Raw genomic sequence first — 57,671 nt, forward strand, 5'->3', positions numbered from 1 at the left:
AGCGCTGTGATGGTTGCGGCGTCCTTCAGAACCACCGTGTTGCGGACCTCCTCGGCAGCATGCCTTGCGATGCTGACGGCAGATGACTTGATATCCGAAGGCGCGATGCCGGTCAGACGGCTCATTTCACCAACGTGTGGTGTGAAAACGGAGGGAAAGCGGATTTCCCGAAGGAGGTCGCTGTGCGCCGCGATGAGATTCAGCGCGTCAGCGTCAAAAACTGCAGGTATTTTTCTTTCCTGATTCAGACGAAGGAATTCCCGCATAAGAGAAAGCGCCGTATCGCCGGTTCCAAGTCCGGGACCGATCAGTACAGTATCCGCCCATTTCATATCCGCTGCAAGCTGTGGAAAGTCTTTTGCACCATCCCGGTATGTGGAAATGAGAGCTTCCGGGAACATTGCGCAGATCGGAGTGCGGTTATTTTCTTCTGTAAAGATTTTCACCATTCCGACACCGGTCAGAAGTGCGGCCTTTGCGGAAAGATATGCCGCCCCGCAGATATTCCGTGATCCGGCGATGACGAGGATCTTCCGGAAGGTTCCCTTGTTGCCGGATTCATCACGCTTCGGGAGATAATCAAGATCACTGTGTTCGATGGTATACAGCTGGCAGGCTTTTGTGATCTTTCTGGAAAGCGGAATACCGATTTGCTTTACCTTGACCTTTCCGGCACAGGCTGCTCCGGGATAGATGTAGAGCCCGGCCTTTCCGGTTGTGAAGGTGACGGTGAGATCCGCCCGGACAGCCGTCCCCATGATCATGCCGGAGTCGGTGTTGACACCGGACGGCATATCGACAGCGGCGACAGGAAGCTCGGAATGATTGATCCGGTCAATGAGTTCGGCATAGATTCCGGTGATGTCACGCTTGAGCCCGATTCCGAAGAGAGCGTCTATGATAAGAGAATAATCCTCCGGATGGAAATCCGCCAGCTCCTCGCCAGGCATCCTGCGTGCGCGGATGACCGGAATCGGAAAACCCTCGATGATATGAAGCTGCTGTTTCAGCTGTTCGCTGAATTTTTCCTCCGGTCCGGCAAGAAAAACCGTGCAGCTGTATCCCTCCTCGCAGAGAATGCGGGCAACGGCGACTCCGTCTCCGCCGTTGTTTCCCGTTCCGCAGACGACGAGGACCCGATCCATATCATACTGCCGTTTTTCAATTTCTGATGCACAGGCAAGTGCCGCCCGCTCCATGAGGACCATGGAAGGCATCCCCGCCGCGACAGCGCTTCGGTCTGCGTCCTGATGCTGCCTTGCACTCAAGATCAGTTTCATTCTGTATCCTCCCTTTCTGCTGAAGGACAGCGCAATTCATGAGATCCAATAACCGTTCTCTTCTCTGCCCCAATTTATGTGATCCGATAATGTTTCTCTTTTCTGTTCCAAAAAGAGCCCCCATCTACGCGAGGGGCTCTTGTATCGTCTTGTATCGGCAGGTGTCTACTTCTCTTCGAGTGTCTTGAGGTTGTAGGACAGCCGCATCAGACTTTCGGACAGATGAACATTCTGAACAGCCACATTCTTCGGCACCACAAGGTTCAGATCGGTGTGCGCAAAATTCCAGATGGCGTGAATGCCGTTTTCGATCAACATCTTGCTCACCTCAATGGCATACTCCTTCGGAAGTGTCAGCGTCGCGATTTCGACATCATTCTCCCGGAGAAAGGCCGGAATCTCGTCCGTCATACGGATTGGAACACCCCGGATGACCTTGCCCTTCAATTCGGGATTATTGTCGAAGAGCCCGATGATACGGAAACTGTTCTTCTCAAAGTTCGTGTAATTCGCGAGAGCCTGTCCCAGATGCCCGACACCGATAATAATAATATTGTGTATGCGGTCCAGTCCGAGAATTTTGGCAATCTCCTCCCGAAGATACTGCACATTATAACCGTAGCCCTGCTGCCCGAAACCGCCGAAATTATTCAGATCCTGCCGGATCTGAGAGGCGGTCACCTTCATCTGCTGACTGAGTTCACCGGAAGAAATCCGCTCAACGCCGGCCTCCTGCAGTTCACCGAGATACCGGTAATAACGGGGCAGCCTCTTGATAACGGCTTTCGAAATCTCTTTCTGACTCATATAAGAAAACCTCCTTGAAGCTACTACCATTATATGTAATTGTCTAATTTTTGTCAAAGTATTTCTCTTTTTCCTGCCGCCCTTGCTTTGTCGTTTTTTTTCGGTATAATTGGAAGGTAAATGCTCCGCCAGAGAGGCGGCGGGACGCAAACAGGAAAAGCAACGAATGTGTGAGGTGGACAGATATGATTCTCTCCTGTCAGAATATCAGCAAGACATTTGGATCAGAGGAAATCCTAAAGGATATTTCCTTTCATATTGAAGAAAGGGACAAGGCCGCTCTGATCGGTGTGAACGGAGCGGGCAAATCGACGCTGCTCCGGATCATTACCGGGGCTCTCAGCCCGGACACCGGAGAAGTCACCGTCACGCACGGCAAGACCATGGGATATCTGACGCAGTATCAGGACATGGAATCAGACGAGACGATCTATCAGGAGGTCCGGAAGGCAAAGCAGGACATCCTTGATATGGAGCAGCGCCTGCGGGAGATGGAGCGCCGGATGGACACAGTCACCGGCGAAGAGGCCGTTTCGCTGATGAATCGCTATACAGAGCTGATGCATGAGTTTGAGCTCCAGAACGGATATGCGGCGGAGAGCGAGATCACAGGCGTCCTGAAGGGACTCGGATTTGAGGAAAAAGATTTTGACCGCCGTCTGGGCTCCCTCTCCGGAGGTCAGAAGACACGGGTCGTTCTGGGAAAGCTCCTGCTGACAAAGCCGGATATCCTGCTTCTCGATGAGCCGACCAACCACCTGGATCTCTCCTCCATCGAGTGGCTGGAGAATTTTCTCATCAATTATCCGGGAACCGTGCTCATCGTCTCTCATGACCGGTATTTCCTGAACCGCATCGTCACGCGGGTTATCGAGATCGAAAACGGCAGATCGATGAGCTTCGAGGGAAATTATAACGAATACAGCCGGAAGAAATCGATCGTGCGCAAGGCGCAGTACAACGCGTGGGCGAAGCAGCAGGCTGAAATCCGTCATCAGGAAGCGGTCATCACGAAGCTGAAGCAGTTTAACCGGGAGAAGTCCATCAAGCGCGCGGAATCCAGAGAAAAAATGCTCGATAAAATGGAGGTACTGGAAAAACCGCAGGAAGTCAGCGCGGATATGCGCATTGAGCTGAAGCCGAGGACGGAAAGCGGCAAGGATGTGCTCACTGTGACCGGTCTGTCCAAGTCTTTTCCGGGACTCCTTCTCTTCCGGAATCAGTCCTTTGAGATCAAGCGTGGAGAACGGGTCGCAATCATCGGTGACAACGGAACCGGAAAGTCCACGATTCTGAAGATGATCAACGGCCTTCTGACACCGGATGAGGGAAAAATCGCACTCGGTTCCAAGGTCCATATCGGGTATTACGATCAGGAGCAGCAGCTGCTTGACCCGGAGAAGACGATCTTTCAGCAGATCGCAGACGACTACCCCTCTCTGACCGAAACAGAGATCCGCAATGTCCTCGCTGCCTTCCTGTTTACCGGCGATGATGTGTACAAAAAGATCTCTTCGATCAGTGGCGGCGAGCGCGGGCGTGTGTCCCTGGCCAGACTGATGCTCTCGGAGGCAAATTTTCTGATTCTGGACGAGCCGACGAACCACCTGGACATCATCTCCAAGGAGATACTGGAAGATGCCCTGAATGAGTATACCGGAACGGTGCTCTATGTGAGCCACGACCGTTATTTCATCAATCAGACGGCGACCCGCATTCTGGAGCTGACCAATCATACTCTGGTCAACTATATCGGCAACTACGATTATTACATGGAGAAAAAAGAAGAGCTGACGCGTGCCTATGCCTCCTCTCCCGCGTCTGACGGCGCGGGCGGAAAGAATTCCGGCGCGGCAGGGACAGCGTCTCTCTCCTCTTCCGGCTCCGAATCAGGAGTCTGCGGATCAGCGCCAGCCGGACAGACCGCCGCAGATGGAAATCCTGCGGCAGCCACGGATTCCTCCGGCTCCGGAAAACTGGACTGGAAAGCACAGAAGGAAGAACAGGCGAGACTTCGAAAAAAGGAAAACCGGATCCGTAAAATTGAAGAGGAAATCGAGAAACTGGAGGCGAGGAACAAGGAAATCGACGAAGAATTTCTGAAACCGGAGACCGGAACGGACCTGCAGAAATGCCAGGAACTCGCGAAGGAACAGAACGCGAACAACGACAGGCTTCAGGAACTCTATGAAGACTGGGAGACAGCTTCCGACGAAGAATGACCGGAACGAATTAATTCTATAATGGCCGGAATGAAAATATGATTGCAAAATACAGGAACAGCCGCTGTGCAGAGCTATGCACAGCGGCTGTTCCTGTATTTTCCGTGTAAGTATTTACAGCATGGAGTCCAGTGTGTCGCGGATGGCGAGGATGAAATCCTCAGAATTCAGCGTCTTCACATTCGGAAGTGTTGTGATTCTCGCGAGATCTCCGGTCATTTTTCCGGACTCAATGGTGGTGATGGTTGCCTTCTCAAGCTTATCCGCAAAATCAACAAGCTCCGGGAGCTTGTCCAGCTCTCCCCGTTTGCGAAGAGCGCCGCTCCATGCGAAGATAGTGGCTACGGAGTTCGTCGAAGTCTCCTCGCCGCGCAGATGCTTGTAATAATGTCTCTGAACGGTTCCGTGAGCAGCCTCGTACTCAAAATATCCGTGCGGGGATACCAGAACAGAGGTCATCATCGCGAGGGAACCGAAGGCGGAGGACAGCATATCACTCATGACATCTCCGTCGTAGTTTTTGCAGGCCCAGATGAATCCGCCCTCCGATTTCATGATTCGGGCAACCGCGTCATCGATCAGTGTATAGAAGTAGGTGATGCCGCAGGCCTCGAATTTTTCCTTGTAGTCGTTGTCATAGATCTCCTGGAAGATATCCTTGAAGCGGTGATCATAGGTCTTGGAAATCGTGTCCTTTGTGGCAAACCAGAGATCTTCCTTTCTGGAGAGGGCATAATCAAAGCAGCTTCTGGCAAAGCTTGTGATGGAATCATCCAGGTTATGTGTGCCCTGTACGACACCCGGTCCGTCAAATTTGTGAACCAGCTCTGTCTTCGTGATTTCTCCGTCGTCGGAGGTATACACCAGTTCAACCTTACCTGCCTTCGGAACACGAATCTCTACGTTGCGGTAGACATCTCCGTAAGCGTGACGGGCGATGGTGATCGGCTTTTTCCAGCAGCGGACTACCGGTTCAATTCCCTTTACGATAATCGGTGTGCGGAACACGGTGCCGTCCAGCATAGCACGGATGGTTCCGTTCGGGCTCTTCCACATCTCCTTGAGATTGTATTCCTTCACGCGCGCGGCATTTGGCGTGATGGTCGCGCATTTTACGGCAACGCCGTATTTTTTTGTCGCCTCGGCGGAATCTCTGGTGACCTGGTCGTTCGTCTCATCGCGGTGCTTCAGCCCGAGGTCATAGTACTCGGTCTTGAGATCGATATACGGAGTGAGCAGATCATCTTTGATCATCTGCCACAGGATCCGGGTCATCTCATCTCCGTTCATTTCAACGAGAGGCGTCTTCATCTGAATTTTTCCCATTATTCTGTACCTGCCTTCTATTTCGGATTCTTTCGCGATATTCTGCGGTCTGTCCCGGAATCATTGTCCGTGAAGATTCCTGACGGATCCTTCGTTATTACATGGACTTGATACGATCAATCGCCTCCACGGTCTTCTCATAGGTACCGAATGCCGTCAGGCGGAAGAAGTGTTCGCCGCTCGGGCCGAATCCGGAACCGGGTGTTCCGACGACATGAACATCTTCGAGAAGATGATCGAAGAAATCCCAGGAGGTCATGTGATCCGGGGTCTTGAGCCAGATGTACGGAGCGTTCACTCCGCCGTATACGGTGTATCCGGCATCCTTCAGTCCGTCATAGATGACACGGGCGTTCTTCTGATAGTAGCTCACCTGCGCGCGGATTTCCTTCTGCCCTTCCGGTGTGAAGACGACTGCGCCGGCCTTCTGAATGATGTAGGGAGCGCCGTTGTACTTGGTGCCGTGGCGTCTTGCCCAGAGATCGTGGAGAGAAACGCCGTCCGCGTCACGGAGATCCTTCGGAACAACGGTGAAGCCGAGACGTACGCCGGTGAAACCGGCATTTTTGGAAAAGCTGCGGATTTCGATGGCACAGGTCCTTGCTCCCTCACACTCATAGATCGAATGGGGAACATCCTTCTCTGTAATGTATGCCTCATAGGCGGCGTCGTAGAGGATGACGGCTCCGATCCGATTCGCGTAATCCACCCACTCCTGAAGCTGAGCCTTGCTGATGGTCATTCCGGTGGGATTGTTCGGATAGCAGAGGTAGATGATATCCGGATTTTCCTTCGGAAATTCCGGTGTGAAATTGTTGGCTTCGGTACAGGGCATATAGATGAAATTGGAGTATCTCTGCTCGGAAGGAATCCATTCGCCGGAGCGGCCTGCCATGACGTTTGAATCCACGTATACCGGGTATACCGGGTCGCAGACGGCAACCTTCGCGTCCTCACTGAAAATCTCCTGAATATTGCCGGAATCGCTCTTGGCTCCGTCCGACACAAAGATTTCATCCGCGCTGATCTCGCATCCTCTTCCCTTGTACTCATCAGCAATCGCGTCCCGGAGGAAAGCATATCCGAGATCCGGAGCGTAACCGTGGAAGGTCTCCTTTTTGCCCATTTCATCTACAGCCTTGTGAAGTTCGTCGATAATGACCGGAGCAAGCGGTTGTGTGACATCGCCGATCCCGAGACGGATAATATTCGCATCCGGGTTGGCCTCGGTATAAGCTGCGACCTTCTTCGCGATGGTGGAAAAAAGATAGCTTCCCTGAAGTCGGAGGTAATTCTGATTTGCTTTAAACATCGGTTATTTCTCCTCTCTGTATTTTAATGCGGCTGCTACAAATCCGCGGAACAGCGGATGCGGGCGGTTTGGACGGCTCTTGAACTCAGGATGTGCCTGGGTTCCGATATAGAACGGATGATCCTCTTTCTTAAGCTCGATCATTTCCACAATGTGGCCGTCCGGCGAAATACCGGAGAGCACCATGCCGGCGTCCGTGAGCGGCTTGCGGTAGTCGTTATTGACCTCATATCTGTGTCTGTGACGCTCGTGAATCAGGCTGGATCCATACAGCTCTCTCGCAATGGTGCCTTCCTTCAGCTCACAGGGGTAGGAACCGAGTCTTAAGGTGCCGCCAAGATCTGTGACATCATTCTGGTCGGGCATCAGGGCAATCACCGGATGCATGGTGTCGGGATCAAGCTCAATGCTGTGGGCGTCGTGATATCCGCACATATTCCTTGCGTATTCGATAATCGCAACCTGCATTCCGAGACAGAGACCGAGGTATGGAATCTTGTGTGTCCGTGCATACTCTGCGGCAGCAATCATTCCGTCAACGCCTCTGCCGCCGAAACCGCCGGGAACAATGACGCCGTCTACATCGCCAAGAACCTCAGCCACATTGTCCCGGTTCAGTTTCTCGGAGTCGACCCAGGTCAGATCTACCTCCGCGCTGTTCTTGATTCCGCCGTGCTTTAATGCCTCGACAACGCTCAGATAAGCGTCATGAAGGGCAATGTACTTCCCGACGAGAGCGATGGTGACGTGGTGCTTCAGATTCCGGAGGGACTCTACCATATCGGTCCAGTCGGAGAGATCCGGCTCCGGGTCTGAGAGATGCAGACATTCAAGTACAACGTCGGCCAGATTTTCCTTCTCCATGGCAAGCGGTGCCTCATAGAGATATTCCACATCCAGATTCTGAAGAACATGGCTGCTCGGAACGTTACAGAACAGGGCAATCTTGTCCTTGAGACTCTGACTGAGCGGGTACTCGGAACGGCATACCAGAATATCCGGCATGATTCCGATGCTCTGCAGAGCCTTTACAGAAGTCTGCGTCGGCTTGGTCTTCAGCTCTCCGGAAGCCTTCAGATAAGGAATCAGGGTGACATGGATCATGATGGCGTTTTCATGGCCGATATCATGCTGGAACTGACGGATCGCTTCAAGGAAAGGCTGGCTCTCGATATCGCCGACCGTGCCGCCGACCTCGATGATGGCGATCTTCTCTTCATCCTCTGTCTTCGCGCGGTAGAACCGGCTTTTGATCTCATTGGTGATATGGGGAATAACCTGAACCGTACCGCCGCCGTAATCGCCGTGGCGTTCCTTCTGCAGAACGGTGGAATATACCTTACCGGTGGTCACGTTGGAATTGTGATCAAGGTTCTCGTCGATAAAGCGCTCATAATGCCCCAGATCAAGATCGGTTTCCGTTCCGTCGTCGGTGACGAAAACCTCACCGTGCTGGATCGGGTTCATGGTTCCCGGATCCACATTGATGTAGGGATCAAACTTCTGCATGGTGACACTGTAGCCTCTGGCCTTCAGAAGCCTTCCCAGTGAAGCAGCCGTAATTCCCTTTCCAAGGCCGGATACAACGCCGCCGGTTACAAAAACATATTTAACAGACATTCACTCCTCCTCCTGCCGGGCATGCGTGCCGCAGCGTATATATGGTTGCGCCCCTTTCCGCGAAGCCAGAACTATTTATGGCGCCGCCTGCAGCAGGGCTGTTTATTGATCGATTGGACGGTATCAGGCGGCTCGCCGATGCTCAGATGCCTTCAAAGGCATCGCGGATCTCATGGTCCGGAACCTCCATGGGATAGTTGCTGTCAAAACATGCCTTACAGATCGGAAGGTCGCCAACCATGTCCTGAAGCTCGCCGATCTGCATATACCCCAGCGAATCCGCGCCGATGCGCTGGCGGATTTCCTCTGTGGAATTCTGCGAAGCAATCAGCTGCTTGTTGGACGGCACGTCAACACCGAAATAGCAGGGATGAAGAAATGGCGGTGAACTGATCCGCACATGAACCTCCGTCGCTCCGCATTTCTTCATGGTGTGAATCAGATTGGTGATCGTGGTGCCGCGGACAATCGAGTCATCTACGAGCACGACTCTTTTCCCCTTGACAACGGACTTTATGACGCTCAGCTTGATCTTAACGCTGGATTCACGCTCATCCTGACTTGGCTTGATAAACGTCCGGCCGACATAGCTGTTCTTGTGAAAAGCGATGCCGAACGGTATGCCGGACTCCATCGCGTAGCCCTGCGCGGCTGCCAGTCCGGAATCGGGTACGCCGACAACGATATCTGCCTCTACGGGGTAGGTCTTTGCGAGAGATGCGCCCCCGCGGATTCTCGCGTCATAGACGGCGATGCCGTCGATCTTTGAATCGAGACGGGCAAAATAGATATACTCGAAGATACAGCGCGCCTGCTTCTCTCTCGGAATGACACAATCCATGAATTCTGAATGAATCTCTCCGTTCTTATCGATGGTGACGATCTCACCCGGCTTCACGTCGCGGATGAATTCCGCGTCGATGGAATGAAGAGCGCAGCTCTCGGACGCGAGAATGTATGCCCTGTCTCTCTTTCCGATGCACAGCGGACGCAGGCCCCACGGGTCCCGGACACCGATCAGCTTGCGCGGACTCATCATGACGAGCGCGTAAGCTCCTCTGAGCTGTGTCACCGCTTTTTTGACCGCGATTTCAATGCTCGGCGTTTTGACGCGTTCCCTGGCGATGCAGTAGGCAATGACCTCGGAATCAATGGTTGTGTGAAAAATCGCTCCGGTGTTCTCCATTTTTTCCCGAAGCTCATAGGCATTTACAAGGTTTCCGTTGTGCGCCAGAGCGAGAGAACCCTTGATGTAATTCAGGACAAGCGGCTGTGCGTTGTTCACGTTGAGCGCGCCGGAAGTGGAATAACGGACATGGCCGACACCGATGTTGCCCTTCAGATTCTGAAGCTCATCTCCCTTAAATACCTCGTTCAGAAGCCCCAGTCCGCGGTAGGAATTCACGCGTCCTTTCGGCCCGTTGGTATTGGACACCGCAATGCCGCAGGATTCCTGTCCGCGGTGCTGCAGAGCTTCCAGACCAAAATAGATGGTCCTGCTGACATCTCCGCCGTCCGGATCATAGATTCCGAACACACCGCACTCCTCTTTTAAGCCGGATTCATAATTTGTCATCAGCTTCCTCCAGTTTCTGCTGTGTGAAAAATGAATAGCAAAAATAAAACCACTCTATTATACTACATATTCTCTGCGGAGTAATCGCACAAGTTCGCTAAAATGCAAAAATGGATCAACCGAAAGAAAAGCATATTTTACAAACGAAAAACTCACCCTCCGCCGGGAAAGGAAAGATCCCCCGCAGACAGTGAGTCAGAACTTATGGAGCGACTCCCAGACAGGAAAGCGCGAGATTCAAGGATTCTCTCACCGCCTGTCTGCGTACCTCGTTTCTGGATCCTGTGAAATTGTATTTTCTGACCTCGCATCTGCCGTCAAAACAGCAGCCGAGATAGACAAGACCTGCCGGAAATTCCTCTGTTCCACCCGGACCGGCGACACCGGTGGCGGAAAGGCAGAGATCCGCTTTGGCCGTTCTGGCACCGCCCTTTGCCATCTGGCGGCACACCTGCGGGGAAACCGCCGTGTATTTGCGCAGGGTCTTTTTCTTCACACCTACAAGCCGGTGCTTTGCCTCGTCGCAGTACGTGATAAAAGCCTCCTTCAGTACATCCGATGCGCCGGGCACATCGATGATTCCGGAAGCAATGCCTCCTCCGGTACAGGATTCCACCGTTGTGATCAGAAGCCTGCGCTCCCGGAGAACTGCCACCAGTCTCTCCGCAGCGGAAGAATATCCGGTATCATCCGTATTATCCGCGGAAATATTATCTGTATTATCCGTCGAAATATTATCCATACCCTTAGAGAAAGAATTTTCCGTAACCGTATCAGCAAGATGATTCATATTAGAATTTCTCAGGCCTCCTCTGCAGTCCGATCTTATATCATAGAGAAAGAATAACCTCTCCTAACTGACTGAATGAAATGATGAGTGACACGGAATGATCTCTGATCAATGACACAGAATTATTTCTGATTGCCGAGTACCGCCTTGTTCTTGATCAGATAATCCAGAAGCGAAATCACAGTGAGAACAGTCGCGATGACAATCAATACGATCTCAAACGGTCTCCAGGAAGGAACATTCAGCAGAAGCACGATAATCATAACCATCTGTGAGATTGTCTTCGCCTTGCCCCAGTAGCTGGCGGCTATGACAATGCCGTTGTCCGCGGCAATCAGACGGAAACCGCTGATGATAAACTCCCTTGCGATAATGATGACCACGACAAATGCAGGAATCTCACCGGATCCGGCAAACAGAATAAGAGCCGTGCAGACCAGAAGCTTATCCGCCAGAGGATCCATGAACTTTCCAAAATCCGTGATCAGGTTATATTTTCTGGCAATGTAGCCGTCGGCAGTATCTGTCAGACTGGCCGCGATGAAGATAATCAAAGCGATATATCTGGCCCAGTTCTGAGGAAGATACATAAAGATCACGAAGAAAGGAATCATGACCATTCGAAGACAGGTCAGCTTGTTGGGTAAATTCATATCGTTTTCCTCCCTCATCCCTCTGATTTGCTCAGAAGATCCATGGTATCCTCGTCGATCAGTTCACCAATCAGATCATATTCGAGAGCGCCGGTCACGGTCGCCTTCACAAAATCCCCGGTATTCAGCGTTTCCGGAGTCTGAATGAAGATCAATCCGTCAATGTTCGGCGTATCCGCGTAGGTGCGGCCGACATAGGCGTTTTCATCGCTCATGTAGCCCTCGATGAAGACATCCAGCGTGCGGCCGATCAGATTCTCGTTCCGCTGCTTTGATACTTCCTGCTGCAGAGTAAGAAGACGGTCCTGTCTGTCTTTCCGGATTTCTTCGTCGATCTGACCGTCAAAAGATGCGGCAGGCGTTCCCTCTTCCTGAGAATACGTGAAAACACCGAGACGGTCAAATTTCATTTCACGGATAAAATCACAGACCTCTTCATGCTGCTCCTCGGTCTCTCCCGGGAAACCAGTGATCAGAGTGGTTCTGAGCGCAATGTCCGGAATCTCGAGGCGGAGATTTTCAATGATCCGCACCAGATCATCATGGCTGGTTCTGCGCCCCATCCGCTTCAGAATCTCGTCATTGGAATGCTGAATCGGAAGATCAAGATAATGACAGACCTTAGGAAGCGTCTTCATCGCCTGTATCATCTCCGGGTAGATCTCTTCCGGATAGCAGTACAGAATCCGGATCCAGCGGATTCCGTCAATTTCAGAAAGCTTCTCAAGCAGGATATGAAGAGACTTCTTTCCATACAGATCGATTCCGTACCGGGTCGTCTCCTGCGCCACGAGAATCAGTTCCCTCACTCCGTCCTCCGCGAACTGACGCGCCTCCCGGATCAGATCATCCATGGGAACACTCCGGTAGGGGCCCCGCATTCCCGGGATCGCGCAGTAGGTGCAGTGCTTGTCACAGCCCTCGGCGATTTTCAGGTATTCATAGAAGCCTCCGGTTGTCATGATCCGTTTATCCGCGTCTTCCGGAATTCCGTTCAGGGGCTCCAGAATCGACGGCCGTATCCCGTTTCCGACCTGAAGAATCGCATCCTCGATCTTGTTGTAGCTGTTCGTTCCGATGATCGCGTCAACCTCGGGGATCTCCTCCAGAACCTCCTGACGGTAGCGCTCCGCCATGCATCCGGTGACAATCAGCGCGGTGCAGCGACCCTCGGTCTTATACCGGGCCATATCCAGGATCGTCTGAATGCTCTCTTCCTTTGCGGAATCGATAAAGCAGCAGGTATTGATAATAATAATATCCGCCTCGGTCTCGTCGTCCGTCATCTCGTAGCCATGACCGGCAAGCTTGCCGAGCATGCGCTCGGAATCCACAAGATTCTTGTCGCAGCCAAGAGAGATAAATAAAATCTTCATTGAATTATTCGGCTGCGTCATCATCTTCCTCTTCATGCGGGAGAATATTGACCTTTCCCTCATAGAGCTCATCCACGGCGATGGAGAGCGGCTTTCTCTCTTTTCCGTTCCGGTCAACAGCCGCAACCTTCGGCTCTGCACCGTCAATCAGCTGACGCGCGCGCTTGGAGGTCGCAAGGACGATGGAATAACGGCTTGTGACAAGCGGCGCTTCCTCCTGATCCTGACCCTTGTTAATCTTCTCAATCATTTCCACATAGGAAGGATGTATCATTTTCTGTGCTCCTCTCTCTCTCTCAGCTCTCCGCGGATCTCGCGGATAAAATCTCTCTGATGACTGGTCTGCAGATGCTGCGACTGAATCAGCAGATGCAGCTGATCGACACATTCCTCAACGGTATCATTCACCAGAATATAATCATAATGTTCCATGCTCTCAGCTTCCTCGACCGCCCGGGCCATCCGCTGCTGAATTACTTCCTGCGTTTCCGTCCCTCTGCCGGTGAGCCGCCTCTCCAGCTCTTCGGCGCTCGGAGGCGTTACGAAAATCAGCACGGTATCAGGCCGTTTTTTCTTAACCTTCAGAGCACCCTGAATCTCGATCTCCAGGATGACATCCTTTCCAAGGTTCAGCTGCTCATCCACATATGCCGCCGGTGTCCCATAGGAATGGTTTACATAGCATGCATACTCCAGAAATTCATCATTTCTGATCATCCGGGAAAATTCTTCCTCGGTCTTATAGAAGTAGTCTACGCCGTCCCTCTCGCCCGGTCTCGGGCTTCTGGTTGTCGCCGACACAGAAAGCGCGTAATTATCATATTTCTCCAGGAGCCTCTTCATCAGAGTTCCCTTCCCGGATCCGGAAAAACCGGAAAGAATCACCAGTATTCCCTTGCTCATGACAGATCATCGGTCCTTTCATCAGATATATCATTGGAAAAATCACTGCCGGCGTTGAAACGGCGCGTTATCGTTTCGGGCTGCAGAGCGGACAGAAGAATCCTGCCGTCCTCCAGAACCAGAACCGCCTTGGTTTTGCGTCCCTGACTCGCGTCAATCAGAAGCCCGTTATCCCGGGCGTGTGACACCATGCGCTTGATCGGCGCTGCCACCGGACTCGCGACGGCAAGAACCTTGTCAGTATTCACCGCGTTTCCAAAGCCGATATTGATCAAACGTGCCATTAAACACCTCCGTGCCCTGCACTTTCAGGCTTCTTGCATTATATCCTTGCAGTACAAAAAAAACAACAGAAAGATATAAGCATCCGCGCCATGTTCCGGGAGATCACTCCACGTTCTGCACCTGTTCGCGGATCTTTTCAATACCGGTCTTCAGATCCACACCAGTATTCGAGGTTTCCAGATCGTTTGCCTTCGATAGGATGGTATTCGCCTCCCGGTTCATCTCCTGTGCCAGAAAATCGAGCTTTCTCCCGATTCCGGTTCCGAGGATAAGCGTGTCCCGCATATTCTGGATGTGACTCTTCAAACGGACCGTCTCCTCATCGGTGCAGATCTTATCCGCAAACAGAACCACTTCTGCCGCGATGCGGCTTTCATCGATCTGGGAATCCTCAAGCAGATCTTTGGTTTTCTCTTCCAGACGATTGCGGTATTCCGCGATAATCATGGGCTCCCGTTCAATGACCTTGTCCACATCCGCTTCCAGCTCATCGAGCTTGGACAGAAGATCTCTGCGGAGATTCTCACCCTCCAGATTGCGGGAATGCCGGAAGTTCTCAGCTGCCTCCCGGATGACGTTCTCCAGATCCTTCCAGAGTTCATCCTCGTCCATCTCCTGCTCTTCCATTGTCAGAACATCAGGAAGATTCATCATCTTTGAGACCGTGAGATCATTTGGAATCGAGAAGTCTCTCTCGATCTCCTCCGCAAAGCTCATATACTGCTTTGCAAGCTCCGGGTGGTACTTCAGAGTTGCGTTGCCCTCTGTGAAATCCTCATAGGTGATAAAAATATCGATCTTGCCCCTCTGCGCGTATTCCTTGATCAGTGTGCGGATCTTCGATTCAAATGCGCTGAACTTTTTCGGGGCTTTGACATTCAGTTCGAGAAAGCGATGATTGACCGATTTCAGCTCGACGCTGATTTTCCATCGGTCATTCTGGGCTTCCGCCCGGCCAAAGCCGGTCATGCTGTAAATCTTTTCGGACATATTCTCTTTACCTTTCGGGTAATCTTCCTTGCACATACAAAAAACGGATGCGGCGTTCCGGCTGCTGTCGCATATATCTGTCCGTGCGGCTGCGTCCGTATCTGAACACACAAATACATGTTAAGTATAAGTCAATTCCCGCTGTTGTGTCAAATTGTATTCGGATTCCCCGCTCGCCGCACATGAATACTTCGCATTCGGCTGCGGCTCACTGTTCGCGTAAATAAGACAGGCGTATTTCAGATACCCTGTATTCCTGGCAAGACAGAGGTATTGTCAGGCCTCTTCAATGAGACGGTTCATCATATTCAGAACCCGCTTTTTGTCGGCGCTCCACAGTGGAGCCAGAAGCAGCTTTTTCGGTCCGTCTCCGGTTAACCGGTGGATGACAATCTCCGGCGGAAGGATCTTCAGACATTTTACGACAAGCCTGCAGTACTCCTCCATATCCGGGAGCGGAAAAGGATGGATCCGATATTCCTCCGCCAGACGGGTGCCCTTCAGAATATGAAGAAGCTGCAGCTTCACTCCGTCCGGAAGCGGACAGAGAGATGCAAGATACCGGACGGTCTGCAGCATCATCTCCTCCGTCTCTCCGGGAAGCCCCAGTATGACATGAACGATTACGGTAAGTCCCGCATCCTTCAGGCGGCGGTAGGCATCCTCGAACACCGGGAGACTGTACCCACGGTGAATACGTTTCGCGGTTTCTTCATGTATGGTCTGAAGACCGAGCTCAACCCAGACCGGTTTCCGTTCGTTGAGTCTCTTCAGCATGGATATTTTGTCGTCCCCGAGGCAGTCCGGTCTTGTGCCGATTGACAGACCTGCAATTTCCGGCTGCTCCTCCGCCTCGGAAAAGATACGTTCAAGTCTTCGGGTATCTCCGTACGTATTGGTAAAGGACTGGAAGTAGGCGATAAACCTGCGGTCTTCCATTGCCAGAGTCTTCGGGAGCTTCGGATCAATTCTCTTCCTGGCCGCCGCAATCTGCTCTCTCACTGGAGCGGGATCCGCGGCAAAATCGCCGGAACCGCCTTCCGAACAGAACGTACAGCCTCCGAATCCGAGAGTTCCGTCCCTGTTCGGACAGGTGCATCCCGCCGAAAGGGACAGTTTGTAGATTTTCTGACCATAGGTCTTCTTTAATTCTTCAGAAATTCTTCGTATTTTCATCTTTTCATCACACCCCAGCGATATTCTTTGCATATGCGTGCGAGCCGATAAGCACCAGCGGCAGCACTACAATCCACAATCAACTGCGATACTCTTTGCGTATGCGTGCGAGCCGATAAGAAGGGCTGTCTGCGTGGATCCAGCATCACCTGAAGATATTCTTTGTGAATGTGCAAATTCTGACACATTATCCCTTGCGAGGCAGTTGGATTTCTTTCGTTTGTTGTGTATAATATCCTGTAAATGCTTACGCTCCACAAGCAAGCCGCGGCAAACGGAATAAGCTGCGGATTGCTTCATACCTTGCAAGCGTGGCGCGGCAAATTGTATAAGCTGCGGATTGCTTCATGCTTCGCAAGCGGGAACGCGGCAATATCTGAGTAATTTTAGTACCCTGCGGTGCCATCAGGGGTAAAGCCAGCGCATCGCGGACAGGAATTTGAGGAATTTATATGGCTTTAGACGGTATCACAATATCAAATATCCGCTCCGAGCTGGAGCATACGCTTGCGGGAGGACATATATCGAAAATCATCCAGCCCGAGCCGGATGAACTGATCTTCACGATAAAAAATAACGCGAAGACTTACCGGCTTCTTCTGTCGGCAAGTGCTTCTCTTCCGCTGGTCTATATCACGTCTTCCGGGAAGCAGGCGCCGATGAACGCGCCGAATTACTGCATGCTGCTGCGGAAGCATCTGGCCGGCGGACTTCTCGAATCGGTCACCCAGCCCGGACTGGAGCGTGTGCTTTCCCTGAATGTCCGGCACAGAGATGAGCTCGGGGATCTCCGGAGCTGGCGCCTGGTCATCGAGCTCATGGGAAAGCACAGCAACATCATCCTGATCAGCGATCAGAACAAGATTGTGGATTCCATCAAACGGGTATCCTTCAATGTCAGTTCCGTCCGCGAGGTTCTGCCCGGAAGGGATTACTTCATTCCGGAGACACAGAACAAAAAGGATCCGCTCGACATCAGCGAAGAGGATTTCAGCAGAGTCGTTTTTTCAAAGGATGCGCCTGTCATGAAGGCGGTCTACGGCGGTCTGCGCGGCATCTCCCCCGTCATGGCTGAGGAAATCTGTTACCGGGCCGGCATTGACAGCGACGCTTCCGCCTCGGAACTTCAGGATGCGGAACGGGTACATCTGTATCATACCTTCTCACGAATGATGGACGATGTAAAGAACGAAAAATTTGAGCCGGCAATCTATTATAAAGGAAAAGATCCCTTCGAGTATGCTTCTGTTCCGCTGACGCAGTACGGAAATCTCAGGAAGGAAGGCTTCGATACAATTTCATCACTGCTGGAACAATATTACGCGGAGAAGGAACTCAGGACCAGGATCCGGCAGCGTTCCATTGATCTGCGGAAGGTTGTTCAGACAAGTCTGGAGCGCAGCGGGCGAACCCTGCAGCTTCAGGAAAAACAGATGCATGATACCGAAAAGCGGGAGAAATATCGCATTTACGGAGAACTGCTGAATACTTATGGATACAGTCTGACACCGGGAGCGAAGGAACTGAAAGCAGTCAATTATTATAACAACGAACCCACCACGGTTCCGCTGGATCCGACGATGACTGCAGCACAGAACGCAAAGAAATATTTTGACCGTTACAACAAGCTTAAGCGCACCGCAGAAGCGCTGGAGCAGCGGATCAAGGGCACAGAAGCGGATGTGGAGCATCTCGAGAGCATTGCGACATCTCTGGAGATCGCCCGCGACGAAAAGGATCTGCAGGAAATCCGGCAGGAACTGGAAGACTACGGCTATCTCCGCCATCACGGACCTTCGGGAAGAAAGAAAAAGCAGGAGGCCGCACAGCCTCTGCACTACCTTTCGTCTGACGGCTTTGACATGTACGTTGGAAAAAATAACTTCCAGAACGAAATGGTTACCTTCAAAATTGCCTCCGGCAGCGACTGGTGGTTCCACGCGAACGACATTCCGGGCTCACATGTGATTGTCAAAACAAATGGAAAAGAGCTCCCGGACCGCACCTTCGAAGAGGCAGGCAGACTTGCCGCCTATTACTCCAAGGCGAAAAACGCGCCAAAGGTAGAAATCGATTACACGCTTCGGAAGAATCTTCACAAGCCGAACGGCGCAAGACCGGGATTTGTCCTGTACCACACAAACTACTCGCTTATGGCCGAACCGGATATTTCCGATCTGAGGGAGGTATAAGCGGATTCCTTATAGGGAGTGCTATGCATTTACTGTTCCCTTTGAGAGCGCGTGGTTCGAAAGCGCAGAAGGATAACCTGCAATTTGTGACACTGGTTTTCAGATAACTGTTAACAGGGAAAGTATAATGATTCATTCGGATTTTTGAATCATTTGAAATCATTTGAATAAGGGGATATCATGGCAGACACAAAGAAATTGCCCTCTTCCTTGCAAAGGGGTCGGAAGAAGGTCAGATCGACGGCAAATATCGGCTTTGATCAGCCGGTCCGTACAAAATTGAAGCATCGATATATGGCGGATATCCAGACCGGACTGACGAAGGAACAGGTTGACGAATATACGAGACATGGCTGGGACAACCGGTCGGTCGCTCCGCCTTCGAAGACGGTCGGACAGATCATCAAGGGGAATACGCTGACTTATTTTAACGGAATATTTCTGCTGCTCTCCGTACTCCTGATTATCGCCGGCTCGTATCGTGACCTGTCCTTTCTGCCGATCATTATCGCGAATGCGATGATCGGTATCGTTCAGGAGATTGCAGCCAAAAATACACTGGATAAACTGAACGTCCTGAACGCTCCAAAGGCAAAAGTCGTCCGTTCCGGCAAGATCAGAACAATACCGGCGGAAAAGCTGGTTCTTGATGACATCGTTATTTTTTCCGCTGGAAATCAGATTCCCGCAGACGCTGTTGTTGTCGACGGGCAGGTGAAGGTCAATGAATCGCTGCTGACCGGTGAATCAGACGAGATCTCCAAGAAACCGGGGGACAAGCTGATGTCCGGATCCTTCATCGTATCCGGAAGCTGCTATGCCCGACTGGAAAAAATCGGTGAGGACTCGTATATCAACAAGCTGACGACCCAGGCAAAGGCAGCCCGGGAGGGAGAACAGTCGGAAATGATCCGTTCACTGAACCGGATCGTTATGATTGCCGGCATCAGCATCGTCCCGATCGGGATTCTCCTGTTCTATCAGTCCTACTGGCAGCAGGGTCTTGAGCTTCAGGAAAGCATTACTTCCATGGTAGCCGCCGTGATCGGAATGATCCCGGAAGGCCTCTATCTGCTCTCCAGCGTCACCCTTGCGGTCAGTACCGGTAGACTCGCGCTGAAAAAGGTCCTGGTGCACGATATGAAGTGTATCGAGACACTGGCAAGAGTTGATGTTCTCTGTGTCGATAAGACCGGAACAATCACCGAGAACAAGATGCTGATTAACGACGTGATTACACTCCCGCCGTATGAGGAGGACGCGACGATACCGGCAATCGAGGAACTGCTGAGCGACTTTTCGGCGGCACAGAAGGCGGACAACATCACGATGCAGGCGATGAAGGATCATTTCACCAGCACCTCGGGCGCACGTCCGATCGCTGTGACCGGATTCTCTTCTGCCTGGAAGTATTCCAGTGTCACCTTCCAGAGCGGCGCGTACGTGCTAGGCGCACCGGAATTTGTTCTGAAGGAGGACTACCACCTGTATCAGGACACCATTGAGGAGCAGAGCCGGAAGGGCTATCGCGTACTTGTGTTCGGGAAATATCAGGGCACGCCGGACGGAAATGAGCTGACCGGGCAGGTTACCGCGCTCTGTCTGGTCGTCGTGAAGAACAAGATCCGCAAGGATGCGGACAAGACCTTCCAGTTCTTCCACCGCCAGAATGTTGAGGTCAAGGTCATCTCCGGAGATAATCCGGTAACGGTGTCCGAGGTTGCGAAGCAGGCGGGAATCGCGAATTCCGACCTGTACATCGACGCGACGACGCTGAAAACGAAGGAAGATATTTATGACGCGGTGACCCGTTACACGGTCTTCGGCCGCGTGACGCCAAACCAGAAGCGTGAATTTGTCCACGCGCTGAAGGCGCATGGACGTACCGTTGCGATGACCGGTGATGGTGTCAATGATGTTCTCGCTCTGAAGGACGCGGACTGCTCCGTTGCCATGGCTGCGGGCTCTGACGCGGCGGCTCAGGCCTCCCAGCTTGTTCTTCTCGACAACGATTTCGCGCATATGCCGGAAATCGTTATGGAAGGACGGCAGGTTGTCAACAACATGGAGAGATCCGGAAGTCTCTTCCTTGTAAAAAATATCTTCTCCCTGCTGCTCGCGGTCTTCTCGATCATCGCCGGATTCACCTATCCGCTGAGGCCGTCACAGATCTCCCTGATCAGTATGTTCACCATAGGCCTTCCCGGATTTCTGATGTCACAGATTCCGGATCACACACTGATCCACGGAAGATACATGAGCAATGTCCTGCTGAAGGCAATGCCGGCTGCGCTCACCGATTTTATTGTCGTTGCGAGCCTGGTTGTATTCGGAGAAGTTTTCGATGTGAGCTCGGTGGATATCTCGACAGCCTGCGCGATACTGATGGCGATTGTCGGATTCATGATCCTGTTCCATATCATTAAGCCCATGGATCGCTACAAAACCGCGATCTGGCTGGTGTGTGTGGCGGGCATGACCCTGTTCCTCCTTCTCTTCCATTCCTTCTTTGGCATTACGGGAATGTCGATGCGCTGCATCATGCTGTTCGTGGTCTTCTCGATCACGACAGAACCGATTCTCCGATATCTGATCCGACTCATAAGACTTGTGAACATCGGATACAACCGGCTGAGGGACCGCTTTTCGGAGAGATTTTCCTGATTGAAAATAAGGAGCATACATTTTCAGGATGAATGCTTCTCAGGACGATTGCCTCTCAGGACGATTGCTTCTCACGGCGGATCTTCTTACAGCAGATCTTCTTACAGCGGATCCTTCTTTCCGTTCACAGAAACGGGAGACCGCAGATGAAACAGGTCCATGATCATTCATTCATGGCGGTTCATCTGCGGTCTCTTTTTGCTTATAACGGACACGAGGACTGCTGCCCTGCAATGCGGGAAGCAGTCCTCGTCTCATCAATTTACGCGAACAGTGAGCCGCAGCCGAATGCGAAGTATTCGTGTGCGGCGAGCGTCGCGATAGCGAGATAAAACTCGCGCAGCGTGTTTTATCTCGTTTTCAGGTTCTGCCCGGATTGCCCTGCACAGAGCATCCAGGTATGCACAGGGCAGCCAGGCAGGTATCAATCTTGTCCTATCAGACAGGGTAAGCCTTGTCTTCCTTGTCGCCCTTGGAAGCGTCCACGCCGGTCTTCTGCGCATCTCTGTACTTGAAGAAGTCCATGGCAACCTGCGGGAACAGCGCGTAGCTGAGGGTGTCCTCAGGCTGCTCCTTGTACGCGGAAACCTCTTTTTCGAGCTTGTCCATCTCAGGAGCGATGTCATCTGCAGGACGATGCGTGATCGGCTTCGTATCGCCGAGCGCTTTCTTCTGCAGCTCCGGGTTTACCGGATCCGTGGTCTTGCCGTATTTGCCGGCAAGGATATCCTTCGTCTCCTGTGTGATCATCTTGTAGCGCTCTCCCATGATCACATTGAATACTGCCTGCGTTCCGACAATCTGAGAAGAAGGAGTAACCAGCGGCGGATTTCCGAGATCCTTACGAACCTTCGGAACCTCTTCCAAAACATCGTAATATTTGTCTTCTGCGTGCTGCTGTTTCAGCTGACTGGTCAGGTTCGAAAGCATGCCGCCCGGTACCTGATATACGAGAGTCTTGATATTAACGCCCATATTCTTCGGATTCAGCAGTCCGTTGTCCAGGCACTCGTCTCTGTACGGACGGAAGTAATCGGCGATTTCCTCCAGAAGCTTCATGTCAAGGCCGGTATCATAGGGCGTGCCCTGGAAGGTCTTGACCATAACCTCTGTAGCCGGCTGGGAGGTTCCCATCGCAAACGGTGACATTGCGGTATCAATGATGTCAACGCCTGCCTCGACTGCCTTCAGATAGGTCATGGAAGCCACACCTGAGGTGTAATGGGTGTGAAGCTCGATCGGAAGGCTCGTTGCCTCCTTCAGAGCGGTTACAAGCTCTGTTGCCTCATAAGGCAGAAGCAGACCTGCCATATCCTTGATACAGATGGAATCTGCTCCCATCTCCTCGATTGCCTTTGCCTTGGAAGTCCAGTAATCCAGCGTGTAGGAATCTCCCAGGGTGTAGGACAGGGCGATCTGTGCCTCCGCGCCTTTCTCCTTCTTCGCTGCCTTTACACAGGTTTCCAGGTTGCGGAGATCGTTCATGCAGTCAAAGATACGGATGATATCAATGCCGTTTGCAACGGATTTCTGTACAAAATACTCGACCACATCATCTGCATAGGGCTTGTATCCGAGGATGTTCTGACCACGGAACAGCATCTGCAGCTTGGTGTGCTTGAAGCCGTCACGCAGCTTGCGGAGTCTGTCCCACGGATCCTCATGAAGGAAACGCAGACAGGAATCAAATGTTGCGCCGCCCCAGCACTCTACTGCGTGATAGCCGACCTGATCCATTTTATCTACGATTGGAAGCATCTCAGACGTGGGCATACGAGTCGCAATCAGTGACTGATGCGCATCACGAAGAATTGTCTCCATGATTTTAACCGGTTTTTTCTCAATTTCAGCCATTCTAAGCTCTCCTATTTGTTATGACCCCGCAGACCATGACATGTATCCGGTCATGTTCTGCGGGTAAACTTATACAGTTTATAGTATTGATGTATACAATGTATCGTACGGCGGCCATGTACATATCAAAGTGCCCCGCCATCGGGGTCTGGCCGTCTTCTGTCTGAAGGATCCGGGGATTTACTTGACACCGTATACAGCCATGAAGGTACCGGCTGCTACCGCGGTACCGATAACACCTGCCACGTTCGGTCCCATCGCATGCATCAGCAGGAAGTTGGTCGGATCTGCCTCCGCGCCGACCTTCTGAGATACACGGGCTGCCATCGGAACGGCGGATACACCGGCGGATCCGATCAGCGGATTGATCTTGCCGTGGGTCAGGAAGCACAGAAGTTTGCCGAGCAGAACACCTCCGGCTGTACCGAAGATAAATGCCACAAGTCCGAGAACGACGATCTTCAGTGTATCCGCGTTCAGGAATGCTTCGGCACTTGTTGTCGCGCCGACAGAAGTACCCAGAAGGATAACGACGATATACATCAGCGCGTTGGAAGCAGTCTCTGTCAGCTGCTTAACCACTCCGCTCTCACGGAAGAGGTTTCCAAGCATCAGCATACCGACAAGCGGAGCAGTCGTCGGAAGAATCAGACATACGACTACGGTGATAACGATCGGGAACAGGATCTTCTCCAGTTTGGAAACCGGGCGAAGCTGTGCCATCTTGATCTTGCGCTCCTTCTCTGTGGTCAGAAGCTTCATGACCGGCGGCTGGATGATCGGAACCAGGGACATATAGGAATATGCCGCCACGGCGATCGGTCCCATCAGCGCGGTCTGTCCGAGCTTTCCGCACAGGAAGATGGATGTAGGACCATCCGCACCTCCGATGATGGAGATGGCTGCCGCAGCCTTTCCGTTAAAGCCCATGAAGATGGCCAGGAAATATGCGACATAGATACCAAGCTGTGCCGCGGCGCCCATCAGGAAAGAAATCGGGTTTGCGATCAGCGGACCGAAGTCTGTCATTGCGCCGACGCCCATGAAGATCAGGGACGGCAGAATTGACCATCCGTCAAGCTGGAAGAAGTACCAGAGCAGACCGCCGGCCTGGCTGGAGCCGGAAGCTGTTACCGTCGGCGCCGCCATGATGTCGGGATAGATGTTTACAAGGAGCATTCCGAATGCAATGGGAACCAGCAGAAGCGGTTCAAAATCATGAGCGATTGCAAGGTACAGAAATACAAACGCAACAACGATCATGATGACATTGCCCCAGGAAATATTAAAAAATGCAGTCTGATGAATCAGATTGTTCAGGGTTGTTGCTATCATTTTATTACCTCCGGGTGATATGTGCAGAATCTTGCGGGAATCAGTTCATTGTAGCGAGAACGTCACCGGATTCTACCGCATCACCAACGGCAACGTTAATGGACGCAACGGTGCCGTCCTTCGGAGCAACGACCGGGATCTCCATCTTCATTGCTTCCAGTGTTACAATCGCATCGCCGGCGGATACAGATGAACCTACAGCAGAATCCACTCTGACGATTTTTCCGGGAACAGAAGCGGTAACCGGTGTAGATCCCTGTGCGCCGGAAGAAGCGGGAGCTGCTGCCGGTGCCGGTGCGGGAGCCGGAGCGGGAGCTGCAGCCGGAGCTGCCGCAGGAGCCGGTGCTGCCTGCTGAACCGCACCATTTGTAATGCCTTCCTCAACGGTAACCTGATAAACGGTACCATTCACTGTAATTGTGTAATTCTTCATAATTGGAATTTCCTCCTTAATTAACGTCAATGAAACGTCAGTAATTAAACGTCAGTCAAGCGTTCCTCTTCGAGAACGAAATCTTTTATACACGCTTCCATCTTCTGGTACCGACCTTGCGTACCGAACGAACTACATATCCGCTTCCGGAAGGATTGTCCTCCATGGCAGCTGCAATTGCTGCAGCAATTACTGCGGCGATCTCGGGATCATTTGCGTCAAGCCTGGCTGCAGAATCTGCTGTGCTTTTTTTGCCAGCCGGAACGGCCGCAGATCTGGTTGCCGCCGGCTGTTCAGCTTTTTTTGAGGTTGCTGCCCCTGCGCTCTGTTTCGCTTTCTTGGCGTTTGAATCCGGGATAAAACGGAACAGGCTGATCACAAAAATCAGGATGATCAGAATCGCAAATACGGTGATCAGACCGACGGCCATGTTCTCAGCTGCAGAAGCCATTTTCTCTCCGAGCGAGTACTGCGTCGTCATTTCATAATTGACAAGCCCTGAAGGAACGATGTTTCCATTTACAACAGTCTCAGCGGTGTTGAAATACATCGTGACATCTGATTTGTAGTGTTCAAAGGAAACAACCGCGTTTACGACAATTGTCTTGTCACTGGAGTCGTTCTGATTTACGCTGACGGAGTCAACGCTCTGGAATGCTCCAAGCTCGTCTCTGTCTTCCATCCAGGCATCATACAGAACGGAGTATCCCTGACCGTTCTGGTCAAGGCTCTTCAGATCATCGTCGCTCAGTGTGTATACCTGATTCAGGAAGGAGGTAACCGAATCCACATACTGGGAGGCGGTGTCCTCATCCACGCTCGCAAATACAGGCATCGCGCTGAACAGGAAGGTCATGCATAATGTCAGGAGAAGGAGCACAGATATTTTTTTCTTCATTGTTTTCATATCTTCAACCTCTCTTATACAGTGCCGTGTTTCTTGTCCCGGCGGAACTCTCTCTTCGTGAAGAGCATGTCGAACGCTCCGATCAGATACTTTCTCGTCTCGGAAGGATCAATCACAGTGTCCACATATCCCCGAGCCGCGGCGGATTTTACGCTATTCTGAAGCTCATCGTACTTCGCTGCCTCTGCCTTGATGGTCTCGCCATCCTTGCCGTCATACATGATCTTTGCAGCTGCGAGAGAATCCATCATGCCGATTTTCGCGTCCTTCCAGGCATATACGAGATCCGCGCCGATGGACTTGCTGTTCATGGTCAGATATGCGCTGCCGAAAGCCTCGCCGGTGATGACATTGATCTTCGGGGTCGTTGCGTTCGCAAATGCGAAGGTAAGCTTTGCTACCGCGTCAGCCATGTTGTTCTCGGAACACTTCACCGCCTTGAAGCCGGTAACATTTGTGAAGGTAACAAGAGGAATGGAGAAGGCGTCGCAGAAATTCACGAACTCCGCCGCTTTCTTCGCGCCGCGGGCGCTGATCACCTTTCCGTATTCTTCTTTGCTTCCGTCTTCCGCGTATTTTGCGGACCGGTTCGCGACAACGCCGACGGTATAGCCGTTCAGCTTGATGAATGCCGTTGTCATATCCGGGCCAAAGGCAGGCTTGGATTCAAAAAATACTCCATCGTCACTGATGCGAGGAAGCATAAGCGCCGGATCCTCGATGCAGTTTGCGAGATCCGCGCTCACACGGTTCAGATCATCCGTCGTCTCTGCGTAGGACATATCATCTTCATTATTAGAAGGAAGCATATTCACCAGAGCGCGCATCTGTGCGATGATCTCCGCCTCTGTGCCGGTTCCGTCAACATTTCCGGTCTCGGAAGCCTGATAGTCAGCCGCGGAGGTATCACAGGAAGATTCGTTGTTGCCGGCAAGAGCGTTCGGAGAATTCACAAACAGCTTCGCTTTTCCTGACTCCATGAATGTGAAATCACCCATTGACGGAACAATCGCCATACCGCCGCCACAGGTACCGAATATACCTGTGATCTGCGGAACCACGCCGGACGCGTCCGCCTGTGCCATGTAAATCTGACCGAAAGCGTTCAGACCATCGGTTGCCTCTTCCAGCCGAAGACCTGCGCAGTCGATCAGTCCGATTACCGGAGCGCCTGTCTTGATGGCAAGCTCATAGATCCTTACGATTTTCTTTGCATGCATCTCACCGACAGTTCCCTTCAATACGGAAGCGTCCTGACTGTAGACGTATACAGGGTTGTTGTCGATCAGACCGTAGCCCGTGATTACGCCGTCTGAAGGAGCTTTCTTCTCAGACATGCTGAAATCGGTACTTCTGGCGGTGACGCCGGCTCCGATCTCAACAAAGCTGCTCGGATCAAGGAGGGAATTAATTCTCGTTCTTGCCGCGCTTTGCGTACTGTTGCTCATATCTTTACCTCCATAAATGATTAAAAAAACCAAATTTTTTCACAAATACTACTATAGCTTGTTTTTATTGTTATTTCAACACAAATGGCAGGGATATATTCTGCTCACGACATAGAAAAAGATCCTGAAATCGTTTCACTTTTTGTTAGCTTTTTCACAAAAAAAGCATTGACTTTTCATGAAAATATAATATATGGAGTGGCACAAGAGTGTTCGTAAATACTATGAGAATAATCGAACACACATATGGGCTGCGAGCTGCTGCATATGATGCATAGGGAAACAAAAAGAAATCTGTTAGCGTTCATAATCATAGAAATATATTTGGACATATCAGATATTATACATCGGAAGCGTTCAAAAACAGGTGCACATTAATGGATACATATGTAAATGGGTCAGAAGCTGAAAACCAGTAGGTGTTAATCAGCCATAAAATAAAATGAGAGCAGAAAACCACTCCATTCGGATAATTGATCTTCTACTCTCATCAGATTAGTATTCTTCTTTTTTGTGACGGAAAATACTTCTAAAATCGTTCAGCCCTTCAGTCCTCGTGTCTGACGGTCCATATCCTCCACCACAATATCAAAAATCTCACCGAGAGATCTTCCGTATTTCAGAATATCCCAGGGCTCATTTGTGTGGAAATGGATCTTGATAAGATCCTCATCGCCCGCGGCAATCAGACTGTCGCCTTTGAAATGCTCAGTGATATACTCAGAGATCTCATCCTCATCCAGATCCTCGCCCTCAATCAGGAGCTGGGTATCATAGCGGAATTCAAGTGTCTGTTTTGGAAGTTTCATGTTCTTTCTCCTTACATATTTATTGTCCCTTACGCTTTGCGACAGGCGGCCTGTCTGCGGTTTTGAAGAGCTTTTTGTATTACGAACTGTATAAGTCCCCGCGTCACTAGAGCTGCTTCGCAGCTTCCGTGCCGCTAACAGGTATGAGCATTCTCGCGCTGCTTCACACCGCTCCATGCTCATACCTGTTGTCGTCGCTAATGTTCCTGCCCACCGGTGAGCAAGCTCCCCGTGGGCCAAGAACATTGCGACTGGACTTATACAGTATTATATCATACTTCTTTGTGAGGGTGTAGGACTGAAAAAGGAGAACGGTATTATTTGTCCATTCTTCTTTTCCGGATCCGGAGGGCGCTGAGCCAGGCGATTCCCGCTACTGCGGCGATGGTAAGTATCCATCCCCATACCGGCATCTTGCGGATATTGAAGCACCGGACATTGACCCACATCTGGTTGATTACGCTGTTTTTATGAGGGTTAAAGTAGATCATGATTGAGGATCGGCTGATGGCATCGCTGCTTGGGTATTGCGCGGAGAGCTGCCTTTTCGTCTGCTCTTCCGGAACCTTCAGGACATAATCTCCCGTTCCGTCCGGAGAGAAGAAATAATTGACATCATAATCCACGGTGTCCTTTTCATCCGGTTCCGCCCCGTAATTCCATTTCAGATACTCAAAGATCCTCGGATCCGTACCTCCGGAGATTACCGAAGTGTATCCGATATAATACATGTTCCGAATAACATTGTCCGGCCGCGAGAGGAAATTGATAAAGGCTTCGGCGGCCTGTTGCTTCTGCGTATCTTTGCCGATTCCCCTCTTGAGCATCACCCAGCCGTCGAAGTAGATGTTGGTAGCCTCCCTGGGTACGGCAAAATTGAGGGTGTAATTGTCTTCGTCCGCCTGGTCCATCGTGTAGACCGCATCTCCGGACCACTGGTAGTTTGCGAGAACCTTTCCGGTGATCATATCCGCCTTGCCGGCGTCGGTCTCAAAGGAGTAAACATTGTCCTTCACATCCTGGAGGTAATCCTGAACTTCGGCGATCATCTCCGGAGAAGTGTCGTTCATGACATCCTCCAGGTTCTGATGATAGTCCGGATCATTCACAAAAGCCGCAGAAGTAAGCTCTTTTGATTTCAGGGCACCGATTGCCATAAAATAAGAGTCTCTTACATTGTCCTTGATCGTCAGCTTCCGTCTGAACTTCGGATTATCGAAAAGCGTCCACGTGGAAGCCTCATCCTCTGTTATGTATTTCGGATTATAGACAATACCGGTAATGCCCCACATGTATCCTGCCGCATATTTGCCCCAGGTCTCTCCGTTGATTTCCTTTGACTGAAAAATATTGTTGATATAGGGGGATACGCCGCGCGTATAGTAATTATTTGTATCACTGGTATCATAAAAATGATCGGAAAGCGGAAGAAGCTGGTCCTCCGACATCAGCTTCATGATCATGTATTCAGAGGGACAGATCAGATCGTATACATCTCCGAGCGTAAGCATGTTGTACAGATCCTCATTTGTGCCGAAGGTCGAATACTCAACCCGGACTTTTTTGCCGTAGGTCTGATAGTACCAGGTTTCAAAATCATCAATCAGAGAGTTCTTCCCGAAGATATCTCCGCTGTCCAGATCAATTGTTTCGTCCTCACTCCAGTCACCGGTATCAATATATTCTTCCCAGTTGCAGACGCGGAGCGTGATGACATCATCCTTATCTTCTGTATCCGTTCCGGAGGCGGTGCTGTTGGCAATTTTTGAATTATTTCCGGAAGCAGAGTTGCTTGCGGTCTCTGCATCCGTTCCAGAGGATGAGCTGCTTACAGTCTTTGTATCCGTTCCGGAGGCGGAACCGTTTACAGTTTCTGCATTCGTTCCGGAAGACGGGTTATTTACAACAACGGTATTTTTTACCCCGGCTTTCTCTTTCGAAGCAGCTGTCTGGACCGCGTAGACAGGTGTCGGTATGTACATCGTACCTGCCAGAAGACCGGCGAGAAGAAATGCTGTTATTTTTTTCATGCTCTTTGCGCCTCCTCCTTTTTTGCGGTACGAACATTTACAATGGCCACGAAGAGAATCACGACGGCAAAAATAATCGTTGACAGCGCCCACAGAGCGGTCTTGATCGTCGTCTGTGAGCCCTTTGTAGCATTGACAACATAGGTGCTGATGGTATTGAAGGTAGCCGGCTTGGTGTATGTCGTGATGAAATAGTCATCCAGTGACAGGGTGATCGCAAGACCAAACCCGGAAATGATGCCCGGAACGATCTGCGGGATCACTACCTGCGTCAGGGCACCGAATGGAGTGGCTCCGAGATCCAGCGCTGCCTCATACAGCGAGGAGTCCATCTGCCGGATCTTCGGCATGACAGACAGGTAGACAAAGGGCGCGCAGAGGGTGACATGCCCGATCACAAGCGGAACAAAGGTGTCCTTGGAGACGCCGAGCACGACAACGAGCAGAATGCAGATGGAGAAACCCGTCACCACATCGGCGTTGATGACCGGAATCTGGTTGATCGTAGAAATCGCGGCATTCAATTTTCTCTTTGAATAGAAAGAACCGATCGCTCCGATCGTCCCGAGAAAAGTGGCAAGCACAGCGGAGCCGACTGCCAGAAGCAGCGTTCCGCCGATCATCTGCAGGAGCTCGGGTGTTGTGAACAGCGTCACATAGTTATGCATGGAGAAACCACGGATGGAGCCGATATTTGCGGCATCTGTGAAGCTGTACACCGCGAGAATGAGGATCGGCAGATACAGAACCAGAAGCATGATGCACAGGAAAACAGACGTTCCGATCTTTTTTTTCACAGTAACGCTCCTCCTCTCTGATTATCTTCCTCGCCGGACCCCGAAAGCAGGGTGAACAGGCAGATCAGACCGAGCAGAATCAGCGCGATCATTGATCCCGCGTGCCAGTTGTAAGCGGCAAAATAGCTGCCGATCAGACTGCCCATGATGTAAGTACTGTTGTTCAGCATATCCAGTACGACATAGTTGGTCATCGCCGGGAGAAAAACCATCGACACACCGCTGATGATTCCCGGAACAGAAAGCGGCAGCGTCACCGAGAGAAAGGTGCTGCGCTCATCCGCGCCGAGATCCATGGCAGCCTCCCGAAGCGCGCCGTCCAGCCTCGAAATCGTCGTATAGATCGGCAGGATCATAAACGGAAGAAAATCGTAGGTCATGCCGATCACGGAATTCAGGAAGGGATACATGGAAAGATTCCCCTCCAGGAATGTCAGTATTTCCTTCATGGCGGTGATCCTCAGGGAAAAATTAATCCACATCGGCATCACAAAGATCATGACGATCACTGATTTGGATTTCAGTGAGCTCATAGCCAGAATGTACGCGGTCGGATAAGCCAGAAGCAGGCAGACGATGGTCGTCACCGCCGCTATGGCAAAACTGTATATTAATGTTCCCAGGGCATTCGGATCCGTAAAAAAGCCTGCCAGATTGGCGAAGGTGAAGTGCCCCTGCCCGTTCGTAAAAGCATAGAAAAACAGCACGACAAGAGGCAGCACAACAAACAGGATCAGAAATACCGAGTATGGAATGCCAAGGGTTTTTCTGGAAAACTTCATAATAAAATCTCCTGTCAGGAAAAATCAAATATAATAAGTCCGGTCGCAATGTTTCCGGCACAACGGAGAGGCTGCTCACAAGTGGGCCAGAACATTATCCTTCACTTCTTCCGGTCATAGACAAATTTCATCTTGTCGAGAGGCATGATCAGGCTGACCCGGTCACCCATATTCCAGAGATCCTCATCGTACACGACAAAATCCTGTTCGAGATCAGTCTGGATGACATAGCTGTAGTGGTCGCCCTGATAGATAAGGTTGGAAATATTGCCCTGCACCAGACCGGCGTCCTGTTCGTCTGTCATCTCGATATCCTCCGGCTGAATCTCCACCCGGATCCTTGTGCGGTTCAGATCAATGACATCCCCCTGCGCGTCGACCAGAGAACCGTCCTCCAGACGACGGCTTCCGGTGATGATCTTCGTGACGCTGGTCTCAATCTTCTGACCGTTGTATTCCAGACGGAAATCTCTGTTGATATCCGCGTAAAAGACATTCGTATGATCCTCGGCAATCATGACGTGGATTCCGTCCGGCTCGACAAAGAGGCCGACACGGCTTCCGACAGACGCATTCTTTGTAGACTGGATCTCATACTCGTATTTGCCGGCGGTCACCGTGATCTCATAATGAATTCCCTTGAATATGACATTGGTTACGGTTCCCTGTACAATGCCCTTTTCCGGAGCGGTGATCTCAATATCCTCCGGGCGCACGACTGCCGTGATATGCGTTCCCTCCGCCACATCATCGACACAGTCGAACTCACCGCCGCCGAAGCGGACTCTGCGCTTTCCGGTCATGATGCCATTGAAGATATTGGACTCACCGATGAAGTCGGCGACAAAAGCATTGATCGGCTCGTTATAGATATCTTCCGGAGTCCCGATCTGCTGAACCTTCCCCTCATTCATGACCACAATCTTGTCCGACATAGTCAATGCCTCCTCCTGATCGTGGGTGACATAGATGAAGGTGATACCGAGCTTGTCATGCATATCTTTCAGCTCGTACTGCATCTCCTGCCTCATCTTCAGATCCAGCGCCCCCAGCGGTTCATCCAGAAGCAGAATCTCCGGCTCATTCACCAGAGCGCGCGCGATGGCAATTCTCTGCTGCTGTCCGCCCGAAAGTGTCGATACATTTCGGCGCTCAAAGCCCTCCAGGTCCACGAGAGCGAGGACCTTTTTCACCTTCTTCTCGATGAGATCCTTCGGGGTCTTCTTCTGTTTCAGGCCATATGCGATGTTGTCGTGAATGTTCATGTGCGGAAAAAGCGCGTATCGCTGGAAGACCGTGTTGATCGGCCGGCGGTACGGCGGAAGATCCGTGATGGATCTGCCGTTCAGAAGGATCTCACCGGAAGTCGGAAGATCAAAACCCGCAATCATCCGGAGCGTCGTGGTTTTTCCGCAGCCGGAAGGGCCGAGGAAGGTTACGAACTCCCCGCGCTTTACCTCCAGGTTAAAATCCGTCACAGCGCTGAAGCCGTCATCGAAGGAGCGGGTGACATGTTTTAATTCGATAATATTCGTGCTCTCCATCGTACAAAACCTCTCAAAATAATATAGAAAAACCTGATTCAGAACATCGGCGGCGTGCTGATCCAGATCAGCTTTGCAGGTCTGGCGGATTGATTCGCAATCCGGTGATCCTTCTCCGTCCTGTAGTAAAAGCTTTCGCCCGCTTTCACGTGATAGACCTTGTCTCCGAGATAGAGACTGATGCATCCGCTGAGGACATAGCCGAACTCCTCCCCGGTATGAGGCTTGTCCTCATCCAGACTTTCATGCGGCTGAATGACGACCAGAAGCGGCTCCATCTGAAATTTCAGGGCACTCGGGATCAGCCATGTCCGGCTGTTTCCTGCGTCATCCGTCTTGACAAAGTAATCTCCGGGGGAGAAAACGACCTGCTCCTTCTCTCCTTCCTTAAAAAAATCCGCCGGCGTCGTGCCGAGGATTTCAATCAGATTCATCAGCGTCTCCACGGAAGGCGACACCTGCCCGTTTTCCAGCTGCGAGATAAAGCCCTTGGTGAGCTCGGACCGGTCCGCCAGCTCCTGCTGCGTCAGATCATTCCGGTTTCGCAGATCCCGGATCCGTCTGCCGATGTTGGCATTAATTTCATCTGTATTCATTAAGATTAATCCTTTCGGTTGTCATAGGCGGAAGCCCACCGTCTTCAGGTCGTGAGCAGTTGATGTCACACGCTGCCTCATATCGTGCCATACTCCGCAAGTAAACACAAAGTGTTCTGACGCTAAACCATTTATCCAGAGAAGATTATACTAGCAATAAACAAAAAGTCAACTATTAATGATACAGTTAACATTGCAACGAGATAAAACACGCTGCGCGAGTTTTATCTCGCTATCGCGACGCTCGCCGCACACGAATACTTCGCATTCGGCTGCGGCTCACTGTTCGCGTAAAAAAACAGGTATGAGCATGCAGTGACGCATTAGCGGCACTTGAATGCTCATACCTGTTAGCGGCACGGAAGCTGTGAGGCATCGGGAGAACACAGGGACTTATACCCATTGTGACACCCCTCCTGATTGCGTTATTTTTCCGCCGCAATAATCTACGGAAATATAATATTCATCTGCCCGTTTGCGTCTGTTTCCGGATCACCCAGGAAGAAATTCCTCGAGATGTTCTTCTTCATGGTCTCTTTCATGTCCTCAAATGAATGATACGCCTCCCGGCTGTATTCAAAGACGGGGTTTCTCTGCGCCGTGCCGCGTGTCGTAATCGCGTACTGCAGCTGCTGCAGGTAATCCACCTCCTCCACCCATCCGTCATCAAGTGCGCGGAGGATACACTGGCGCATGTAATCCTGTGCCTGTTCCTGCTGATCAAAAGTAGAGATTTTCCGGTCATAGAGCTTTGTGGCATACTGCTGCATTCGCCGGAGAAGCTCGTTCGGATCCTTAGGAGGTGTCAGAATCTCCGGATCCAGCTCATAGGAAAGATTGTCCAGAACATACCGGGTAAGTTCATGTTCCTGCAGGTCCGGATGTGATTTCACAAAGGACGTCAGAGCATCGTTGATGATGCCCCACATTGTCTCTCTGTCGATCTGCGCCCGGTCAAGCAGACGGTTTCTCGCACCGTAGAGAATTTCGCGCTGGCGGCGCAGAATCTTATCGTAGCGCACTGCCTGTTCTCGGGTAGAGATGCTCTGCTCCTCCCTCGTCTTCTGCGCACTGTTGATCAGATGTCTCAGTTTCCACGGGGCAATCGGACGGCTGCGATCCAGATATTCTCCGGCCTTTTCGGAATACATCGTCATGACAATGTCATCCTCCAGAGAAACAAAAAACTGCGAGGATCCGGGATCTCCCTGCCGCCCGGAACGTCCTCTCGCCTGCCGCTCCAGGCGGAGATTTTCCATACGGCCGATACCGATGACAGCCAGCCCGCCGAGCCCGGCCACTCCTTCCTCCAGTTTGATATCTGTGCCGCGGCCGGCCATTCCGGTAGACACGGTCACAGCATTTCGCATGCCGGCAGCCGCGATGATTTCAGCCTCCCAGTAGGCATTGTCCGCGTTCAGGACGCTGTGCGGCACGCTCCTTTCCACCAGCATATGTGAGAAAATCTGCGTGTCCTGAATGGTGGCGGTTACAATGAGCACCGGCTGTCCTTTCCTGTGGCACTTCAATGTCTCCTCAATGGCTGCCTTGAACTGTTCCTGCGCGGTTACAAAATAACGGTCCTTCCGGTCGACGCGGCGAAGCTTTTTGTGCGGCGGAACGACAACAACCCTCTTGTGATAGACCGAGAGCAGCTCCTGCCGGGCGTTTGAAATCGTACCGCTCATTCCGCACATTTTGGGGAACATAAGAAACAGGTTCTGATATGTGATGGAGGCGACCGAGCGCTGCTCCTGCGTCAGGGGCACATGCTCCTTCTGCTCCAGAGCCTGGTGCTCGCCGCCGCGCAGTTTCATTCCCGGGAGACTTCGACCGGTGTCATTATCCAGAAGGACAATCTCATCCTGATCGGAAACCAGATAATCCTCCTGCCGTTTCAACAGCACATGCGCCCGGAGAGCCAGTGTGACATGACGGTTGATCTCGAAGTTTCTGTGATCATAATAATCGCTGATGCCGAAAAAACGCTCGGCATAGGCAACTCCGTGATCCGTCAGCCACACCGCCTTATCCTCGGTCAGATAGTCGCGGTCTTCCTTTAAGGTGGATACAAAAAAATCTGTCATCTCATAGAGATTTGACTGCACACGGGGAGAGCCTGAGATCACCAGCGGCATCTGCGCGCCGTCCAGCAGCACGGAATCTGCCTCATCAATGATGATAAAATAAAAATCGCGCAGAAAACGATCCTCCGCGCGCCGGACCAGATTGTTCAGAAGATAATCAAAGGCCAGAGCTCCATGCGTCGTATAGAGAATATCCGCGCTGTAATTCTTCCTTTTCTCATCATTGGTCAGTGCCTGTCCGGGCTGCCGCGTTACACCTGCCCGCTCTGTCAGACCCATGAACGAAAATACAGGACGCATCTGGGCCGCATCACGATAAGCCAGATATTCATTTGCCGTTACCAGAATAGTGCTTTTCCCCGTCAGGGCATGCAGATACAGGGGCATGGTCGCCGTCAGAGTCTTTCCCTCTCCGGTATTCATCTCCACGAGGCAGCCGTGATGCATCGCAACGGCGCCGTATATCTGATTGTCATACGGATATTTGCCGAGAACACGGCGGTCCGCTTCACAGATCGCCGCATAGGCTTCCGGAAGAATCTGATCCAGAGTCCTGCCGCTCTTCAGCTGTGATTTTAAATCATTTGTCACCGTCTGAAGCTGTTTATCACTCAGTCCGGCCATCCTCCGGGCGCAGGCTTTGACCTTCCCAGTGATGTTCATGAAATATCTGTTTGTCATAGTGATTCCCGTTCTTTCTGACAGGTATAGCTATTCTCATTCTTACCGATAGATATAATAATTCCCGTTCTTACTGACAGGCATAATTATTCTCATTCTTTCCGATCATCATCGTTGGTCTATTTTTCCGAGATTGTAAAAGAGTGAAAATGAAACGCATGTCCGCCTGCGCAGATCAGCTGCGCCTTGTAACTGTACGTCTTCAGCGGACACCTGAAATCCATCTCCGGCTGATCGACTATCAGGTTTCCTGCTTCTTCTCCGTTTTTTCCGAAAAATACCAGCTGAAGGAAGAAGCCTCCGGGAACCTCACAATCCAGATCCACGGAAATGTGATACCTTCCCTCCCCGTCGATAATAGGGAGCGTCGGTTCGATTCTGCCCGCCTGATAATTTACCATGGAGTACCAGGTCTTGATTGCTGTCCCGGGCGGAATCAACGCGTTCCGGAAAAATACGTCATCCAGAGACAAAAATTCAATTTCCGATCCGTACAGATATGCGTCACTGGTATATTCCCTCCAGTACACGGTCCATATTTTTCCTTTATTATTCTTAGTATCCTTATTTATCTTATCTTCCATAATTCAGGACTCCCGCTCTCTGCCGAAAGCATCCCGGAGAACTCTTCGGAACTGCCTTAAAAACCAGAAGACAATACCCGAGGTATCATCATTATGACGTCCGTGCAGTCCCTTTCCGATCACTTTCGCTCCTCTGCCCTGCATATGCGAAAGCAGATCCTGATAGGCAGCGGCGTCGTAGTCATCTTCGATCATATATGCGATGTAGAACGACCGTCCGGTCCAGTCGGTCCGGTTAAAGGTATCCCAGAAGTGCTGATTCATCTGATCAGAAGCTTCCTGATCGAGACGATGATACTGCTTCCACAGCACATCCAGAGAGGTCGGGAAGCCGCCCGGCCGTTGAATGCGTTCGGCCTTCGCCATGCTTCCCAGATTGACCAGAGGCTTTCCCACAATGATATACCCCGGGCGAATCATGGAGCCATAGTACAAGGCACCGAACGTACCCATCGAGAGCCCGGAGAAGATCACCTGATCCGGCGAAAAGCCCAGTTCATGCATTGCCTTTTCAATGATCTTCTTCAGACAAGTCTCGTACTCCTCATCTCCGAGATAAAAATCTCCGCCTTCCAGCCTGGCTTCACTGATCAGCAGGAACGGAGTTCCCATCCGCCGCATCATGTGATAGCCCTCGAAGCCCTCCATGGTTTTATACCCGGAAAAATACACACAGAGCGGAGGCTTGAAATCGCCCGGATCCAGATAGGCAAAGATTTCCTCCCTGTTTCCGGTAACGATCCGTCTGCCCCCGGGCAGAAAACTTCCGGCGCCGCGCCGGGAATAACGGTCATGCAGCGCCCTTACATGAAGCGTGCCCTTTCCCCGGGCGTTCAGAGATACGAACACAGGACCGTCCTTCTTTTTATTATCAATGGTCACCGGCTGCCGCAGTGCCGCCTCATCGAATTTCCAGATTTTCTGAATGGAAGCAACACTGCCCGCAGCAAACTGGACGATCTGCAGCTCGATCCGAACATCACCCTCCGTCTGATATTCAAGCCAGAAATCAATAGCCTGCCCTTCGTCAACGGGAATATTGCCCCGCCAGTAGAGTGCCTGCCTCATATGATCGCCGAAATCGCCCTCCATGATGGTTTCCGTGAATCCGTTCCAGTATACCTGGCCCTGAAAGCCGGGCGCAATTTCCATCGTATGGGGGTCATATTTTTCACCATAGGGCCGGCCGAAATAATTCGGAAGCTGCTCCTCCAGAAACGACGGCAATTCATCGCGTGTGATTCTGCTGCCGCAACGGCTGCGCATCAGATATTCCATCCGGTCAGTCATCGGAATATCATCCGGAACAAATAAACTGTATGCGCGCACAATCCTGGACAGAATATCCGCTTCCCGATCCGTGAGGACACGATCAATGACCGCAACATCATATTCCGCGTCAGAAAGCTTCAGTTCCGGCTCATAATTCCAATCCGTATCCGGAGGAAGTGTAAAACGGCTTGAATAATCAATCCTTCCAAGCTGCAATGCTCTAATGTTCAACGTTCTCTAAAATCTCCTTCCAGGACTGCACAAGCTGCTCCGTCGAAAAACGGCTGCCCAGCTCGTACGAGGCAATCTGCGCCTGATTGACATGCGCAATGCTGCCCAGATAATAATCCAGCGCATCCGGCAGATCCGAAAGCTTTCGGACAAGGATTCCGTTTTTGCCATCCGCGAAATAATCGGTTTCCTGACCGGCAATCTGTGGGATTCCCATGCTCATCGCTGAAATCTGAAGGAACTGGTCCGGAACCGGCTGCAGATCTACTACGATTCGCTGTTCCCGCAATTTCTGACTGACTGTCATCTCATCCACACACTGGGCCACCGAAAAAACACAGGCAGCCTGTTCCTGAAAGTCAAGCCTGCTCTCACTGACCTTATCATCCTCCCTGGCCAGTTCCGGATTCATGCGAGCGGCACGAAGCGCCTTTCTTGCCTTATGCATCAGGCGGCTCTTTCTGTTGTATGCGGAAGAACGTGTGAACATGCAGACACGGGCACGATGATTCCGGGTCAGAATGTAGTTCGCAAGCAGAACGACAAGTGTGTTGAAATCTTCATCATTGATCTGGTCCACAGCCAGCAGAATGTTCTGCACGGGCAGATGAAGGCTGTTGCCGGATTCCTCACGCGAATCATAGGGCGTGATCACACGGACCGGTTTCCGAAGTCCCGTTTGCTCCTGAATCCTACGGGCCGTCACATTCTTATCCGCCACAATCGCATCGGCATCCTGCATCAGCTTCCGGTCCATCTCCTCGATGCCGTTTTCGTCCAGACGACGTGCAAAAAAGGAAAGGATAGTCTTTCGGTTTTTCATGACCTGTGCCAGCACAGGCGAGTGAAGGGAATGTACCGCGATCACGAAAATATCCGCGTCCGATGTCGTCTTGAGGTTCTCCTGCAGAACCTCCGTGATCATTGCGTCTATATCGGGGTATTCCAGTCTCTGATAATTCACCTTCCTGGGAGATTCGTGCTTTTGATCATTCAGGTTCACGAAATACCAGCTGCTGTCCGGGTTGATCAGAACATGGCCGTCATCCAGAAAACGGGCGAACTTCCATACACCGTCTTCATTAAAATACTGCTCCCGGGAAGCGATCCCGTCGCGGTAGACGATCTGACAGGACATAAACCCCCGGTCATCATAATAATTGGAGCAGATCCGGTCATCATTTTTGAACATGTCCACACGGAACATGTTGCCGTCTTCTGCAAATTCAATCTGCGCATATTTCTTCTGGTTTCGCCGGACAATCACCGCAAAGGGCGAGTAAATGAATTCCACATCATCCGGCCAGGAGAGATCATGGAAAGAGAAAAGAACGGTGCGGTCCGAAGCAATGCCCTGCATGGCATCAAAGCAGGACCAGTAAGGAACATGATAGACGCCCTGCCGATGGAGAAAATGGCGGAAATTCGGCGAAAATCCGAGCTGCATGATTTTAAAAGGAGCTGCTTTTTTTCGGAAAAACAGCTGAATCTGCTTGACCGTGTCATCGAACTCCGTCACGGTACGGGAACGATACCAGACCTGCTCATTCTCCTTCCAGTCACCATTTTGATACCAGGCAGGAATAAAATACTGCATAAACGATTCCTTTCACAAACTGTGCCTACAGGTATGAAAATCTATACGCGTCATAACGATAATAGGTCTGAATTTCCTGAATCAGACTGCAGATAATACTTACCAGGATCATGCCGGACGATGGAATCAGTGCCAGCGATGCAGGAATGTCATGATTCAGAGATAAAATCAAAGAGATTGACATACACCCTGCCTGGAGCAATCCGCTGATCATACTCCATTTCAGGACAATCTTCACCAGATACCGTTTCGTTTTTTCCCCGGCATAGACACCAATGATGCTGTCACCGTTTTGCTGAAGCTGACGCGCGCTTTCCGCCGGATTTAGCATGATGAAAGAAAATGCGACCGACAGGCAGAAAATAATGATTAAATACAGCGTGGTTCCCGGCAGCTCAGTCATCAGCAAGTTCTGCAATATACCGGCAAACGCATGATCAGACGGTATCACATAGGTCAGAAACAGAATCACGTATCGAATAATGACCAGAAAAGAAGACGCAAACATCACGGGCATGATCCCTACAGGATTGCGCTTATACGCAATATAGTTCTGGTCGGCGTGAATATTGTGAATGGATACGCGCTGAAGAGGCACTTTAATAATAGAATTCTCCATAAAGACGGTGACGACGACGATGCCCGCAGTCGTCAGAATCAGTACAGGGTATCGAAAAAAATGATACATCGTCAGGTTGGAAGCCAGTGACGTGATCACATTTAACAAAATAATGGGCATAGATGCACCGATTCCATGCTTCTCATTTGTCTTGCACAAGAAATATGTGACCATGGAGCCGGCTATCATTTCCAGTATCACAAGCAGCCGGACCACAGATGCAGGACCAGCGTCTTTACGTAACGTCAAATTCAGCGACTGAATAACAGACATAAAAACCGAGAAGATAACGGCCGTGATCAGCATCCATCGATCCTGCTTCTGCTTGGAAATTTTCGTCCGGCTGTTTATATTTTTCAATGAACTAATTATCTGTACCAGCAGAGAAGCGTTGATAAAGGGCATGATGCCCAGCGACATAAGCGTCCGCTGATATCGATCACCGCTGAGCATCGTTGTTACAATGGACTGGACATTTCCGGGAGAATCATCAAAAGCGGTCACGACTCCATAAAGAGTAATGCTTCTGCCTGCTAAATATATGAGTAATACCAGAACTGAAAAAAGGATTCTCTTACACAATTCATGTGTTCTTGTAGTTTCCATAAAGCTGTATTTTCTCTCTGTCTATATATCAGGAAGACTAAACGATATGTAATCTTTCCATAATTGTTGATAGCCTCTCCAAATACCATATTATCAGGGCTTTATAACCTGTAGTGGGATTACTTCATTTAACGTCTCAATCTCCGATGTCGCCGCAGCATCACTTTGAGCGTTGCCTCTGGCCGGTGCTGCAGTTGACGCGGCGCTCATATCGGTTCCGGAAGCTGCAGCATCAGCTGCTGGTGTGTTGCTGGATAATGCGCTGAGCGAATCCTCCAGAGACACACTCAAACTGTTTGAGATACTGTTGCTGTTCTCCGTCTCGGATTCCGACGCCGCAGTCGATGCCGAAGCAGACTTGCTTTCACTTGCCGCAGCACTCGCACTGTCACTGGAACTTGCGCGCTGACTGGCTCTTGCTGATTCATCTGTTGAGGTGGAAGACGATTCACTGAAAGAAACAGAACCTGACTCATTCGTTGAACCATCTGCAGAAGCAGACCCGGCATCACTACCTGAAACCGACACACTCTCAGATGTCGGCGTATTCAGTGTTGCGACACTTGCTGTCGCTGCATCTGCTGTTAAAGCAGTTGTCGCTACAACACTTGTCAAAGCCGCACTCGCTGATCTCGAAGCCGACTCAGAAATCGATACATAGGCTGATACACTAGTACTATCACTAACGCTTCTGACTGCCGATTCACTTGTGGAAGCGCTCCAGGACGTACTCTCACTCTCAGATTCACTTTCCCACTCGGATTCGGATACACTCCTCTCACTCTCCGATGTGCTTTCTGACTCGGATTCGCTCTCAGAGGTACTTTCTGACTCGGATTCCGATTCGCTCTCGGATGTGCTTTCTGATTCGGATTCCGATTCACTTTCACTCTCCGACTCACTTTCTGACTCGGATTCGCTTTCACTCACAGAGCTACTTTCTGACTCAGATTCGCTTTCACTTTCAGATTCACTCTCTGATCCACTTACCGACTCAGATTCACTTTTAGATGCACTTTCCGACTCTGATTCGCTTTCACTAGCAGAGGTACTTTCTGACTCAGATACACTTTCACTCTCCGACTCACTTTCTGACTCGGATTCCGATTCACTCACTGAGGTACTTACTGATTCGGAATCACTCTCAGATGCACTTTCAGACTCTGATTCACTCTCTGATGTGCTTTCAGATTCACTCTCAGAGGTGCTTACCGACTCGGATTCCGATTCACTCTCCGACTCAGATTCGCTTTCACTCTCAGAGGTACTTACTGATTCGGAATCACTCTCAGATGCACTTTCAGACTCTGATTCACTCTCTGATGTACTTTCAGATTCGCTTTCTGACTCGGATTCGCTTTCACTCTCGGACTCACTCTCCGACTCAGATTCCGATTCGGATTCACTTTCACTCTCAGAGGTACTTACTGATTCGGATTCACTCTCAGATGCTGATTCACTCTCTGATGTACTTTCAGATTCACTCTCAGAGGTGCTTACCGACTCGGATTCAGATTCACTCTCCGACTCACTTTCTGACTCGGATTCCGATTCACTCACTGAGGTACTTACCGACTCAGATTCGCTTTCACTCTCAGAGGTACTTACTGATTCGGAATCACTCTCAGATGCACTTTCAGACTCTGATTCATTCTCTGATGTACTTTCAGATTCACTCTCAGAGGTACTTATTGATTCGGAATCGCTCTCAGATGCACTTTCAGACTCTGATTCACTCTCTGATGTACTTTCAGATTCACTCTCCGACTCACTTTCTGACTCGGATTCGCTTTCACTCTCGGACTCACTCTCCGACTCAGATTCCGATTCGGATTCACTTTCACTCTCAGAGGTACTTATTGATTCGGAATCGCTCTCAGATGCACTTTCAGACTCTGAATCGCTCTCGGATGTACTTTCTGACTCGGATTCACTCTTACTCTGAGATGTACTTGCTGATGTACTTGCACTGATCGAAGCGCTTATACTCTCTGATCCACTCAGCAAATTTGAAATTCTCTCGCTCTGACTGTTTGATAATGAGGTAGACCTGCTTTCGCTCTCGGATTGAGATACAGACGTACTTTCACTTGCGCTCTGGGATGTACTGTTACTGGTACTGCCGCTTGTAGATGTGCTCTGGCTTACGCTATTGCTCTCGGATTCTCTAGCTGAATTGCTTGCTGACACAGATCCGGATGCACTAATACTCTCAGAGTTCCTTTCAGAATCCCGTTCGGACGCACTTGCGCTGATACTGTTTGCTGCGTTGGAGTTTGAAATACTTTCTGAACCAATACTGTTGCTCACGCTTTGTGAACTCGATAAACTTGTCGATTTGCTTGTACTTGCACTTCCGGACTCACTCTGTAAGCTGCCACTCTGCGATGCAGATTCCGATGCTGCGTCTGCAGACTGAGAACTTACCGATGACAGGCTTACGGATGCAGAACCGCTGGCACTATCTGACTGCGATTTTTCCTCAGACATGCTTGCGGATGCATTCTCGTTGCTGGCTATACTATGGGACTCACTTACACTTGCAGATACAGAAGCGCTTTCCTGCTCCGATTGCTTCATCGACTGCGATTCATGGATTGAAGCAGATCTGGAGAACTGATTGGAAATGCTTTGAGATAATGACTGGCTCGTACTCTCCGAACTACGTTTGATACTCTGACTTTGCGAAGCGGATGTACTCGTACTGTGACTTGCAGATGCGCTATCCTTCTGCGAAAGTGACTCGCTCGAACGTGATGACGCCGATTCACTTTGTCTGCTTGAAACAGACTCTGATGTCGACTGGGACATAGATGCCAGTTCACTGACACTCCTCGCATCATTTGTGTAGTTCTTTTCCGGTGTGATAGTAACCACGCCTCTATTAGTTATTTCCGCTCCCTGATTGCTCTCCTTTACTGTGGGATGAATCGTCTCGTAATATTTTTTCCCATTCTTGTGGTTTTCCAACGTACTGGAGGAGGTTGCCTGTACGCTGACCACAACATTGGCAATGGCTTTGCCCCATTCTTGATACTTACCTAGGGACGTATCAAAGGAGACAGTAACAGTGCCATTTACATTGATCTTTTCTGTTGTGGAATAGCTGTCGCCCCAGAATCTACCGTCATAATCAAAGGTTTTGATATTAGAGCCGAGCGCTAATTTTTTTATGGTTCCACTTTTGGAATCTAGTTGATTCTCAGAATATGAATCATTATTGTTGTAAAAACCATTTTCTAATGTATAGGTGTTTCCACCCGCATCTTTCACTGAGATGTTTTGAGGTGCGCGGGCGCCGCCGACAACATTTAAATAAAATCCAAAATACTGCCGAAAATTATTTACGGCATTCTTTGCCCGATATTCAAATGCCCAATGAATGTTTCCTTTTACAAGGTCGAGCGTTCCCGTTACATTCCTAATCGTATTTGTCCCATCAGCATCATTATATTCAAAGACCTTGACTTCTGTTACTTTCTGGATACCGGCTGTTTCACTCGCAGACGCAGAGGTGCTGGTACTTACGGATGCCGATTCAGAAGAGGATGCAGATGCAATCTGACTTTCAGAACCCGAAGTACTGTTCGACAGACTCAGACTGTCTGATAATGATACAGAAGTCTCGACGGAAATGCTTCCGCTCTGGCTGTTCGAGGCAGAATCAGAAACGCTTTCCGAAACCAGCTGACTCTGCTGTTCGGAACCTGCTGCAGATTCCGACACAAACGCACTTGTCTGTGCAGATGCCACCTGTGAAATTGACGTTGACTGACTTGCCGATTCTGACACAGCGCTATTGAGCATGCGTCTGCTTTCTGAGGCTGAAGCAGATTCACTTACACTCTCACTTGCTGAAGCAGATTGTGTTTGAGAAGCCATTGTGCTGCCGGAAACCGAATCCTGCAGACTATCACTTTCCCGGAGGCTTGCCGACGCAGAAAGTGAATCGCTGTCAGAGGCAGACTGACTCAATAGATTATTTGAAGCTCCTTCAGAGGCAAGTCTGCTGGCTGTTTCGGACAGACTTTCAGAATCCGCCTTATCCTGATTGCTGTTGACGTCAGACATCGACTGACTGGCTTTCTGAGATTGTGTGGCAGCCTCCCCGGCAGAAACCTTACTGTCTGCTGAACCTGTCAGTCCTTCATTAGATGTTTCCGATCCGGTATCAGATTCCGAGACGGATAATGCCTTTGATTCCGAAGCAGTTGCCTGTTCCAGTACACTTTCGCTCGCCCATCCGGATTCGGAAAGATTTTCAGCCTCAGCAGCATATACCTTATTCCCCTGGCCGAAAATTGCGGTTCCGCCCAAAAGAGCGCCTGTCGCGGCGACTCCTTTTAGAAGAGTATGTTTTCTCTTTCGATTAACAATCTTTGTTAAGCTTTTTTTCTTTCTCTTTTTCATCGTTGATACACCTGCCTAAAGTCATCTATCGCTGTCATGCTAGTTGAAGTTGTTGGACTCCTGCAATCGTATAACCAGAACGATATTAGATACTGTTAATTTTGCTTTTAGATTATAGCACCTCTCCTGTAAAAATGTGTGAAGAAACTGTATCCATCGTCCATACGATCCGGATCGCCGGAAATCCGGCATCGGGATACTGGGCCCCCTTAATATTGAAATTTGGAAAAATGAATCTGGAATGACAGAATGCCGGTATCAGAGTCACAAAATTTTGAGAAGCCGTGATCCACCTGTATCACTGCGACTAGGCAGTAATAAATTGCGGCGTAAAACCCACAGGCTTGCCCGTGGGAGCAGTCAGAAGCTCACCACCTTACGTGGAGGGCATCTGACGTTCGAACAATTCCCGGTACGTGTCTGTTCTCTCGCTCATGGCAGCCTGATGCTGCAGCGACAGTGCAGCGGGCAGATGGTCCGGATCTGCGGCAAGCGAGCAAAGATCCGATGCGTCGTGAAAAATATGTTCCTTCGCGACGTACCGGCGCTGGTGGATGGTTGTCTCAAAGCCCAGAATCAGCTGATTATTCAGAAAAGCCCGCCTTACGCTGGAGAGAATTTCACTGCCATGATTGATGTCGAAATAATAATCACACCTGCGGAACAGTTCGTTCACTGTATTCTCCTTCACCACAGGATACAGCCTTACATTCGGATAGCGTCCGAATGCCAGAAGACGGGCCGACATTTCCGTGACTGCCGCAATGTGGAACACCATCTGCGGCAGACGCTTCACCACCTCTTCAAGCTCTTCGATCTGATCGGAGTTTGTGCAGATCAGAATATCAGGGCGGCAATAATTTTCCCTTTCAAAGGGATAGACAAAGCCCAAAGGCCGTACCCATTCCTTTGGAGCACCAAGCTTGATCAGTTTCTGCCGGCTGGCCGGATTCTGTACATAGATCCTGCGGGTGTGCGAATGTCCGTTCAGGATCATCTGCATGTTTCCGGGAATATCTTCGCGCGGGCCCTCCTGCCAGAACAGAAAACTGTCTGATGGAAAGCGCTCGCTGACAAAGAGCGGCGTTGACAGCGAATTATAAAAGATGCGCTGCCCGTCCGCCTTTAACTCACGAAGCATTTCGATAACGAGATCCGTCCGGCTTTTATAGATATACGTTTTATGATTACGGGTGACGATAATGTCGCCGGTCACATCGTTCTCCACCACGCATTCCTGGCCGTCATCATTAAACCACGAACGGCAGAACCGCTTCCCGCTTCGATTAAAGACCGTTCTCGCATACAGGAGTCCGTGACAATCGTAATGGTCGGTGCAGCGGACAATGCCCTGATCGTCCAGCCAGTCCACCTCACTGACCAGCCGGCGATGCGCCGGCTGCGCATAAAAAATACGGCCGCGGAGGTGATGAAGATCATGGATCTCGCCGCCGCTGCCTGTACTGCTGATTTCCCAGTAATCCGGCAGCTCGATCTGATTGAAATAACGCGGACTCCCTGCCTTCCAACCGGCATGCAAGATACGATATGCATTCACGGCCTTTGTATTGCTGCGATCTTTCGCGCTGAAACCGTTCAAGCCGGCACCTTTCTCACCAGATTTCTTTTTTTCGGGATCGCTGCAGAACCACCGGAAGACGGAAAGGACATCCGGCGGCAGAAAGCCCTTGTCCTCAATCACGACAACAGGACCGGCAAAACCCGCACAGCGGAAGGACTGCTTCAGCATATCAGCCATCTCATCGTAACGATCAAGCAGCAGGATGCCGTCAGTCACTCTTATCCCGGCAGAGGCATTTCCATCGATCGGATCATTTGGTGACATACCGGTACAAGCATTTCTTTCTGCCAGATAATTTATTTCTGCATCGGTATGAGCATTTATTTTAACCGGATCACTTTTTTCCATTTCCGCATCACCTTTTCTGTCAAATAAGATTGTGCAACCGCATAGGAATGTTTATGAAAGGAGGCACGGTCGGCCATCTGAAAGTATTTCACCACAGCCGCGGAGAGGCCCTCCACATGCTTCGGTATGGACATATCCTCGTCCACGGGAATCAGATAGCCATTTCTTCCGTCGTCGATAAAAGTCGGATTCCCATACGGAACATCAAAGCCGATAATGGGCAGACCGCTGCCGACGGCTTCCATCAGACTCAGGCCAAAACCCTCACTGGTCGACCCCGACAGATAGAGTTCATAATTTCGATAGACATCGGTCATATCGTACTGCCCCATCAAACGGATATAGCCATCCGCCTGATTCTCCCGGATCAGCTGCAGGAGCCGCTGCTGTTCGCTGCCCTCACCGTAGATGTCCAGCGTAAGCTCCGGGATCTCCCTCTTCGCTTTCACACAGGCCTCAATGACCCAGTCCACATGCTTCTCCGATGCCAGCCGGCTGGCAGTCACAATAGAAAAAGGCTTCCGTGCGGTGTCCGGATAGCGGAGCTGTTCAAGACTGCCCACCGGAATCGTGCGGATCTCAGGTACCTCTCCCGTGTACTTCTCAAACTGGGCGCGCATGAGATCCCGCTGCGCATTAGTAGAAGTGATAAAAAAAGAAATATGCCGCGACATATCAAAAGAATACTCATAATAATTGTTCCAGAGAATATTCCGGTCATCGGTACTTCCGACGCTGTAATGATCCGCATGCACAACGATGCCGACCCTGGCAGGCGCACAGTTCTGCAGAATTGCCTGCCCGATGCCGGTCGTCCGGTCAATGATGACGACATCCCTGTGGTTCAGATGCAGACACCGGACCAGATACCCGACCAGCTCCTCCTTGGAATATAAGATCTGATCGGGAAAACGATACATGACATCGCCGTCATCAGTGATTTCCTCATACGCGACAGAACCGTCTGTATTGAAAAAACGGCGCAGATACAGATGAGCCTTATTGTCGAGCGGAGCATAATATTCCGAATAGATCCGTCCGTAGGTAAAATAATCCTTGCGGATCAGACGGCCGCCGGACACATATTCCACACGATGCAGCAGGTTCTCCTGATCGTTGACAAAATAAAGCGTGCAGAAATCATGATCCGAAAAAAAGAGACGGCCGATTTTTCCGGTCCGCTGCACACGGTAATCGACATTCGCGATAGTTTCCTGAAAATCTTCCAGCGTATAAGTGACCGGCGCCGTACGAAAATCCGTAAAAAAAGTATAGAGCCACAGGATTTCCTTATCCTTGAAGCCCATCTTCTTCGTATAATGTTCGATGTTCTCCCGCGGAAACATATCCGTGAAGATAAAACGTGCAGGCTCATCGATGGCGCGCAGCATGCGCGCCCGATACAGCTGGGCGTACTCTACACCGCTGGAAGCCCGGCCGATGCCCAGGTTGAAATTGTAGATCATCGCTCTCCTCCTGCCTCACATTTATGTCCTATGATCATCAACAAAATCGAGATGTCTCTTGCGACATCGATAAAAGAAATACGATTTCCCTTTCGTACTTCAAAAGAAAGATGATTTCCATTTCGTACTTTGTTCATCTGAGATGTGTCATGCAAAATGAATAACCCTGAAATGCCTTTCTTTCATTATAATCATGATAAACGGAAGGGATAAGCGGAAAGAAATTGAGCGCTAATTCTCCGGAGATTTACAAAATAACGCATTTTCTCTGATCCGGGTATTTTCCTTCATATGTGGAAGACTCAATAAATAGAATAACATACCTGAGCCAAACCAGACTCCTACGATCACCCATTCTACACCAGACAGCGAACAATTTCCAACCGGCAGGTATAAAGACACAAAGAACAGCGAGATCATGACGGCGATTATTCCTACGATCATCCCATGCTTTACCCTGAAGGGCCTGGGCAGGTCTTTACAGGTTATTCTGAGAATCACAAAGGAAATGGTGACCATTAAATAGGCGATTACGGTACCGAATGCGCTTGCGTCAACAAACCACCCGAGAGAATTTTTCCCAAGAAGCGGTGTCAGGATCGTAATGACGCCGATGAATACAATCGCATTTCCCGGTGTATGATATTTCTTGTGAAGCTTCCCGAAGAAATCCGGAAGCATCTTAGCCCGGCCCATGGAATAAAGTACTCTGGTTGCGCCGATAATAAAGCCATTCCAGCTGGACAGGATTCCCATAATCGCTGTAACAACAATCAGTTTACCTGCAATCGGACGATTCGCCGCATAATTCACAGCGTTTACCACAGACAATCCCTCTCTGCCAAGGATCTCATTCGGTGCCGCAAAGGAACTGGCAAGAATAATCATGATATACCATCCTGCAGCTAAAAAGATGGATGCCACAATGGCAGCAGGTATCTTTTTTAGCGGAAGATTCATTTCCTCCGCCACCTGTGGAATAACATCAAAGCCGACAAACATAGCCGGAACAGCCAGAACCACAGAAAACATCCCGTTTGCTGACGTAAACAGCGGTTTCATATTCTCAATAGAACCATTCATGCCGCTGATAATCGCGAAGCCAATGCCGCCGACAGCCAGTATTGTTGTGACCACCGCCTGAAAAATTGTGGAGATCTTAATCCCCTTTGTATTGATTATGCACAATAATGCTCCGACGCATACAGGGATTACCAGCCAGGTCGCATATACATCAAATCCGGCGATGGTCCAAAGATAACCATATCTCGGGATCGTAATCAGGTAGTCAATCGCTGTAACCAGCGCCGGTCCCTCCCATGCAGCGACACCAATATATGCAAAAGCAATCATCCACCCGGAGAACCATGCCCCGTGGTAGCCCAATGCCTTATAGGTAAAAACGAGTTCTCCTCCGGAATAAGGCAATGCGGGAGTAAGTTCGCAATAGGTCAGGCCGACAAAAATACAGAGAACGGCACCAATGACAAACGCAAGCACCGCACCAATCGTTCCGCCCCGGTCAACCCAATTTCCGGTAAGCGCTACCCATCCCCATCCTATCATCGTGCTGAAGGCGAGAACAAGAACATCCTTAAATTTTAAATTCCTGTTCAGGGTTTCTATGGATCTGTCCTCCTAATAAACTCCTACCTAATTCCTACTCAACCATCGGATTGACTGACTTACAAACTGACAACAGGGAAATTATCGCTGTTCCGCAGCATGCTCCGAACACATCCAGCCAGACATCTGCGATCTGTGAACCTCTTCCGCTGAAAATCTGGATGGTCTCATCGATGAACGCAATGTAAAAAGCATATCTTACAGAAGTCAGCATCCTGCCGTGCAGCAGCCGAGAAAACCTGTTTATGAGACTTTCACTTCTTTCGGGATCCGTTCCGCAAGCTGCCCCGGCATCAGAAGTTGCCGTACATGCTTCCGCAGTGTCAGAAATTGTCGTACATGCTGCCACAGTGTCAGAGAATCGGACATTCTGATACAGTCTGAGCTCTGTCCCCAGTATGAAATACTCGGTAAAGTGGGCCATTTTTCTGATCAGGTGGTTCGTCACCCGGTCCCTGCCAACGATAACCGATAAAACCGGATAAAAAATCTTCAGAAAAAAACCACTCTCATCGGCCGAGGCTGGCCTTGGCACCATGGAGTGGCCCCAGATAAAAGCAAGGGTAAGGAATATGATAATCGTGATGATTTTTCGTTTCATAATGTGTGTCTTAATGTATTTCTGTTTCAGCTATTGGCTTATCTGGTATCGTGCGCAGTAATTTGGCACTTTCTACTCAAAATTGGTTATTCTTTCTAGGTCTGGAACGCCTCCGATGTATCCATCAATCCATAGCCTTGATAAAGGCATCCCTGTTTCAAGTAGCTTGTTACTGATCTTGACCCTCTCTGTCATTGCCGCGCTCAGAATGCCTATGGATTCCAATACAGTGGATTTTCCCGATCCATTTGCGCCTATAAGAACATTAATATTACCGGGTTCAAATTCTGTATCATACATTGACTTAAAGTATTTGACATGTATTTTATCTATTTTCATGTTGAACCCCTTTCAAGGAATCTTTAGGCTGATTACAGGTCTGAATGATATCAAGACATTGTTGACGGCGAACGTCGGATGTGATCTTGTCCATCAATACCAAGCCTCCTTTGGAGAAGTCGAAAAAACCTTAGATTAATTCGACTCCATTATCGCAAAGGCTAGCTGGGTACAACAGGTACTGGCGGTTTACTGCTTACAACACTCAAAGCTGCATGCTCCCTCATTTCTCGTCTGAATCCGATTTTCCGGCAAGGAATTTTATGATCTCGTCGTAGGCTCGTGGGCTTGCTTCGAGTGCCTTCAGCAGTTCCTTCATGAAGCATTCACATACATATCAAATGTCAGGAACGAAGTTTTTCCAGTGCCTGGTCTATGGTAAGTCCTTGTGCTGTGATCTCTGCCATCACTTCGTCCACACGCTGTTCATTCAGTTCATCTTCGATCTGCTTTATCTGATCGTCTATTAACTGAAGTTTCTGTGTATACTTTACCTGATCTTCCTTTAACTTTTCCAGTTTGCTCTGCAATACCTCTGACCGACTGCGACGTGTGCGTTTCCCTTCTGCCATGCTATTCGTTCCTCCACATAAAAAATAATCTTTGACTTTAAAGAAATTACAGTGGGTGTCTCATTAAATTGATATTAACATAAGAGAACAGCCTCTGCCAGACTTAATAAAGGCAATCCTTTATGAATTGACCTCTTCGCAACATCAAATGGTGACGTTGTATGATCCATGGCGAGCACATCGTTGAGAGGATGCTGAACTTGAGCCGGCTTCCGCCATTGAGTTGTATGACAACTGATGAAATTAGAAACAGCAGAATTCTCCATACCCCTTACCTGTACTTGTGAATAACACCACTAAGGATGTCAATATCAAGAAACGGGAAATCTTCACCAGGGCCAGTCAAATGCCGCAGTTCTTCGATGATCTGTTCTCCGGCCTCTATGGCTGTGTCCATATTTCCATGTTCCCGCAGGATAATGAGCATCTCGATAATCTCCTGTATCCCCTCATCAAAATCCAGCTGATCCGCTTCTCTCAAGTGCCCTTCCTGAAGGTAAAGCTCTCGAAGCAAATTCCACTTTCCAAGAATAATGCGCTTATTGATCTTTACTGGAACCAGATACTCATCCTCCCCGAGATATGCTTCGGAAGCCGATTCGATCTGGTACTTCATATTCCATCCAACGTATGAGCTCAGCATACGAGCCGCCTCTTCCGGTGTAAAGAATTCGTCATCGATCCTAAATCGTATAGATTCATATCCACTTTCCGGATCTTCTTCGATAGAGATATTTCCATGTTCCTTTAATGAATAGCACATGCCGTCGCGGTGCAGCAGATTGGAAGCAGGAGATACTTTTTTCTCAATGCTCTTATACTGCACGCCATTTATGATTTTCTGAAAAAACCGCTGTGCAACATCACTGCCATTTTCATTCAGGTCAGAAACATCTTGAAAATAGTAGTTCCCTCCGACTTCCTGTGCTTCCCAGGTAACAATATTTCCAAGAATCAGGTGCTGTATACGGAAACTGTGCATCTTGCCGTCTGTCTCACTTATGATAATGTTCTTCGCGTAATGAAATGTATTATCCTTTCCAAACATTTCCAGCATCATCTGGTTATTACAGTCGGCACAATAGCTGCCTTTTCCTGTAATATGTATAACCGAAGGATTCTTTCCGCATCTATCACAGAGCATGTTGGTCTTTCTCCCCATCATAAGAATTACAATCTTTTTATAAAAAAAGCATCAATCGTACGATCATCATTAATGTCTCGCTTTTATTTGGAGATTATCTATTTGATGCTTATGAAGCTCATCCGTTAATTCCTTCTTGTCATCGCTAGAATCAACATAAACACAATCAATAGATTCTAATCCATATTGAATATTTATATGATGCCATTTCCCAAAATTATTAGATTCTTCATATTCCTCTGGTAATAAATTTACAATGATTTCTTTGGGATCATAACATAGATTAACCAGTATACGATATTCCTTTTCCTGGGCAGAAACTTTAGGAGATTGTAAATTTATATTTTCGTGAGGAATTTTAAAATATGTTCCCAAATAGTAAACTTTTCTCAATAGGTATTCAATGCGATCATCTATATTCATTGTTGGATCCTGATATAGGTAGTTCCACAGATTTTGTATTTCACTATTCACAATAGCATTTTGTCTTGACTTGTCATAAATAATATTGCCATATTTAAATATGCCTTTTCTGATTTTGTTATTTTTTTGTGAAGATTCCCTCTAATCGATGTATAATCATTAAATTGTTCGATCCATCTATTTGTTGCGTCCAATATTAATATCTCCTCAAGTTCTACATCAATTCTAATGCAAATCAATGACTAGAATTTTATTTAGATCAATATCCAATTTCTTTACCGTATATTATTATATCCAATCAACTGAATGAAAAGATCAACATGCTCTCAATAAAATTATCTGGTATACTCAAATATTTGCATTCCACTTCCAATCGAAAGTCGAATGTCCAACAAGTGGATTAACTACAGGGAAAGGTGGCATTTCTCATCCACAGGGATGCCCGAAGCCTCGAATTAAAACCATATTAATTAGGCCTTCCAGTTGTTTTGTCGCTTTCTTATCATTTGCTATGTAAAGAACATTCTGAAAAGTATAGCTACGATAACTATTAATACTATTAGATGACATCCGAATTTACGGAAAACGGTCGAATATTTATGTCGCGAAGTCCATTTAGAATAATCATCCTTCGTGACTAATATTTAATGTTTATGCGGGAGGTTTGAGTCAATAGAAATCTGGAACCTTCTGAGTTATAAACATATTTAACAGAGAAATTCCACTCCTTGAACTAACCGAATCAACTTCATACTGACTTCTCAAAGGCTCAAAGTCCACAATCCCCGGTTCATCTTCACTTGTCATAAGCATCCATGGTGCAAACATTCCAATTACACCTTTATTCTTTTTGGTTAAAATTCGTGCACCATATATTCTTTCAAGAGAAAAATCAGCATATTCCTGATCTATCATATGTCGTCTTCCAGAACTGATCTTCCATGTGTGACCATCAATTATTTTAATAAAATTACCGCCGACAGAAAAGTTTTGTAAATCCTTTCTTGCCTTATCAATATCAACTAACCTATAGTAATGACTTTGATAAACAGCGTATCGAAGTGCCTCTTCTGAAAATTCATTAAGATCACGAATCTTATCTATCACAAACTGCGCCTTGGTCAGACCCTCATGCGGATAAATCAGTTTTCCGCCCTGCATTTCTTCGAAAATCCAATTTGCAAGCTTTTCGTTATGGCGAAATCTCAATTTTTCAAAAACATAATCCTGCTGTAAAGGCGTTGATTCTCGCATGTAAATGCCATATCCATTTTGCATAGAACACCGCATAAAAGGTTGAAAACCGATCGGCAGTGCAATATTCTGTGGCTTTGCACGGAAAATCGGATGCTTGAGGACTCATAGCGCAGGGGATTCCCATGCGCATTTTTTTCAATTACTTTTGATGTAACCGTCGAATATTGAATATGAATCTCCTCCATCATTATCCTGCTCATTTGCCAGCTTGGACAATGAAATATCATCACATATTTATGTTTCTCGTCGATTTTAGTATCAGAATTCTTTAATGGATACCAGTTATTATCTTTATAATAGCAAATAAAAAAGAATAGTGCCACATTGCCTTTCCATACTCGAGCTCCAGTAAAAGACATAAGCAATATAAGTGACATTTTTTAGCTACTCTCTAACGAAGTACACATTTTCTCTAGATCTAGTAATCGCAACATATAACTTATTTCTTGTTAACGGTGCAAGCTCGGATAGCTTCCCAGCGTTATATTTCTGCATTGTGCTCTTGTTCAGCATAACGCAGACATTTCCATAACAATCCTCTCCCTTGGTATCGCCCCAGTTTTTATGGCTGGGACCATATTTTGCACTGTTCTGATAATGAAGTTTTACAATGCTTTCATCGCAGAGAATTCTTTCAATCTTTTCCGGGGCAGACACAATCTGAATCACGGTATTATCAGTGCGATTGGAACTCATGCGTATTCCAAGATTAGCCGATATATAGTCACAGATAGTCCGGCTACATCTCCAGCTATTAAGAAGTGTCGTCGTATCTGGCGTTACTCCTTTGTCCTCAAACCGCTTCATGTACTTTATTGGATCATCGAATAGGTTTTTATTAACATTGCCATCGAGGCTGGTATTGTATGTGTGCTGGAAGAAGTCTCCTACGAACAGCATATTAATGTTGGCTTCCATAAGCTGTTCAAGGAAACTGAAGTCTTTCCCGGAAATATCCTGCACCTCATCAGAGTATGTCAACGAAGGTCTAACAGGTTTTTTGTGTGAATTCCAGTGCGAGCATTTCCACCGCAAACCAGGTTTAATATACCATCATGATTTTTTATTGAGAAAGTGCATAACTAGTGCTACGACAATCAAAATAATCCCGCCTATTGGGAAAACAAACAACAGAACGATTCCTAAAACTAACAAAACCCAAAATAGCATATCGGCCTCCTTAAAATAAATATCCAACTAAGTCTGCCTTGATAAGTCCCCGCTTGAGAACGGTAATATTCACTCTCTCGGCATCAGCATTTATTGCTCCTGCTGTCTCATACCCTAATGTTTGTGTCCCTGCAGATGAGACTTTAGCACTCTCGTAGTCCAAAACATCAACGCCAATACTTTTTAAGAGATCTTCTGGCAATTTATAATCCTGCTTTACTAATCCAAATAACGTAAAGCCACTATCGACGCAGAGCGACAGAAGGCATTCCTTAACCCCAGTATGAACAACACTTCCCAATATGGATCCTACAAAACTTGAAAGCAGAATGGCGAGACCAACACCTGGAAGTAATACTGATGTTATCCTGCACAAAGTGGCTGCAGCTAGGGTTGAGAAAATTGATCTTGTCACTTCGTCTCCAAACTCTATTGCAGACATTTTTCCACATGAAGTCAAAATGGAGTCCTTTATGACACACATTGCGAGATAACTTATTGCGCCTATCATCTCAGGTGATGCATTCTTTAGAGTGTCACCAAGCATTCCGCTGAGTGACGCTTCTGTCAGGCATGCTGCTACACTTCCGGTTAAAAAGCCCTCAGTAATGGACACTCCAGTTCTGGTGCCAACTCGTTTTAAGTCATCTTCATCTATCGTTTTCTCATTGGCAACTTTTAAGATACTTTCTATCAGTACAGGCGCAATTTGAAGGATAGCTGAAATCTCAGCGGCGGTGATACCTGCTTTAAGGCTTCTCGATAAAAGCATCTTCATATTGATAAAGTCTTTAGGAGATAACTCCATTGTTTCGGCATTGGCTATTCCCTTTTTGGCATCTTCCGCTAATTTTACCATTTGCTCATTGCTGGCAGGTTTTGAATTAACGCCTGCATTATCAGATACAACAGTCGAAATGTCTCGGTTAAATCTTTCGGCATTCTGCGGCCTAATAGACAACTCTTTTAGATATCTTTTTCTTAGATAAATCCTAGCTTCCTCTACCAACTGATCATCATCAGCTACTAGGCCAATCTGATTTTTATATAAAGGAGAATACTTTGCCTCATCAACTGTCATATTATATTTTGCCGCAAATTCCTCAATCGTTAGCTTTGCCTTGCTTTCAAGATAAGGAGTTACCGATAAAGCTCTTGCCGTAGTTTCTCCATTTGAATAATATTTTGCCTGCCAGCTCTTGCCGAAATTAGAAATAATGTCAGGAGATCCCAGTCCGTTAACTCTCGGCAAAAAAACTCTATGTTCTGACTCTTTAGCAATCGCATCCGCATTAAAAGTAAGCCAATGCCAATACTCAGCCACATCACCTTTTAAAAAGCTAGGAGAT

46 protein-coding genes (2 of these 46 running past the window's edge) are annotated in these 57,671 nt (G+C 49.3%); 4 read left to right on the forward strand and 42 right to left on the reverse strand.

All coding sequences use genetic code 11. From position 1 onward, the window contains the following. Together ACTQ1O_RS04160 and ACTQ1O_RS04165 are read right to left on the reverse strand one after the other, a co-directional pair. A protein-coding gene (locus tag ACTQ1O_RS04160; protein ID WP_441486239.1) for an NAD(P)H-hydrate dehydratase crosses the window boundary here: on the reverse strand, positions 1–1,280 show its 5' portion. 241 nt of this gene lie to the left of the window's left edge; 1,280 of the gene's 1,521 nt are visible here — the first part of the coding sequence; it begins with the start codon at positions 1,278–1,280; its stop codon lies beyond the left edge, outside the window. A gap of 165 nt (positions 1,281–1,445) precedes the next feature. Further along, positions 1,446–2,087 carry a redox-sensing transcriptional repressor Rex gene (locus ACTQ1O_RS04165; RefSeq protein WP_441486240.1) on the reverse strand — a complete coding sequence of 214 codons (642 nt, stop codon included), beginning with the start codon at positions 2,085–2,087 and terminating at the stop codon, positions 1,446–1,448. 185 nt (positions 2,088–2,272) lie between these two features. Here ACTQ1O_RS04165 and abc-f point away from each other — a divergent pair, with 185 nt between their 5' ends. Then, a complete protein-coding gene (gene abc-f / locus ACTQ1O_RS04170) occupies positions 2,273–4,309 on the forward strand; it encodes a ribosomal protection-like ABC-F family protein (RefSeq protein WP_441486241.1) in 2,037 nt (678 codons plus the stop codon). 114 nt (positions 4,310–4,423) lie between these two features. Here the strand turns inward: abc-f and ACTQ1O_RS04175 are convergent, their stop codons facing one another. The 12 genes from ACTQ1O_RS04175 to ACTQ1O_RS04230 form a co-directional block, all read right to left on the reverse strand. After that, positions 4,424–5,635 (reverse strand): NADP-dependent isocitrate dehydrogenase, encoded by a 1,212-nt coding sequence (locus ACTQ1O_RS04175; protein WP_441486242.1) that lies wholly within the window; start codon positions 5,633–5,635, stop codon positions 4,424–4,426. 97 nt (positions 5,636–5,732) lie between these two features. After that, the gene (locus ACTQ1O_RS04180; protein WP_441486243.1) at positions 5,733–6,947 is read right to left on the reverse strand and encodes an LL-diaminopimelate aminotransferase; all 1,215 of its coding nucleotides are present in this window, start codon (positions 6,945–6,947) and stop codon (positions 5,733–5,735) included. Between the two features lie 3 nt (positions 6,948–6,950). Next, entirely contained in the window at positions 6,951–8,567 is a 1,617-nt protein-coding gene (locus ACTQ1O_RS04185) for a CTP synthase (RefSeq protein ID WP_441486244.1), read from the reverse strand. Between the two features lie 142 nt (positions 8,568–8,709). Next, positions 8,710–10,143 carry an amidophosphoribosyltransferase gene (gene purF / locus ACTQ1O_RS04190; protein WP_441486245.1) on the reverse strand — a complete coding sequence of 478 codons (1,434 nt, stop codon included), beginning with the start codon at positions 10,141–10,143 and terminating at the stop codon, positions 8,710–8,712. A gap of 202 nt (positions 10,144–10,345) precedes the next feature. Continuing rightward, the gene (locus tag ACTQ1O_RS04195; protein ID WP_441486246.1) at positions 10,346–10,933 is read right to left on the reverse strand and encodes a CinA family protein; all 588 of its coding nucleotides are present in this window, start codon (positions 10,931–10,933) and stop codon (positions 10,346–10,348) included. A gap of 122 nt (positions 10,934–11,055) precedes the next feature. Then, complete coding sequence (pgsA, locus tag ACTQ1O_RS04200; RefSeq protein WP_441474345.1) at positions 11,056–11,586, reverse strand: CDP-diacylglycerol--glycerol-3-phosphate 3-phosphatidyltransferase; 531 nt, start codon at positions 11,584–11,586, stop codon at positions 11,056–11,058. 14 nt (positions 11,587–11,600) lie between these two features. After that, on the reverse strand, positions 11,601–12,962 hold the full coding sequence (gene rimO / locus ACTQ1O_RS04205) for a 30S ribosomal protein S12 methylthiotransferase RimO (protein ID WP_441486247.1): 1,362 nt from the start codon (positions 12,960–12,962) through the stop codon (positions 11,601–11,603). A gap of 4 nt (positions 12,963–12,966) precedes the next feature. Continuing rightward, entirely contained in the window at positions 12,967–13,236 is a 270-nt protein-coding gene (rpoZ, locus tag ACTQ1O_RS04210; RefSeq protein WP_441100066.1) for a DNA-directed RNA polymerase subunit omega, read from the reverse strand. Next, complete coding sequence (gene gmk, locus ACTQ1O_RS04215; protein ID WP_441486248.1) at positions 13,233–13,865, reverse strand: guanylate kinase; 633 nt, start codon at positions 13,863–13,865, stop codon at positions 13,233–13,235. Before gmk ends, rpoZ begins: the two co-directional genes overlap by 4 nt. Next, positions 13,862–14,149 carry a DUF370 domain-containing protein gene (locus tag ACTQ1O_RS04220; RefSeq protein WP_441486249.1) on the reverse strand — a complete coding sequence of 96 codons (288 nt, stop codon included), beginning with the start codon at positions 14,147–14,149 and terminating at the stop codon, positions 13,862–13,864. Before ACTQ1O_RS04220 ends, gmk begins: the two co-directional genes overlap by 4 nt. A 103-nt stretch (positions 14,150–14,252) precedes the next feature. Continuing rightward, positions 14,253–15,140, reverse strand: coding sequence for a YicC/YloC family endoribonuclease (locus ACTQ1O_RS04225; protein WP_441486250.1), 888 nt, complete (start codon positions 15,138–15,140; stop codon positions 14,253–14,255). A gap of 276 nt (positions 15,141–15,416) precedes the next feature. Continuing rightward, on the reverse strand, positions 15,417–16,316 hold the full coding sequence (locus ACTQ1O_RS04230) for a TIGR01212 family radical SAM protein (protein WP_441486251.1): 900 nt from the start codon (positions 16,314–16,316) through the stop codon (positions 15,417–15,419). A gap of 452 nt (positions 16,317–16,768) precedes the next feature. Here ACTQ1O_RS04230 and ACTQ1O_RS04235 point away from each other — a divergent pair, with 452 nt between their 5' ends. From ACTQ1O_RS04235 to ACTQ1O_RS04245, 3 genes are all read left to right on the forward strand, one after another. Continuing rightward, positions 16,769–18,508, forward strand: a complete 1,740-nt coding sequence (locus ACTQ1O_RS04235) for an Rqc2 family fibronectin-binding protein (RefSeq protein WP_441486252.1) — start codon at positions 16,769–16,771, stop codon at positions 18,506–18,508. Positions 18,509–18,688: 180 nt separating this feature from the next. Next, positions 18,689–21,172, forward strand: coding sequence for a cation-translocating P-type ATPase (locus tag ACTQ1O_RS04240; RefSeq protein ID WP_441486253.1), 2,484 nt, complete (start codon positions 18,689–18,691; stop codon positions 21,170–21,172). A gap of 146 nt (positions 21,173–21,318) precedes the next feature. After that, positions 21,319–21,504, forward strand: a complete 186-nt coding sequence (locus ACTQ1O_RS04245) for a hypothetical protein (protein WP_441486254.1) — start codon at positions 21,319–21,321, stop codon at positions 21,502–21,504. 106 nt (positions 21,505–21,610) lie between these two features. On the opposite strand, the gene ACTQ1O_RS04250 is transcribed toward ACTQ1O_RS04245, so the two are convergent. The 28 genes from ACTQ1O_RS04250 to ACTQ1O_RS04385 all read right to left on the reverse strand — a co-directional run. Next, positions 21,611–23,026, reverse strand: coding sequence for an oxaloacetate decarboxylase subunit alpha (locus ACTQ1O_RS04250; RefSeq protein WP_441486255.1), 1,416 nt, complete (start codon positions 23,024–23,026; stop codon positions 21,611–21,613). A gap of 180 nt (positions 23,027–23,206) precedes the next feature. Then, positions 23,207–24,361 (reverse strand): sodium ion-translocating decarboxylase subunit beta, encoded by a 1,155-nt coding sequence (locus ACTQ1O_RS04255; RefSeq protein WP_441486256.1) that lies wholly within the window; start codon positions 24,359–24,361, stop codon positions 23,207–23,209. Positions 24,362–24,401: 40 nt separating this feature from the next. Beyond that, a complete protein-coding gene (locus tag ACTQ1O_RS04260; RefSeq protein ID WP_441486257.1) occupies positions 24,402–24,794 on the reverse strand; it encodes a biotin/lipoyl-containing protein in 393 nt (130 codons plus the stop codon). Between the two features lie 85 nt (positions 24,795–24,879). After that, positions 24,880–25,701: an OadG family transporter subunit gene (locus ACTQ1O_RS04265; RefSeq protein ID WP_441486258.1), complete on the reverse strand. Its 822-nt coding sequence runs from the start codon at positions 25,699–25,701 to the stop codon at positions 24,880–24,882. A 14-nt stretch (positions 25,702–25,715) separates the two neighbouring features. After that, positions 25,716–27,149 carry an acyl-CoA carboxylase subunit beta gene (locus ACTQ1O_RS04270; RefSeq protein ID WP_441486259.1) on the reverse strand — a complete coding sequence of 478 codons (1,434 nt, stop codon included), beginning with the start codon at positions 27,147–27,149 and terminating at the stop codon, positions 25,716–25,718. Positions 27,150–27,688: 539 nt separating this feature from the next. Then, complete coding sequence (locus ACTQ1O_RS04275; RefSeq protein ID WP_441100046.1) at positions 27,689–27,958, reverse strand: kinase to dihydroxyacetone kinase; 270 nt, start codon at positions 27,956–27,958, stop codon at positions 27,689–27,691. Between the two features lie 317 nt (positions 27,959–28,275). Continuing rightward, positions 28,276–29,988, reverse strand: a complete 1,713-nt coding sequence (locus ACTQ1O_RS04280) for an ABC transporter substrate-binding protein (RefSeq protein ID WP_441486260.1) — start codon at positions 29,986–29,988, stop codon at positions 28,276–28,278. After that, the gene (locus ACTQ1O_RS04285; RefSeq protein ID WP_441486288.1) at positions 29,985–30,746 is read right to left on the reverse strand and encodes an ABC transporter permease; all 762 of its coding nucleotides are present in this window, start codon (positions 30,744–30,746) and stop codon (positions 29,985–29,987) included. Before ACTQ1O_RS04285 ends, ACTQ1O_RS04280 begins: the two co-directional genes overlap by 4 nt. Positions 30,747–30,781: 35 nt before the next feature. Continuing rightward, entirely contained in the window at positions 30,782–31,567 is a 786-nt protein-coding gene (locus ACTQ1O_RS04290) for an ABC transporter permease (protein WP_441100043.1), read from the reverse strand. 101 nt (positions 31,568–31,668) lie between these two features. Next, on the reverse strand, positions 31,669–33,111 hold the full coding sequence (gene potA / locus ACTQ1O_RS04295) for a polyamine ABC transporter ATP-binding protein (RefSeq protein ID WP_441486261.1): 1,443 nt from the start codon (positions 33,109–33,111) through the stop codon (positions 31,669–31,671). A gap of 38 nt (positions 33,112–33,149) precedes the next feature. After that, positions 33,150–33,707, reverse strand: coding sequence for a cupin domain-containing protein (locus ACTQ1O_RS04300; RefSeq protein WP_441486262.1), 558 nt, complete (start codon positions 33,705–33,707; stop codon positions 33,150–33,152). 446 nt (positions 33,708–34,153) lie between these two features. Continuing rightward, a complete protein-coding gene (gene secA / locus ACTQ1O_RS04305) occupies positions 34,154–36,475 on the reverse strand; it encodes a preprotein translocase subunit SecA (RefSeq protein ID WP_441486263.1) in 2,322 nt (773 codons plus the stop codon). Between the two features lie 119 nt (positions 36,476–36,594). Continuing rightward, positions 36,595–37,059: an accessory Sec system protein Asp3 gene (gene asp3, locus ACTQ1O_RS04310; protein ID WP_441486264.1), complete on the reverse strand. Its 465-nt coding sequence runs from the start codon at positions 37,057–37,059 to the stop codon at positions 36,595–36,597. 3 nt (positions 37,060–37,062) lie between these two features. Next, positions 37,063–38,562, reverse strand: coding sequence for an accessory Sec system protein Asp2 (asp2, locus tag ACTQ1O_RS04315; protein ID WP_441486265.1), 1,500 nt, complete (start codon positions 38,560–38,562; stop codon positions 37,063–37,065). Continuing rightward, positions 38,552–40,159, reverse strand: a complete 1,608-nt coding sequence (asp1, locus tag ACTQ1O_RS04320) for an accessory Sec system protein Asp1 (RefSeq protein WP_441486266.1) — start codon at positions 40,157–40,159, stop codon at positions 38,552–38,554. Before asp1 ends, asp2 begins: the two co-directional genes overlap by 11 nt. A gap of 25 nt (positions 40,160–40,184) precedes the next feature. Continuing rightward, positions 40,185–41,384, reverse strand: coding sequence for a hypothetical protein (locus ACTQ1O_RS04325; protein WP_441486267.1), 1,200 nt, complete (start codon positions 41,382–41,384; stop codon positions 40,185–40,187). 93 nt (positions 41,385–41,477) lie between these two features. Next, positions 41,478–45,794 (reverse strand): hypothetical protein, encoded by a 4,317-nt coding sequence (locus ACTQ1O_RS04330; protein WP_441486268.1) that lies wholly within the window; start codon positions 45,792–45,794, stop codon positions 41,478–41,480. A 376-nt stretch (positions 45,795–46,170) separates the two neighbouring features. Then, positions 46,171–47,724, reverse strand: a complete 1,554-nt coding sequence (gtfB, locus tag ACTQ1O_RS04335; protein ID WP_441486269.1) for an accessory Sec system glycosylation chaperone GtfB — start codon at positions 47,722–47,724, stop codon at positions 46,171–46,173. Further along, the gene (gtfA, locus tag ACTQ1O_RS04340) at positions 47,697–49,190 is read right to left on the reverse strand and encodes an accessory Sec system glycosyltransferase GtfA (RefSeq protein WP_441486270.1); all 1,494 of its coding nucleotides are present in this window, start codon (positions 49,188–49,190) and stop codon (positions 47,697–47,699) included. Before gtfA ends, gtfB begins: the two co-directional genes overlap by 28 nt. Before the next feature lie 231 nt (positions 49,191–49,421). Further along, positions 49,422–50,816, reverse strand: a complete 1,395-nt coding sequence (locus tag ACTQ1O_RS04345) for an APC family permease (protein ID WP_441486289.1) — start codon at positions 50,814–50,816, stop codon at positions 49,422–49,424. Positions 50,817–50,850: 34 nt separating this feature from the next. Continuing rightward, positions 50,851–51,417: a VanZ family protein gene (locus ACTQ1O_RS04350; protein WP_441486271.1), complete on the reverse strand. Its 567-nt coding sequence runs from the start codon at positions 51,415–51,417 to the stop codon at positions 50,851–50,853. A 72-nt stretch (positions 51,418–51,489) separates the two neighbouring features. Further along, positions 51,490–51,756 (reverse strand): AAA family ATPase, encoded by a 267-nt coding sequence (locus ACTQ1O_RS04355; protein ID WP_441486272.1) that lies wholly within the window; start codon positions 51,754–51,756, stop codon positions 51,490–51,492. Between the two features lie 344 nt (positions 51,757–52,100). Continuing rightward, on the reverse strand, positions 52,101–52,328 hold the full coding sequence (locus ACTQ1O_RS04360) for a hypothetical protein (RefSeq protein WP_441486273.1): 228 nt from the start codon (positions 52,326–52,328) through the stop codon (positions 52,101–52,103). Positions 52,329–52,599: 271 nt separating this feature from the next. Further along, complete coding sequence (locus ACTQ1O_RS04365; RefSeq protein ID WP_441486274.1) at positions 52,600–53,472, reverse strand: DUF7686 domain-containing protein; 873 nt, start codon at positions 53,470–53,472, stop codon at positions 52,600–52,602. Positions 53,473–53,541: 69 nt separating this feature from the next. Next, entirely contained in the window at positions 53,542–53,895 is a 354-nt protein-coding gene (locus tag ACTQ1O_RS04370; protein ID WP_441486275.1) for a hypothetical protein, read from the reverse strand. A gap of 669 nt (positions 53,896–54,564) precedes the next feature. Next, positions 54,565–55,173, reverse strand: a complete 609-nt coding sequence (locus tag ACTQ1O_RS04375; RefSeq protein WP_441486276.1) for a hypothetical protein — start codon at positions 55,171–55,173, stop codon at positions 54,565–54,567. A 363-nt stretch (positions 55,174–55,536) separates the two neighbouring features. Beyond that, positions 55,537–56,052 carry a hypothetical protein gene (locus ACTQ1O_RS04380; protein WP_441486277.1) on the reverse strand — a complete coding sequence of 172 codons (516 nt, stop codon included), beginning with the start codon at positions 56,050–56,052 and terminating at the stop codon, positions 55,537–55,539. Between the two features lie 280 nt (positions 56,053–56,332). Then, on the reverse strand, positions 56,333–57,671 hold the 3' portion of the coding sequence (locus tag ACTQ1O_RS04385; RefSeq protein WP_441486278.1) for a hypothetical protein. The gene runs 152 nt beyond the window's last position; only the last 1,339 of its 1,491 coding nucleotides appear in the window; its start codon lies beyond the right edge, outside the window; its stop codon occupies positions 56,333–56,335.

It is taken from the genome of Bilifractor sp. LCP21S3_A7 (assembly GCF_052118825.1).
GTDB lineage: Bacteria > Bacillota > Clostridia > Lachnospirales > Lachnospiraceae > Bilifractor.

Bases quoted from the DNA above. Each gene is read 5' to 3' on its own strand.
- ACTQ1O_RS04165 (WP_441486240.1), bottom strand. From the start codon at position 2,087: ATGAGTCAGAAAGAGATTTCGAAAGCCGTTATCAAGAGGCTGCCCCGT.
- abc-f (WP_441486241.1), top strand. From the start codon at position 2,273: ATGATTCTCTCCTGTCAGAATATCAGCAAGACATTTGGATCAGAGGAA.
- ACTQ1O_RS04175 (WP_441486242.1), bottom strand. From the start codon at position 5,635: ATGGGAAAAATTCAGATGAAGACGCCTCTCGTTGAAATGAACGGAGAT.
- ACTQ1O_RS04180 (WP_441486243.1), bottom strand. From the start codon at position 6,947: ATGTTTAAAGCAAATCAGAATTACCTCCGACTTCAGGGAAGCTATCTT.
- ACTQ1O_RS04185 (WP_441486244.1), bottom strand. From the start codon at position 8,567: ATGTCTGTTAAATATGTTTTTGTAACCGGCGGCGTTGTATCCGGCCTT.
- purF (WP_441486245.1), bottom strand. From the start codon at position 10,143: ATGACAAATTATGAATCCGGCTTAAAAGAGGAGTGCGGTGTGTTCGGA.
- ACTQ1O_RS04195 (WP_441486246.1), bottom strand. From the start codon at position 10,933: ATGAATCATCTTGCTGATACGGTTACGGAAAATTCTTTCTCTAAGGGT.
- pgsA (WP_441474345.1), bottom strand. From the start codon at position 11,586: ATGAATTTACCCAACAAGCTGACCTGTCTTCGAATGGTCATGATTCCT.
- rimO (WP_441486247.1), bottom strand. From the start codon at position 12,962: ATGAAGATTTTATTTATCTCTCTTGGCTGCGACAAGAATCTTGTGGAT.
- rpoZ (WP_441100066.1), bottom strand. From the start codon at position 13,236: ATGATACATCCTTCCTATGTGGAAATGATTGAGAAGATTAACAAGGGT.
- gmk (WP_441486248.1), bottom strand. From the start codon at position 13,865: ATGAGCAAGGGAATACTGGTGATTCTTTCCGGTTTTTCCGGATCCGGG.
- ACTQ1O_RS04220 (WP_441486249.1), bottom strand. From the start codon at position 14,149: ATGGCACGTTTGATCAATATCGGCTTTGGAAACGCGGTGAATACTGAC.
- ACTQ1O_RS04225 (WP_441486250.1), bottom strand. From the start codon at position 15,140: ATGTCCGAAAAGATTTACAGCATGACCGGCTTTGGCCGGGCGGAAGCC.
- ACTQ1O_RS04230 (WP_441486251.1), bottom strand. From the start codon at position 16,316: ATGAAAATACGAAGAATTTCTGAAGAATTAAAGAAGACCTATGGTCAG.
- ACTQ1O_RS04235 (WP_441486252.1), top strand. From the start codon at position 16,769: ATGGCTTTAGACGGTATCACAATATCAAATATCCGCTCCGAGCTGGAG.
- ACTQ1O_RS04240 (WP_441486253.1), top strand. From the start codon at position 18,689: ATGGCAGACACAAAGAAATTGCCCTCTTCCTTGCAAAGGGGTCGGAAG.
- ACTQ1O_RS04245 (WP_441486254.1), top strand. From the start codon at position 21,319: ATGAAACAGGTCCATGATCATTCATTCATGGCGGTTCATCTGCGGTCT.
- ACTQ1O_RS04250 (WP_441486255.1), bottom strand. From the start codon at position 23,026: ATGGCTGAAATTGAGAAAAAACCGGTTAAAATCATGGAGACAATTCTT.
- ACTQ1O_RS04255 (WP_441486256.1), bottom strand. From the start codon at position 24,361: ATGATAGCAACAACCCTGAACAATCTGATTCATCAGACTGCATTTTTT.
- ACTQ1O_RS04260 (WP_441486257.1), bottom strand. From the start codon at position 24,794: ATGAAGAATTACACAATTACAGTGAATGGTACCGTTTATCAGGTTACC.
- ACTQ1O_RS04265 (WP_441486258.1), bottom strand. From the start codon at position 25,701: ATGAAAACAATGAAGAAAAAAATATCTGTGCTCCTTCTCCTGACATTA.
- ACTQ1O_RS04270 (WP_441486259.1), bottom strand. From the start codon at position 27,149: ATGAGCAACAGTACGCAAAGCGCGGCAAGAACGAGAATTAATTCCCTC.
- ACTQ1O_RS04275 (WP_441100046.1), bottom strand. From the start codon at position 27,958: ATGAAACTTCCAAAACAGACACTTGAATTCCGCTATGATACCCAGCTC.
- ACTQ1O_RS04280 (WP_441486260.1), bottom strand. From the start codon at position 29,988: ATGAAAAAAATAACAGCATTTCTTCTCGCCGGTCTTCTGGCAGGTACG.
- ACTQ1O_RS04285 (WP_441486288.1), bottom strand. From the start codon at position 30,746: ATGCTTCTGGTTCTGTATCTGCCGATCCTCATTCTCGCGGTGTACAGC.
- ACTQ1O_RS04290 (WP_441100043.1), bottom strand. From the start codon at position 31,567: ATGAAGTTTTCCAGAAAAACCCTTGGCATTCCATACTCGGTATTTCTG.
- potA (WP_441486261.1), bottom strand. From the start codon at position 33,111: ATGGAGAGCACGAATATTATCGAATTAAAACATGTCACCCGCTCCTTC.
- ACTQ1O_RS04300 (WP_441486262.1), bottom strand. From the start codon at position 33,707: ATGAATACAGATGAAATTAATGCCAACATCGGCAGACGGATCCGGGAT.
- secA (WP_441486263.1), bottom strand. From the start codon at position 36,475: ATGACAAACAGATATTTCATGAACATCACTGGGAAGGTCAAAGCCTGC.
- asp3 (WP_441486264.1), bottom strand. From the start codon at position 37,059: ATGGAAGATAAGATAAATAAGGATACTAAGAATAATAAAGGAAAAATA.
- asp1 (WP_441486266.1), bottom strand. From the start codon at position 40,159: ATGCAGTATTTTATTCCTGCCTGGTATCAAAATGGTGACTGGAAGGAG.
- ACTQ1O_RS04325 (WP_441486267.1), bottom strand. From the start codon at position 41,384: ATGGAAACTACAAGAACACATGAATTGTGTAAGAGAATCCTTTTTTCA.
- ACTQ1O_RS04330 (WP_441486268.1), bottom strand. From the start codon at position 45,794: ATGAAAAAGAGAAAGAAAAAAAGCTTAACAAAGATTGTTAATCGAAAG.
- gtfB (WP_441486269.1), bottom strand. From the start codon at position 47,724: ATGGAAAAAAGTGATCCGGTTAAAATAAATGCTCATACCGATGCAGAA.
- gtfA (WP_441486270.1), bottom strand. From the start codon at position 49,190: ATGATCTACAATTTCAACCTGGGCATCGGCCGGGCTTCCAGCGGTGTA.
- ACTQ1O_RS04350 (WP_441486271.1), bottom strand. From the start codon at position 51,417: ATGAAACGAAAAATCATCACGATTATCATATTCCTTACCCTTGCTTTT.
- ACTQ1O_RS04355 (WP_441486272.1), bottom strand. From the start codon at position 51,756: ATGAAAATAGATAAAATACATGTCAAATACTTTAAGTCAATGTATGAT.
- ACTQ1O_RS04360 (WP_441486273.1), bottom strand. From the start codon at position 52,328: ATGGCAGAAGGGAAACGCACACGTCGCAGTCGGTCAGAGGTATTGCAG.
- ACTQ1O_RS04365 (WP_441486274.1), bottom strand. From the start codon at position 53,472: ATGCTCTGTGATAGATGCGGAAAGAATCCTTCGGTTATACATATTACA.
- ACTQ1O_RS04370 (WP_441486275.1), bottom strand. From the start codon at position 53,895: ATGAATATAGATGATCGCATTGAATACCTATTGAGAAAAGTTTACTAT.
- ACTQ1O_RS04375 (WP_441486276.1), bottom strand. From the start codon at position 55,173: ATGCAAAATGGATATGGCATTTACATGCGAGAATCAACGCCTTTACAG.
- ACTQ1O_RS04380 (WP_441486277.1), bottom strand. From the start codon at position 56,052: ATGCTGTTCGTAGGAGACTTCTTCCAGCACACATACAATACCAGCCTC.